Here is a 56,313-nt window from a genome sequence, read left to right as displayed (position 1 = left end):
ATGCGCCCGCGCACCAACGGCGCAACGATGATCGCCAGCCGCGCGGCGGCGGCGGTGTCGCAGTGGCCGCCGGACGCGCCGCGCAGCACGCCGTCGGAGCCGGTCAGCACGTTAACGTTGAAGCCGGTGTCGATTTCCAGCGCGCTCAGCACCACCACGTCGAGCCGATCAACAGAGGCGCCCTTGGAGCTGAAGTTGGCGTACTGGTTGGCGCTAATTTCGATATGCCGCGGGTTGCGCGCCAGCGAAGTCGCCGCCGCCCGATCGAAGCTCTGCACGTCCAGCAGCTTGCCGATCAGCCCTTTCTCGTGCAGATCCACCATGGTCGAGGTGATGCCGCCGAGGGCGAACGCGGCGCGAATGCCGCGGGCGCGCATCTTGTCCTCCAGGAACCGGGTCACCGCCAGCGAGGCGCCGCCGGTGCCGGTTTGCAGCGAGAAGCCTTCGGTGAAGTAGCCGGAACCGGCGATCACCTCGGCGGCGCGGCGGGCGATCAGCAGCTCGCGCGGGTTCGAGGTCATGCGCGTGGCGTCAGCGCCGATCTTGTCGGCGTCGCCCACCCGTTCCAGCTGCACGATCAGATCCACCCGATCCTGCGCCAGGCTGGCGGGATGATGCGGATACGGCACCAGCTGCTCGGTCAGCAGCACCACGGTGCCCGCCGCCTCGGCGTCCACCCGCGCATAGCCGAGCGAGCCGCAGCAGGCTTCACCGCTGTAGCCGTTGGCGTTGCCGAACTCATCGCAGGCCGGCACGCCGAGGAAGGCCACGTCTATCTTCAGTTCGCCGGATTCGATCAGGTTGACCCGGCCGCCGTGCGAGTGAATTTGCACCGGCTCCGCCAGCAGGCCGCGCGAAACCGCGTCCGCCAGCGGGCCGCGCAGCCCGGAGGTGTAAATGCGGCTCACCACACCGTGGCGGATATGCTCAACCAGCGGCGCATGGCAGTCGGTCAGCGAGCTGGACGCCAGCGTCAGGTTGCGGAACCCCATCGCCGCCAGCGTCTCCATCACCTGATTGAGTGTCAAATCGCCACCGCGAAACGCATGGTGGAAGGAAATGGTCATGCCGTCCTGCAGTCCGCTGCGGCGCACCGCTTCCTGCAAGGAGTCGCACAGCTTGAGATCGCGCGGTTTGCGCGCCTGCAGATTGGCTTTGGACACGTCCTGATAGCCCGGCAGATCCGCCGGGTTGGCGAAGGTCATCAATCGTTGTTGGCGGTTCATCATGCTTCCTCCCCGTGCTGCGCCGGTTCTTCCCGTAAGCCGGACAGCGCGGCGCGCTCCAGCACCAGCCGGGCGCGTTCAATCACCGGGCTGTCGACCATTTTTCCGTTGAGCGACACCACACCGCGCCCTTCCCGCTCCGCCGCTTCGGCGGCGTCCACCACCCGCTGCGCGTGCGCCACCTCTTTGGCGGTCGGCGCGTACAGGTTGTGCAGCAGCTCAATCTGGCGCGGGTTGATCAGCGATTTGCCGTCGAAGCCGAGCTGTTTGATCAGCGCCGCTTCCTGCAGGAAGCCGGCTTCGTTATTGGCGTCGGAATAGACGGTGTCGAACGCCTGAATGCCGGCGGCGCGCGCCGCCTGCAGCAGCGAACAACGAGCGAACAGCAGCTCGATGCCTTCCGGCGAGCGCTCGGTGCGCAGGTTGCGCACGTAGTCTTCCGCCCCCAGCGCGATGCCGATAAGCCGCGGCGAAGCATGCGCGATCGCCACCGCGTTGGTGATGCCCTGCGCCGATTCGATCGCCGCCAGCAGCCCGGTGCTGCCGACCGGCCGCCCGCAGGCCGCTTCGATGGCGGCAATCTCGCGTTCCATGTCGACAACGTCCTGCGCGCTGTCGGTCTTCGGCAGGCGCACGATGTCCGCGCCGCCGCGCACCACCGCCTGCAGGTCCGCCAGGCCGTAGGCGGAGTCGAGCGCATTGACGCGCACGATGGTTTCCACCTCCTGGTACAGCGGGTGCTGCAGCGCGTGGTACACCAGCCGGCGCGCCGCGTCTTTTTCACGCAGGATCACCGAGTCTTCCAGATCGAACATCAGCGCATCGGCCTGGTAGATAAAGGCGTTGCTGACCATCGCCGCGTTGGCGCCGGGGACGAATAGCATGCTGCGGCGCAGCCGGGTTTTATTCAGCGTTTTCATCTTTCGCCTCCCACGGCAGCTGGCCGCCCTCGCAGGCGCGCATCAGCGCGGTTTCCAGCCGGGCGCGCAGCACGCAGTCCAGCGCCCCCTTGTCGTCGACGATCACCTGCACCGGCTCCACCTCATAGCGCTGCAGCACCTCCAGCAGGGTGTGGCGGATCGCCGCGCCGAACTGTTTTTCCACGCTGCTGGCGATCAACAGATCGTGCTGCGGCCCCTCGGCGGGCGCGATGCGCACCATGACATCGCTGGATTCCAGCGTGCCGGCCATTGCTTCTCGGATAATTTTCATCATTCACCTGATTGTGCGGACTCAAAAGGATGCGGGGCCGCCTTGGCCCGGCGCTGCGTTTGCAGATCCTGCAGGTAGTACAGGGTGTCCGGCGGCACCAGCGGCGCGGCGGCGTGGAAGTCCCCCGCCGCCAGCAGCTTGCGCACCCAGGAGGCGGAGATCGCCGTGCCCTGATATTGCAAACGCTCGATTTCCACCAGCGCGATCGGCGGACTGGGCAGCGCCGGCGTTTCCAGCCAGTAGCGCATGTCGCGGTTGTATTTCGCGGTCACCGCGCAGAACGGCTCGTTGCCGACGAAGCGGTGGGTAATGCCCAGCGCGGGCGCCAGATACTGGCGGAAGATCTTCAGATCGATTTCGGTGTAACAGTCGTCGGCCACGCCCTGATCCTTGATGAAGTAACAGGGGAAGGTGGCGCGCGAGATCACGTACTGCGAGCCTTCGTGTACCGTGAGGTTGGGGATATCGGCGGTGCCGGCCAGCACCAGCCGGCGGCGGTCTTCATAGCTGAAGCGCGAGGTGTTTTCCTTCACTAAAAACAGGTGCAGCCAGTCGCAGCGTTTGGCCGCCTGACGCACCAGATACTGATGCCCGCGGGTGAAGGGGTTGGCGTTCATCACGATGCTGCCGATGGTGTCGCCCGGCCGGCGCTGGCTCGCCAGCTGAGCGGCGTAGCGCTTCAGGCGGCACGGGCTGTTTTCCATCAGCACCACGATGCCCGGCACGGTGGCGATCGGGTAGAAACCGCATTGGCGGAACAGCGGCTCGTTCTGCACCTTGGTGTAGATAAACAGCTGAGTGTGGTGGCGCTCGTAGGCCAGGTTCACCAGCTCGGTCGCCAGCGCCAGCGCCAACCCTTCGCCGCGCATCAGCGGGCTGATGGCGACGCATTTGATAATATTGTCGGCGATGCCGCCGCAGGCGACCAATTTGTCGTGCTGGGTAACGGTAATAAATATTTCAACCGTGGTGTCGATATTCAGATCGTTACTGCGCAAGAAGGCGCTTATTTCCGAAATCGCTTTATGATCCGATCGCTTTACCCGATTAAATACGGCATCGCCTAACATAACACGCTCTCTGGGTTAACTGGCAAACAACAAATTAAATACAAAAAGGCATTTTAATTAACATCAACAAGGGTAATTAAAACCTTAAAAACCATGGAGATAAACGCCGTTTCGCGTTCGATAAATCAATGGTAAACAGAAAAAAAACGCCGATTATTGACCTATTTCACAAACCGATTCCGGTTAATAAGTTATTTAATGTTCTTTATTTGCTTAATTAATCTTATGGTGTTTATTATTGAGATAATCTTTATTTAGCGCCGCAATTTACTTACATTCATTTAGCATCTTGATTGCAATAGTAGGTTTCATTATGGAATGGCTGAACATCCTGATCGTTGAAGACGAAACGCCGCTGGCGGAAATGCACGCGGAGTTTATCCGCCAGAACGGCGGCTGCCGCCAGATTTGGCTGGCCGGCACCCTGGCGCAGGCGCGCGCCATGACCGAGCGCTTCAAGCCGGACCTGATCCTGCTGGACAACTTTCTGCCCGACGGCCAGGGAATCACCCTGCTGCGCGAACTGACGCTGAGCGGGTATCGCGGCGGCATCGTGTTCATCACCGCCGCCAGCGACATGGCCACCGTGGCCGAGGCGTTGCGTTACGGCGTGTTCGACTACCTGATCAAACCGCTGGCCTATGACCGGCTGAGCCAGACCCTGCAGCGCTTCAGCCAGCGCCGCGAAGCGCTGAAGGACAAAGCGCGCCTCAACCAGCGCCGCATCGACGAGATGTTCAACACCTACGCCCGCGGCGAACAGCAGGCGGCGCTGCCCGCAGGCATCGACGAGCTGACGCTGGGCAAGGTCCGCGCGCTGTTTGCCGAACCCGCCGCGCGCCACACCGCTGAAAGCGTTGCGCAAAAAATGGGGCTCAGCCGCACCACCGCGCGCCGTTATCTGGAGTTTTGCACCGCCGCGCAGCAGCTGCGCGCCGAGATCATTTACGGCAAGGTCGGCCGCCCACAGCGGATCTACCGCGCCGGCGAACCGCATTAACGGTTATTTGATCGCCCTTGCAAGGTTGCGTGTAACCGCTTTACTTTTTATGCGCCGGTCAGCATCTTGGTGAACATCACCTAGCCGACTGGACGATCGCCGATGCCCGCTGCGCCCCTTGCTTCCCTGACCGAGATCCTCGCCCGCCGTGACTGGCAAAACCCGGCCTGCACCCACTACCGCCGGCTGGACGCCCACCCGCCGTTCGCCAGCTGGCGCACGGTGGAAGACGCGCGCGACGATGCCCCCAGCGCCAGCCACAGGTCGCTGAACGGCGAGTGGCGCTTCAGCTATTTCCCGCGCCCAGAGGGGGCGCCGGAAGGCTGGCTGCAGCAGGATCTGCCGGACGCCGCCCCGCTGGCGGTGCCGGGCAACTGGCAGCTCGCCGGCTACGATGCGCCGATCTATACCAACGTGCGCTACCCGTTCCCGGTCGATCCGCCGCGCGTGCCGGAAGACAACCCAACCGGCTGCTACTCGCGCACCTTCAGCGTCGATCCGGCTTGGCTGGCCGCCGGCCAGACGCGCGTCATCTTCGACGGCGTCAACTCGGCGTTCTATTTGTGGTGCAACGGCCACTGGGTCGGCTATTCGCAGGACAGTCGCCTGCCGGCGGAGTTCGATCTCAGCCCGTGGCTGCAGCCGGGAGAAAACCGGCTGGCGGTGATGGTGCTGCGCTGGTGCGACGGCAGCTATCTCGAAGATCAGGACATGTGGCGCATGAGCGGCATCTTCCGCGACGTCAGCCTGCTGCACAAACCCGCCGCGCACCTGAGCGATGTGCGCATCACCACGCCGCTGCATGACCGCTTTACCCGCGGCGAACTGGTGGTGACGGCGCGCGCCAGCCGGCCCGGCCCGCTGCAGGTGCAGGTTCAGCTGTGGCGCGATGGCGCGCGGGTGGCCGAACGCACCCAACCGCTCGGCAGCGAGATCGTGGACGAGCGCGGCGCCTATGACGATCGCGTCACGCTGCGCCTGCCGGTGGAACGCCCGGCGCTGTGGAGCGCCGAAACGCCCGCGCTGTATCGCGCTACCGTCGCCCTGCTCTCACCTGAGGGGGAGATTATCGAGGTGGAGGCCTATGACGTCGGATTCCGCCAGGTAGAAATCAGCGGCGGGTTGCTGAAGCTCAACGGGCAGCCGCTGCTGATCCGCGGCGTTAACCGCCACGAGCATCATCCGCGCCACGGCCAGGTGATGGACGAGGCGACGATGCGCCACGACATCCTGCTGATGAAGCAGCACAACTTCAACGCGGTGCGCTGCTCGCACTATCCCAACCACCCGCTGTGGTATCGGCTGTGCGACCGCTATGGGCTGTACGTGGTGGACGAAGCCAATATCGAGACCCACGGCATGCAGCCGATGAACCGCCTGGCTGACGATCCGCTGTGGCTGCCGGCGATGAGCGAGCGCGCTACCCGCATGGTGCAGCGCGATCGCAACCACCCCTGCATCATTATCTGGTCGCTGGGCAACGAGTCCGGCCACGGCGTGAACCACGATGCGCTGTACCGCTGGGTAAAAAGCCAGGATCCGACCCGCCCGGTGCAATATGAAGGCGGCGGCGCCGACACCGCCGCCACCGACATCATCTGCCCGATGTATGCGCGGGTGGATCAGGATCAGCCCTTCCCGGCGGTGCCCAAATGGGCGCTCGGCAAGTGGATCGGCCTGCCGGAGGAACAGCGGCCGCTGATCCTGTGCGAATACGCCCATGCGATGGGCAACAGCTTCGGCGGCTTTGAGCGTTACTGGCGCGCGTTCCACCACTATCCGCGCCTGCAGGGCGGCTTTGTCTGGGACTGGGTCGATCAGGCGCTGATCAGGCGCGACGCCCAGGGCGAAGAGTACTGGGCCTACGGCGGCGACTTCGGCGATACCCCCAACGATCGCCAGTTCTGCCTGAACGGGCTGGTGTTCGCGGATCGCACCCCGCACCCGGCGCTGTTCGAAGCGCAGCGGGCGCAGCAGCTGTTCCGCTTCGCCTTCGACGCCGCCTCGCTGACGCTGACCGTCACCAGCGATTACCTGTTCCGCCACACCGACAACGAGCAGCTCAACTGGCGGCTGGAGCTGGACGGCGTGGAGCGCGCCAGCGGCAGCTTCGATCTGGCGCTGCCGCCGCAGGGCAGCGCTAGCTTCACCCTGCTCGATCGCCTGCCGATGCTGCACCAGCCCGGCGAGCTGTGGCTGAACGTGGAGGTGGTGCAGCCGCAGGCCACCGACTGGTCCGAAGCGCACCACCGCTGCGCCTGGGATCAGTGGCGGGTGCCGCGCGCGCTGCATCCCGCGCCGCCGCCGCCGCAGGGCGTGCCGCCCACGCTGATTGAAGACGATCAGGGGCTGACCCTCACCCACGGCGACCAGCGCTGGCGCTTCGAGCGCAGCAGCGGCCACCTGACGCAGTGGTGGCAGAATGAGCAGCCGCAGCTGCTGACGCCGCTGCGCGACGGCTTTGCGCGCGCGCCGATCGATAACGACATCGGCGTCAGCGAGGCGGACCATATCGATCCCAACGCCTGGGTCGAACGCTGGAAGCTGGCGGGTCTGTACCGGCTGGAGGAGCGCTGCACGCGGCTGCAGGCCGATGCGCTGCAAAACGGCGTGCGGGTGGTGAGCGAACACCAGTTCGGCGTGGACGGGCAGATTTTGCTGCTTAGCCGCAAACAGTGGCTGTTCGACGCGCTGGGCGCGGTGAGCGTGAGCGTGGAGGTCGAGGTGGCCGATACTCTGCCGCCGCCGGCGCGCATCGGCCTGCACTGCCAACTGGCGACGGTGCAACCGCAGGCGGAATGGCTGGGCCTGGGCCCGCACGAGAACTACCCGGATCGCCGCCTGGCCGCGCAGCACGGGCGCTGGCGCCTGCCGCTGGCAGATCTGCACACGCCGTATATTTTCCCCGGCGAGAACGGCCTGCGCTGCGACACCCGCAGCCTGCGCTACGGCGGCTGGCGCATCGACGGCCGCTTCCACTTCTCGCTCAGCCGCTACGGCCTGCCACAGCTGATGGCCTGCAGCCACCAGCATCTGCTGCAGCCGGAAGCAGGCACCTGGCTGCATCTGGACGGCTTCCACATGGGGGTGGGCGGCGACGATTCCTGGAGCCCGAGCGTGCACCGGGATTACCAGCTCACCGCCGGCGTTTACCGCTATCAGCTGCGCCTGCAGCGGGCGCCAGAGAGCTAAATCTGCCAAAAAACTCAACGGGTTGCGCATTCTGTAAGCAAACAGTCACAGAATGTGTAATCCGCCTTTGACATGCCGACGGCGCCTCGCTATTATTCGCCCCGTTCAAACGATTCCTCTGTAGTTCAGTCGGTAGAACGGCGGACTGTTAATCCGTATGTCACTGGTTCGAGTCCAGTCAGAGGAGCCATATTTAGAGAAGCCCGCTCAGGGAAACCTGAGCGGGCTTTTTGCTGTTGGGCGGTCATCATCGATGATCCCCTGCACTCTCCCTACCCGAAACCGTTCAGCCATCCGTTGAACGGGTAAGTTTCTCCCATTGTTCAATTTCCTTGCCTAACGCCTCGAGCTTTTGCCGCACCAAACTTAATGCGTCACTGCCTAACAACAGATGCGTGGGTGGATTCCGGCTCTCGATCAATGCCAGCATGGCGTGAGCCGCCTTCACGGGATCGCCCAGTTGCTTGCCGCTTTTTTCCTGACGCGCCTGACGAACAGGTTCAAATAACGCGTCATAGTCCGGGAGACAGCGAGGGCTGCGTACCATTGAACGCCCGGCCCAGTCCGTTCGAAACGAGCCCGGCGCCACGGCGGTCACATGTAGGTTGAACGGGGCAAGCTCTTTACTTAAGGTTTCTGATATCCCTTCCAGTGCAAATTTGCTGCCGCAGTAATAGCTGATACCGGGCAAGGTAATGAAACTGCCCATTGAGGTGATATTGATAATGTGACCGCGACGGCGCTGGCGCATGCCCGGTAGTACGGCTTTGAGCATCGCCACCGCGCCAAACACATTGACCTCAAACTGGCGGCGCAGCTCTGCAAGCGGTGATTCTTCCAGAATGCCTTCGTGGCCGTAACCGGCATTGTTCACCAGCACATCTATCGGGCCGACGGCGGACTCTATCTCTCCAACCACCTCATCAATACGCTCAACGTCCGTGACATCAAGCAGATAGCCAAAAGCCCGCTGCGTATCGAGCTCGCCGAAAGCCTGCAGTGCTCCGCTGTTGCGCACCGTCCCTACAACCCGATGCCCTACGGCGAGGGCTTCCCGCGCCAGCGCCTGGCCAAAGCCACTGCTGACGCCGGTGATTAAAATCGTTTTTGCAGATGCCATAAAAAGAACTCCCATGAACCATGAAGGTTGCATGGTATTCTCTACTCTGCCGCATTTTTAGGCCGTATCTTCTCTTTTTCTTGCCTGATTTTATGAGGTGGTGGGATGTCCGACATGATTGCCCTGATGAATAGACTTGCGGTGCAAGAGGGATACAACCTCACTGCCCTACCTGATGTGCGAATTTTGCGTTCCGATCGCCCGCTTGCCAGAACGCCGGTGCTTTACGATCCGGGGATCGTGATCGTCTGCCAGGGCAGCAAACGCGGCTATTTCGGTCAACAGACCTATTTATATGATGAGCAGCACTACCTGGCGGTTTCGGTGCCGGTGCCGTTTGTGATGGAAACCGACGCGTCGGCAGCACATCCGCTGCTGGCGATTTATATGCATCTGGATTTTCAGCTTGCCGCGGAACTGATGCTGCAGATTGAACAGCATGGCTTCCCGCATCCTCCCGTCGCGCCGCAAAGCATGATGTCGAGCCCCATGGACGGCGCGGTAGAAATGGCCGTACTTCGCTTACTTGACGTCCTGACCAACCCGCTTGAGGCGGCGATCCTCGGCCCGGCGCGGGTGCGTGAGCTCTACTTCCGCGTGCTGACAGGCGCACAGGGCAACGCAATGCGTGCCGCGCTGGCCTTGCAGGGCCAGTTTGGCAAAATCGGTAAAGCGCTGCAGCACATCCATGCCGCTTACGCGGAGCCGTTAACGCTGACGCAGCTGGCGATGAGGGCCGGCATGAGCGTGCCGACCTTTCATAGCCATTTCAAGGCGATAACGCAGATGCCGCCGATGCAGTATGTGAAATCGGTACGCCTGCACCAGGCACGGATGCTGATGGTACGCCGACAAATCACCGCCGCCGCCGCGAGTTACGCCGTTGGCTATGAAAGCCCATCGCAATTTAACCGCGAATTCAAGCGTCTGTTTGGCCTGCCACCGGCAGAGGAGATAAAGCGTATGCAGCATCACTTCGCCATTCCGCCCGCGCAGCCTGCCTCGGTATTTGTTTCATCGCACTGAGGCTTATTTGGTCAGGCGAACGATAGTCCGCTATGAGCGAAATGCAGACTTCGGCGTCAGCAAAATTACGTTCCGTGGACAACGCTATATGATATAATTTTATCATGCTGAATCGGCGGATAATTCGGTAGAGTAGTACTAAGTATGCGTTACGTTGCTATTAAGAATGAGACAGTAAATTGAAAACAAAACAGTCAAAAATCCCCAAATCAATTTATAGACCCATGCATGACGACGAGTTTGACCTCTGGGGGAGCCTCTCTTTAAATGACTATGTTGAAGACCTGATGGCAAATCATCGGTACAGTCGTAAAAAAGCCCAGATAGAGGCGTCTAAATCATTTAAAGCAGCCTTGCCAGCGGGTATCAATACTCAAAATAACCATTTTAGAACTTATGAACATGACAGTCAGGCTGCGGGATATCTGTGGTTCAGCCTGGAAGATAACTCAGCCTTTTTGTCAGATATAATGCTTCTCCCAGAATTTCAGGGTAAGGGAATGGGTCGGGATTTTATCCGTGCATTCCTGAATGAACTGACTCAACAGGGCGCATATGAGGTGGAACTCAGAGTGTCACCGGACAATCAAAGGGCTTTGAAATTATATAAAGAGTTTGGTTTTCGGATAACTGGTTTTGATATGAGTCTTTTGCTAGGATCCAACTGATCAGCAATCCGTTAATCATAATTTTCGGAGACAATCTCGGGTAATATCAACTATCGATAGGCAATCTACCACTATATATCTTCACATCATCAATGTCCGCTTCTGGCACGCAACGGACAGGCTACGTGGTCATTGGGCCTGCTTTGAGCGAGTAGCGGGTACTGAAAGGGCTATTATCGGGCTAACCGCGCATATCGAAGCCCGATTTTTGAAAATCTCTATAGACTTCTGGATTGTTGAAGGCTGGAAATTTGGCTTTATGGGCTGCTGACTTTATCGCTTCGCAATAGGCTGTATTGCCATTGCTGGTTGATACGTTTAAAGCCGTGCCATCCTGAGCAAATTCAATATGCAACCTGCATTTTTTCCCCTTCCAGTTTTGCGGCTCATCAAGTTCAGCATTTATTGCCGCCCTGATTGCCCTCGCTTGCACGCCCCATTCATCCTGATCATCCCAACGTCCTGAACTGCAACTACCCGTTGCCGTGGTCTTATGACAGCCGGAAGGATGTAACGGTGCGCAACCCGCAGTAAGACTAGCCAAAATGGCCAGCATAACGATTTTCTTTACTGTTTCAGGCGAGCCCACTTTTTGCCCCTCAACCCATTTAAACTCAGCAATATAGGCCTATTCTTCCGTCATTCCTGGCACCTTTCAACCACTAATTATCTACATCAACTAGATGTTTCGAATGATCTTTCTGAATATGTAGAAGCGGGGAAGAGACTGCAATTTATTACCTAATAATTAGTACAAGCAGTTTATACGTCCGCTCCTGGCACAAAACCGACCGCCAGAGTCCCCACTCCGGCATTTCCTCACCCCATTCCACACCCCAGCAGCGTTGGAGCGCCCCCCTGCGTTGCCTTCGGTGTGAATCCGCAAAGCGGCAGCCACAACCACCACCATAACGCCAACGCTTGGCCAACCCCCACCAGCGAAACCCACTCTTTTATCTAAGAAGATTCCTAACCCAGCTGACAGATATCCCTTCCTGACGCCAATACGCGGGTTAACCCGCCGATTTACAGCAATAATCCTGTAAAAACAATCGATAAGCGAATTGTTCGCACTCGGCAAGTAGCGTCTATCCTTTCGCTATGGGCGCCTGCCGCCCATCGTTCGCTGCGGCTCGCGGCATGCGCGTTTCTGGCTGTACGGGTTTCGGTTTATTCCATCGCGCGCCTCCATTCATCATGTTGAATTTCACAGCAATCTCTCAGCAACAAGGAGTGTTTATATGGCTTACGTCATTACCGACCGAGAAAAACTGCAAGCGATTTGGGAGGCCGCCAAAGCCGGCGATTGGCCGGCCGTGTATGCCGCCTCCGTCGATGCGCTCACCGATCCCAACCATGCCAACCAACCTATTCAGGGCGTGGATATCGCGGTGTATACCTGGATCAAAGGCGCCTATGGCGTGAACTCGAATCAGGGGGCGTTTGCCCATTACATTCGCGACCAAACCAAGCTGCAGTATGAGCTGCGCACCGGGCATGTGCCCGATGACTGGGAAACGCGCATCCAGAATGCCTCCGACAACATCGCCAAGAACTTCGCCAAGACGCTGTTTGGCGTCGATCTGAGCAGCGATCCCAACGCGCCGCTGCCGGATGCCCCGCCAACCAGCGCCAAAGTGCCGGACATTCACGAGGTCGGCCTGATCGACGCGGGAGCGGCGGCGTCCGAGGTGTTCACCGATGCCTCCTCGACCGGCGCCTCCAACTATTCACCCTGGGCCGGCACCACGCTGTTCTCTTATTTAGGCGACACCTCGTTCTTTACCGAATGGGTGGCCACCAACGACACCTCGCCTTTTAAGGTCGAAAGCGGCACCTATGATTTGATTGCGGCGGCGCAGGTCTCCATGCAGATGAAAAACCTCAGCTACGTGGTTGAAACGCTGCTGGCGGGCGAAGTGCCCACCTATTTAACCACCCTCGGCATTGGCCACGAGACCATCCGCCTCGCCGCCGAAGCGGCGCGTGATTTCTACACCGAATCCTACGGCAGCAGCGTGACCGGCGGCGGCAGCCTCATTCCCGGCAAGCTGGATATCGGCTCGGCGATTTTCAACGACATTGCCGACGTGCTGTCCACGCCGAATCTGTACCGCGTCGGTACGCTGTATGACGACGATTTCACGCTGGCGTTCGGCAATATCGCCGTTAACACCGGCAGCGGCGACGACACCATCAGCGTGCCGCGCGGCTGGCAAAACAACGCCGGCAACTACGGCTGGACGGTCATCGACGGCGGCAGCGGCCATGATACGGTCGATTATTCCAGCCTGTCGCACGGGGTAAACCTGAAGTTTGACGCCCAGGGCAGCTATGGCGGGCGCGGGGTGATCGAGAAAAACGGCATCGGGCTGTATGGCTTTAAGGACGGGCTGTACAACATCGAGGCGGTAAAGCTGACGGACTTTAAGGATAACGTCACCTTTAACGATCGGGTGCTGACGCCGGCCAACGGCCTGGAGGTCAACCTGGGCAAAGGCTCCAGCGAGATTCGCTTCGAGCACGGCTATACCACTGCGCCGGGTGAAAGCGCGCCGCAGGATTATCTCGGCGTGAACCTGAGCATGCTGTCCAACGATGTGCCCTTCCCCAACAGCCTGCTGAATATTCCCGTAAAGCAGACTCACAATATCTACATCGACGACAGCTTCGAGCTGGGCTTTTTACAGGCCTCTTCCCTGTCTATCGATAACCACCTGCTGGCCTTCGGCGCCGAAGGCTCAAACAGCAGCTTCTCACTGAACTACAACGCGCAAACCCATACGCAGGATCTGTCGATATTCATGCAGGGTGAAAGCGCGCTCAATCAGCACGTCGTCAATATCTACAATTGGGCGCAAGGCGACTTCGGCATCACGCTGGAGCAGCCGGCCATTCAGCTCGTCGGCTTGCAAACCGTTACACCGCAAGAGCTCGCGGCCGCCTAAGCGAAGCCCGTCGGGTTTACCGGCGGGCTGTTTACCTTCAGCACGACGGCTCAGGCCCCATCCCGCTCCGCAACCCGCGCCATCAACGCCCCCAACAGCGCCAGATCGACCAGCAACGCCAGCGCGAAACAGCTTCCTCTCGCGCCCGGTGCGGCGTAGGTTTGAATCAGCAACGCGGCAACCACCACGGCCACGATGCTCACCACCATCGCCAGCCGGCACGCCACGGCGAACGCCGCTTTCTCCCCCACCGCCGTGCGGTAGGCCACGCCCTGCCCCAGGCCGCCGAGGGCGATGCCCGCCAGCAGGGCCGGCCAATCATGGCCGCCGAACAGCATCAGCAGCGTCAATAGCCACCCCGCCGCCGCCAGCAAAAAACCGTAGCGGAGCACAGCCAGCGCAGGCCGCTTCCGCAGCGGCTGCCAGCGGGCCAGCGCGGCGCCGCCGAGAAACGCCAGCGCCAATGCCGTTAGCAGCATCAGCGTTGCGCCGATGTTCAGCAAGCTTTCGGTCTTCAGCAGCAAGGCGCCCGCCGCGACCGGCACGCTGAGCGCCAGGGCGCTCGCCGCCGTTCCCGTGTGTTCCATGGCGCCCAGGGCGCCGTTGTTGATGTTGATATAGAGGCTCATCGTTCACTCCCGACATGTGGAAATGATGAAATTAATTCATTCCCCTGTTCACATATCGCTAGCCTATCTCTTGTATAATCGTTCAGACAAACTCATAGTTTTCAGCCTTAGATGAGAATAACTCAGCCATGAAAAAACCCCGTTTGCCGCCGCTGGGCGCGCTGCGCGCCTTCCACGCCGTGGCCGGCTGCCGCAGCTTCAAGCTGGCCGCCGAGGAGCTGGGCGTCAGCGCGACGGCGGTCAGCCACCAGATCAGGCTGCTGGAATCGGTGCTGGAATGCCGGGTGTGCGAGCGCAGCGCGCAGGGCGTCAGCCTGACCGAGACCGGCGAGATCCTGTATGCCGGCACCCAGCGCGCCTTTGCGGCGCTGGAGCAGTCCGTCGCCCAAATCACGCGCGCCCAGCAGCCGCCGGCGCTGACCGTCACCACCACCTCCAATTTTCTCACCCACTGGCTGGTGCCGCGCCTGGCGGATTTCAAGGCGGAGTTTCCCGCCATCGATCTGCGCCTGCACACCAGCGTCGAGCGGGTCGATCTCAACCAGCGCACCGTGGACGTCGCCATTCGCTACCGCGAAACGCCGGAAAGCGATCTGCACTGCACCCTGCTGCATGAGGATCGCTTTATCGTGGTGGCCAGCCCGGCGCTGGCGCTGGAGCGCATCGAAGATTTGCAGCGGGTGACGCTGTTTCACGTGGAGCATCGGCAGGTGCCCGCCGACGCGCCGACCTGGGAAAACTGGCGGCGGCGCTACGGGCCGGAAGGGTTGAACGTGGAAGCCGGGCTGACCTTCAGCGACGAGACGCATGCGCTGCAGGCGGCGGTGGCGGGCCAAGGGGTGGTGATCGCCAGCCGGCTGCTGGCGCGCGATTTGTTGCAGCGCGGCGTGCTGGCCGCGCCGTTCGAGATGTCGTTACCCGGCGCCAACTATTACCTGGTGACCACCGAAGAAACCGCGCAGCGCCCCGATATCATTGCGCTGCGCGAATGGTTGCTGCGGCAAATGACAGCAGGCTAACGGCGCTCGGGGGCGATCTCCCCCAGGCGGATCGCCACGCCGATCGCCTGCGCGGTGGTGGCGGCGCCAAGGCGTTGGCGAATGCGGCGCAGGTGGTTTTCCACCGTGCGTTCAGACAGGCCGAGCATCGCGGCGATATCCGCCTGCCGCCGGCCGATGGCGGTCCAGCTCAGCACCTCGCGCTCGCGCGCCGACAGCCGGCCCTCTCCCTCGCCGGCCGCCGGTGCGAACAGCCGCCGCGCCGCCTGAAAGGCCGCCGTGCCCACCAGCGACAGCGCCAGCCGCACCGGCGGCGAAGCGTCGATGCGCTCGCCCCCCAGGCTGACGGCGCCCTCCAAACCGGCCGGGCCGAACACCGGGATCTGCACGCCGTGCAGGCCCGCGCCGCGCGGCGTGCGCACAATCCGGTAGCGTTCACCCTGCTGCGCCCGGGTCTTGGTCCAGAAAAACGGCTCGCTGACCCGCAGCATGTGCCGGGTCACCGGGCAGTGCCGCACGTAGGTCAGGGCATCGACGGCCTCGCCGTCGCCGAACCAGTCGCCCTCGACCCAATAGATATGCTCGATCCCCGCCTCCGCCGCGGCGGAAGCGGAAAACAGCACAAAGCGATCGAAGCCGAACGGCGCGGCAAAGGCGCGAACTCGCCCCTGAATGGCGGACAGGGTTCGCTCGTGGTCCATCGCCAGCGCCGTCTGGAAAGCGCGCTGCGCGATCTCGTCGCTCATCGCGCGGCGACGTCGGCCAACAGCGTCTCCGCTGCCAGCTTGCCGAGGTTGTTGGAGGCCAGCGGGCTGTCGCCGGTCAGCAGGCGCCGATCTTTATGCACCTTGCCGGTGATGTCGCCGTTGACGATCTTGACGCCCCGCTCGCGCAGGCGTTCGCCCACCAGCCAGGGCATCGGGCCGGGGATGTAGCCGATGTCGATGTTGGCGCCGGTATCGAGCGAGTCCGGGAACACGCACATCTCATAGCCGCGATAGAGGAAATCCTCTTTGCGCTCGCCGATGCCCGCCGCCAGCAGGCCCGCCGGCCCGTGGCACAGCGAAATCACGTAGCGATCGTTGTCGTGCGCCCAGTGCAGGGTCTTTTTCACCTCTTCGCTGAACGGAATATCATTCAGCACGCCGTGGCCGCCGGGGATGAAAACGCCGAGGTAGTTGCCGCCATCCAGATCCTTCACCACCTCCGTCAGCTTTTTCGGCTGCTTGAGTTGGCTGCGGTACTTCTCGTAGGTGGCCTTGACCGCTTCATCTTCCTGCGGGAACGCCCACATCTCCAGCTTCACCGGATCGCCGGACGGCGTGGCGATGTCGATCTCGAAACCGGCCAGATCCAGGTGGTACATCGGCAACAGCATCTCGACCGGGTGGTTGCCGGTAGAGAAGAACTTGCCGTTTTGCATCAGCAGGTAGCGCTCTTGCGAGGCGATCATCAGCACCTTCCACTTACCGCCGCGATAGGCGTTCGGGTAGCTGGCGCCCGTGAAGTCGGTTTTGGACGAGGTGTACTGGCTGAGGGAGTAAGGCGATGGGAAGAACGCGTTGTCTTCCGCCACATCCGGGGTGGGATTACGATCGTTGGACACTGAATCAGTCATGATTATCTCCATATTCACCGTTACGTTGCCCTTTCAGCTTAAATAACCGCCGGCGGGGCCGCAATGAGGGATATCCCTCAAGCATCGCCCAGGCGGTGGAGACTCCGCCCGGGCGGATAGGGTTAGCTGTTCACGAACGCCAGCAGATCGGCGTTGACCTGATCGGCATGGGTGGTCGGGATGCCGTGCGGCGCGCCCTTATAGGTATGGAGCGTGCCGTTCTGCACCAGCTTGGCCGACAGCACGCCGGAGTCCTGATAAGGCACCACCTGATCGTCGTCGCCGTGGATCACCAGCACCGGAATGGCAATCTTCTTGAGATCCTCGGTGAAATCGGTCTGCGAGAAGGCGACAATGCCGTCGTAGTGCGCCTTGGCGCCGCCCATCATGCCCTGGCGCCACCAGTTCCAGATAATCGCCTCAGAGGGTTTGGCGCCCGGGCGGTTATAGCCGTAGAACGGGCCGGCGGGCACGTCGTAATAGAACTGTGCCCGGTTGGCGGCCAGCTGCGCCTGGAAATCATCGAACACCGCTTTGGGGGTGCCCTGCGGATTGGCGTCGGTTTTTACCATCAGCGGCGGCACCGCGCTGATCAGCACCGCTTTGGACACCTTGTCCTCGCCGTGGCGCACAATATAGCGCACCACTTCGCCGCCGCCCGTCGAGTGGCCCACATGCATCGCGCCCTGCACGCCCAGGTGTTTTACCACCGCGGCGACGTCATCGGCGTAGTGGTCCATGTCGTGCCCTTCCGACACCTGGCTGGAGCGGCCGTGGCCGCGGCGATCGTGCGCCACCACGCGGAACCCTTTGTTCACGAAGAACAGCATCTGGGCATCCCAGTCGTCGCTGGACAGCGGCCAGCCGTGGTGGAAGTAGATAACCTTGCCGTTTTTGGGGCCCCAATCCTTGTAGAAAATCTCGACGCCATCGCTGGTTGTTACGTAACCCATGTCGTTTCTCCCATTTACACTATGGTTAAAAAAGAAGGTTTATACTGCGCGCGGCGCCGGGATCTCTGGCTCCCTCATCCCGGTTGGCCGACGATCTTGCGTTGATCGTTTAACGAGTATAGGTTTAAAGCTCACTTTAAGGTCAAACACGATTCGGCAAACCGCATTCCCGCTTTCACTCGGCATCAGGAGAATTCAAGTGCAGGGAGATGACATCCTCATGACGATGGAGCAACGGCTTGCCGCCCAGCGTCACGCCTTCCTGCGCGACGGCGCACCGACGATCGCTCAGCGCAAAACCGCCCTGCGCCGCCTGCGGAGCGCCATTTTGGCCCAGCGCGGTGCGCTGACGGCGGCCGTCAGCGCGGACTTCGGCCACCGCTCGCCTTACGAAACCGAAATTCTGGAGATCCTGGTCACCGTGCAGGCGATCGATTATCTGCTGCGCCACCTGAAGCGCTTTATGCAGCCGGAACGCCGCCACGTCGCCCTGCCGTACCAGGCCGGGCGCGCCTACGTGCAATACCAACCTAAAGGCGTGATTGGCGTCATGGCGCCGTGGAACTATCCCTTCTCGTTGACCTTCATCCCGCTGGCTACCGCCCTGGCCGCCGGCAACCGCGTGATGCTGAAACCTTCGGAGCTCACGCCGCGCACCAGCCAACTCATCGAAACGATGGTGGCGGCGCTGTTTCCCGCCGATGAGGTCGCGGTGGTGACCGGCGGGCCGGACGTCGGGGCCGGGTTCAGCACACTGGCGTTCGATCACCTGGTGTTCACCGGCAGCACGGCGATCGGCCGCCAGATCATGCAGGCGGCCGGTAAAAATCTGGTGCCCTTGACGCTCGAGCTGGGCGGCAAAAGCCCCGCCGTCGTGGCGCCCGGCGCACTCACCGCCAGAACCGTTAACAGCCTGGCGTTCGGTAAGCTGTCGAACGCGGGCCAAACCTGCATCGCACCCGATTACCTGTTGATCCATCAGGACGATGTGGAAAACTTCATCGCGCTCTACGACGCGGCGGTCAAAGCGTTTTACCCCAACGGGCCGACGAGCCATGACTACGGCACCATCATCAACGACAGGCACTACCACCGTTTGCAGGATCTGCTCGCCGACGCCCAGGCGCGCGGCGCGCGGATCGTTCCGGTGGGCCACCGCCCGGACTCGGCGGCGGAACGGCCGAAAACCCTCGCCCCCACGCTGATCGTCGGCGCCCCCGACGACAGCCGGATCATGCAAGAGGAGATCTTCGGGCCGCTGCTGCCGATACGCACCTACACCGCCTTTGATGAAGCGATCGACGTTATCAACGCCGGGCCGCGCCCGCTGGCGCTGTACTACTTTGGCCCAGGCGGCACGCTGCAGGACAGGCTGCTGGCGCGCACCACCTCCGGCAACGTCAGCGTCAACGCCACCCTGCTGCATTTTGCCCAGGACGATCTGCCGTTCGGCGGCATCGGCCCCAGCGGCATGGGGGCCTATCACGGCATTGAAGGATTCCGGGCGTTGAGCCACGCCAAGGGCGTCTTCATCCAAAGCCGCTGGCACTTCACCGATCTGCTGCGCGCACCGTTCGGCAAGCTGGCAGACGCGGTGCTCAAGGTGATGCTGCGGCGCCGATAAGGCGGCGTGCTGGCTATCAATAACACAGCCATGAATCGCCGCAAGCTATCGCAATATTCACTCATTCCTATTTTATCTCTCCGCCGCCGCTGACTAAGCTTAGCCATGAGTCACCCTTTGCCCGTTAGCGGCCGGGGCGATGTGATTCCATTGAGTTCAGTTATTTAGCGCAACACCCGACGCAAGCCTGACCCGCATGCCTTGTTAACCGCTCCACGCCCGGCGGCTGGAGCACCTTTACGGAAGCAGAGAGCGCATTATGACAACTGAAAGCAAATGCCCGTTTTCGGGCGGCAAGCAGCCCGCACCGCAAGACGGCCCCACCAATCAGGATTGGTGGCCTAATCAGCTCAGCCTGAAACCGCTGCATCAGCACTCCCCCCTGTCCGATCCAATGGACAAAGACTTCAACTACACCGATGCCTTCAACAGTCTCGATCTGGCGGCGGTCAAACAGGATCTGCACGCCCTGATGACCGATTCGCAGACATGGTGGCCGGCGGATTTCGGCCACTACGGCGGCCTGTTCATCCGCATGGCCTGGCACAGCGCCGGCACCTACCGCATCGGCGACGGCCGCGGCGGCGCGGGCGAAGGCCAGCAGCGCTTCGCCCCGCTCAACAGCTGGCCGGACAACGTCAGCCTCGACAAGGCGCGCCGCCTGCTGTGGCCAATCAAACAGAAATACGGCCGCAATATCTCCTGGGCCGACCTGATTATCCTGACCGGCAACGTGGCGCTAGAATCGATGGGCTTCAAAACCTTCGGCTATGCCGGCGGCCGCGCCGACACCTGGGAGCCGGACGACGTCTACTGGGGTTCGGAGAAGATCTGGCTGGAGCTGAGCGGCGGGCCAAACAGCCGCTACTCGGGCGACCGTGACCTGGAAGACCCGCTGGCGGCGGTGCAGATGGGCCTGATCTACGTCAACCCGGAAGGCCCGGACGGCAACCCCGATCCGGTGGCCGCCGCGCGCGACATCCGTGAAACCTTCGCCCGCATGGCGATGAACGACGAAGAAACCGTGGCGTTGATCGCCGGCGGCCACACCTTCGGCAAGACCCACGGCGCCGGCCCGGCGTCTAACGTCGGCGCCGATCCTGAAGCGGCCGGGCTGGAGTCGCAGGGCCTCGGCTGGCACAGCACCTTCGGCACCGGCGTCGGCAAAGACGCCATCACCAGCGGCCTGGAAGTCACCTGGACCACCACCCCAACCCAGTGGAACCACGACTTCTTCCGCCACCTGTTCGAATACGAATGGGAGCTGAGCCAAAGCCCGGCCGGCGCGCATCAGTGGGTGGCGAAAGACATCGGTGAAACCATTCCCGACGCCTTCGATCCGAACAAAAAACGCCGCCCGACCATGCTGACCACCGACCTGTCGCTGCGCTTCGATCCGGCCTACGAGAAGATTTCGCGCCGCTTCTATGAGCACCCGGAAGAGCTGGCCGACGCCTTCGCCCGCGCTTGGTTCAAGCTGACCCACCGCGATATGGGGCCGCGCGCGCGCTACCTCGGCCCGGAAGTGCCGCAGGAAGAGCTGATTTGGCAGGATCCGATCCCGGCGGTCGATCATCCGCTGATCGACGAGCAGGATATCGCCGCGCTGAAAAACGCCGTGCTGGCTTCCGGCCTGCCGGTGTCGGCGCTGGTCTCCACCGCCTGGGCGTCGGCCTCGAGCTTCCGCGGTTCCGACAAACGCGGCGGCGCCAACGGTGCGCGCATTCGTCTGGCGCCGCAAAAAGACTGGGCGGTCAACCAGCCTGCGCAGCTCGCCGCGACGCTGGCCAAGCTGGAGAGCATCCAACGCGCCTTCAACGATGCCCAGACCGGCGGCAAGCGCATCTCGCTAGCGGATTTAATCGTGCTGGCCGGCACCGCGGGCGTGGAACAGGCGGCGAAGAATGCCGGTTTGGCCCTGACGGTGCCGTTCGCGCCGGGCCGCATGGACGCTTCGCAGGAGCAGACCGACGTGGACTCCTTCGAAGCGATGGAGCCGCTCGCCGACGGATTCCGCAACTTCCTGAAGGGCAAATACCGCGTGCCGGCCGAAACGCTGCTGGTCGACAAGGCGCAGCTGCTGACCCTGACCGCGCCGGAAATGACGGTGCTGGTCGGCGGGCTGCGGGTGCTCGGCGCCAACGTCGGCGGCACGCAGCACGGCGTGTTCACCCAGCGGCCGCAGGCGCTGACCAACGACTTCTTCGTCAACCTGCTCGACATGGGCACCACCTGGCACCCGGTCGGTGAAGACGGCCTGTTCGAAGGGCGCGATCGCCGCAGCGGCGCGGTCAAGTGGACCGGCAGCCGCGTCGATCTGGTGTTCGGTTCGCACGCGCAGCTGCGCGCGCTGGCCGAAGTCTACGGCAGCGCCGACGCGCAGGAGAAGTTCGCCCACGACTTCGTCGCCGCCTGGAACAAAGTGATGAACCTCGATCGTTTCGACCTGGCGTAAACTCCCCGCAACGGCCTGCTTCGGCAGGCCGTTTTTTCTCCCGAGATCAACACCGCCTCCGCTCAACGCCAGCCGCAGCGCCCGTCGTTATATTTCATTTTTCCGCTTATTCGTATTTACTCAACAAGTCATATAAAAATTTGATGGGCGGCAATTCTTTTAATGCTGTATTTATATTTAGACGGCAATGAAGACCGTAAACTCAGCTGGCTAATGCGATATATCCCATCCAGGAGAACACCGTTATGGATTATCCTCGATTCACCTCAATATGCGCCAAGGCGGGTTTTATTCTCATCGCCGCCCCTTAGCGGCTGCGGGCCCGGCTGCCAAAGGCGCCCACCGTTTTTATGCCAATAAAAAAGAGGTTCTGCACCTGGGTGATATTTTCCTAGGCGCCAGACGCTCGCCCTTATTTAATGCTTCACCCCGCGCACTGCGCTTTTCTTTTTTATTTTTCAACCGACGGGAAAGGTCATAGGGAATCACACTTTACTCAGGAAAATAACCGCTACCTGGAGGTCATCATGCAACATATTATCGGTATTTCTTCTCGTCGGCTGAGGATATCGGCCCTTGCGCTGCTGCTCCCGGCAATGTCCTGGGCGGCCGATACGGCGTCTCTCGCCGTAGGGCCGCAATATGACACCACCCATGTTTACGTCGAACGCGGCAAGATGGATGCTTTTGTCGACAGCATTCTGAAAACCTTTGGCGGTACCAGCACCGAACGCGTGCTGGTCAACGTCACGCCCACGCCGAGCGAAACTTACTCCCAGCTGATACTGACGCCGGCCGGCAGCTTCTCGGTGTTCGATTTCAAAACGCCGATCCCTCACCCGTTCGGCACCGAGCGCAACGGTTTTCTGGTCAGGGATATGGACGCCGCCATCCACCAGGCCAGGGCCGCCGGCGCCGATGTGCAGGTTGCGCCTTTCGACGATCCGATCGGCCGCGACGCGGTGATCCAGTGGCCCGGCGGCGTCAACATGCAGCTCTATTGGCATACCAAGGCGCCTAACTACAAGCCGCTGTTGAGCGTGCCGGAAAACCGCCTGTATCTCTCCGCCTACCGCGTCGACGATTTCCTGAAAAGCTACCAGGCGTTCTCGCACGGCAAGGTCGTGAGCGACGAACAGGTCAGCGATACGGCGATCGGCCGCAGCGACAACGGCAAGATCCGCCAGATCGAACTGGACTCCCGCTTCGGCAAAACGCGCATTTTCGTCACCGACGGGCATCTGCCTTATCCGTTCGGCCATGAGCGCACCGGCTATGGCGTCGACGATCTGCCGGCCACGCTGGCCAAAGCGACGGCCAGCGGCGCGCAAGTGCTGTGGCGTTCGACGGCGGCGGAGCGCCGCGCCTCGGCGCTGGTGCGTTTCCCCGGCGGCTACATCGCCGAAATTCACCAGACGGCTAAATAAACCCAAGGCGCGCTACGGCGCGCTTTTTTCTTCGGATATCCATGATGAAACGCACGCTTCCCGCACTGTTGCTGTTCTCCACGCTCCCCGCCCTGGCGGCGGAGCCCGCCGCGTCCCCCTGGAAAAACATCCCGTTGGGCGATGCGGCCACCCTGTCTTTCGACGGTTCACTGCGCGAGCGCTATGAATGGACGGATCAACGGGATCTGAGCGGCGGACGCGACGATACCTTCATGCAGCGCCTGCTGATTGGCGCGCGCCTCGACTATGGCGACAACTTTGGTGCCTATGTTCAGTTGGGATCGTCACTGGCCACGCCGCGCGATCGCGGGCGTAAACCGACCGACGAAGATCATGCCTATCTCGGTCAGGGCTATGTGGACTTAAAACTGCCCACCGCCTACGGCCTCGGCACCCTGCGGGTCGGCCGCCAGGAGATTGCGCTGGGTTCGCTGCACCTGATGGGCACCCGCGACGGCCCCAACGTGCGCCGTTCTTTCGACGCCGTCCGCGCCAGCTGGGCCAAGGATAAAAACCGCCTCGACGCCTTTATCGGCCATCCCGTCACCCTTAAAACCGGCAGTTTCGACGACGATACCGACAACAGCCAAAAGGTGTGGGGGCTGTACGGCACCACGCCGCTGGCCGCGCTGGCGTCCTCGCTCGATCTCTACACCTTCGGCTTTGAGGATAGCGATGCCCACTACGCGCAGCTCAGCGGGCAAGAGCGGCGTTATACCGTCGGCGCGCGCATTTTCGGCGCGGCGCAGGGATTCGACTGGGACAACGAGGCCGCCTGGCAGTTCGGCAGCGCAGAACAGCGCGACATCCGCGCCTGGTCGGCGTCGGCGCACGCCGGGTATACGGTGAGCGACTGGCGCTGGCAACCGCGCTTCGGCGGCAAGATTGGCATCGCCAGCGGCGATAAAAACGGTCACGATGGGCAGCTCAATACCTTTAACGCCATGTACCCCAAGCTGCCCTACCTGACCGAGAACGGGCTGGTGGCGCCGGCTAACCTGATCGCCATCCACCCTTCGGTCACGATTACGCCGTGGCAAACCCTGTCCATCGATTTCAGCTGGGACGCGCTATGGCGGCAACGCCGTGAGGACGCATTCTATCTCGGGCCTATGCGCCCGGTGAAAGGCAGCGAGCAGGGCTCGCGCTTTATCGGCAACCAGTATCAGGTCGAAACCACCTGGACGCCGCGCAGCGATCTCCAGTTCAAAGTAGCCTATGTCTACTTCGACGTCAGCAACAGCCTGCAGCAACATGCCGGGCTGAAAGACATGAACTTCGTGCTGGCGCAGGGCACCTACAGTTTTTAACGCCAGGCCAAGAAAAAGGGCGCCGAACCTGGCGCCCCGTCTGTCTCACACCGCTTCCAGCTCCCTCGCCAGGGTGGCGACCAGCTCCGCCGCCGGCATCGGCCGCGCCAGGCCCACGCCCTGCCCGGCCCACAGCGACATAAACTCTCCGCGACCGGCCTTGGCCGCCGCCTGGCGGATATCGCCGGTGAGCGCGTTCTGCACCGGATAGGGCAGGATCTGCGCCTCTTCCGCGCGCATCTGCCGCATGAAATCATTGACGATGCCGCGCGCCGGGCGGCCGCTGAAGGCGCGCGTCAGGCGCGTACTGTCATCGCCGGCGTTGCTCAGCGCCGCCCGCCAGACTTCGGCGATGCCCGACTCCGGGCTGCACAGGAACGCGGTGCCCAGCTGCGCCGCCTGCGCGCCCAGCAAGCGCGCCGCCGCGATGCCGCGCCCGTTCATGATGCCGCCCGCGGCGATCACCGGGATCTTCACCGCCGCCACCACCTGCGGCAGCAGGGCCATCAGGCCGACGCAGGATTGCTCGATGTCGCCGAGGAAGGTCGGGCGGTGCCCGCCCGCCTCCGAGCCCGAGACGCAAACGAAGTCGGCACCCGCCTCTTCCCAGGCGCGGGCTTCCGCCACCGTGGTGGCGGTGCCGATCACCCGCGAGCCGGCCTTCTTGAACTGCGTGACCGTGGCGCGCGGCAGCACGCCGAAGGTGAAGCTGGCCACCGGCGGCGCCGCCTCCAGCAAGGCCGCGATCTGGTCACGGTTGTTTTCGGCGAATTGGGTGGGAATCGGCGGCTCACTCAGCCCCAGCGCTTCGCGGAACGGCCGCAGCAGGTGCTGGGCGCGCTTGAGCTCGGCGAGATCCGGGTGCTGCTCATCGAGCAGAAACAGATTGATGTTGAACGGCGCGGCGGTCTGCGCGCGGATCTGCTGCACGCGTTCGAGGATCACCGCCGGTGAAAACAGCGCCGCCGCGCACGAGCCCAGCGCACCGGCGTTACTCACCGCCACCGCCAACGCCGGCGGCGACGCGCCGTTCATCGGCCCCTGAACGATCGGATAGCGCAGCCCAAGCTCGCGGGCAAAAGCAGAAGGTGCCGTCATCAATGTGTCTCCCTGTGCTGACTACATTCGTCTTACGGCGGCCGCGCCGCCGAACCGACCAAAAGCATAGCACCTTCTCACCGCCGGGCCGTGCAGTTAATGCTTCACCTGATGCCGGTCGAGCGACAGGAAGTGATGCACCACCGGTTTCTCCGGCCCGATATGGAAGCGCAGCGCCTCCTGCTGCAGATCGGCGTCGGCGTGCGACACCCGCTGGTGCTGCCGCAGGTGCTCCGCCCAGGACTCCACCAGGAACCACTCCATGATGCATTCCGGATCGCCGGTGTGCTCGGTGATGCCCCAGGCGTAAGCGCCGTCGCGGCGGCGTGCCCGCTCCAGCATCAGCAAGGTGCGCAAGAACTGCGGCCGATCCTGTTCGCGGATGCGGTATTCCACCTGAATCATCACCGGGCCGCGATCGTTCTCAACCGGCGTGTTGACCAGCGGCTCCGGCCAATGGTTCGACGGCTGCAGATCGGCCTCGCCGGTCGGCAAGCGCAGGCGGTGGAACAGCAGCCCCGCCGCCAACAGGCCGACGCCGCCGACCAGCAGCGTGGCGGCCACGCCCAGCTCCTGCGCCACCAGCCCCCACAGCAGGCTGCCCGCCGCCATCGCGCCGTTGAACACCATCAGGTAGATGGCCAGGCCGCGGCCGCGCACCCAGTTGGGCAGCACGCCCTGCGCCGCGCCGTTGAGCGTGGTCAGCGCAATGATCCAGCCGGCTCCCAGCACCAACAGCAGCACCACCGCCAGCCACTGCGGCGGCGCCAGCGACAGAGCCGCCATCACCACGGCGGTGAGCACCGCCGCCAGCAGCACCAGCCCGTCGACATTCAGCCGCTGGCGCAGGCGCGGCAGCGCGATCGCCCCGAGGATCGCCCCGGCGCCTACCGCCCCCAGCAGCACGCCGTAAAAACCGGCGCTGCCGCCCAGCATGCGGCGCGCCACCAGCGGTAGCAGCGCCCAGACCGAGCTGGAAAAGGCGAAGAACACCGCCGCCCGCAGCAGCACCACGTGCAGCTCGCGGCTGGAACGGGCATAGCGCAGGCCGGCGCGGAAGGCGCCGAAGAAGTGTTCCGACAGGCCGCTGTCCTCGGCCTTCGGCCGCTTCCACCACAGCAGCGCCGCGATCACCAGCACATAGCTCATCACGTCCGCGCCGTAGGCCGCGCCGGCGCCGAAGCTGGCCAGCAGCAGGCCACCGGCCGCCGGGCCGATGGAGCGGGCGATGTTAATGCCGAGCGAGTTCAGCGCCACGGCGTTTTTCAGCTCGGTGCGCGGCACCAGCTCCGGCACGATCGCCTGCCAGGTCGGCCCCATCAGCGCCGCACCGATGCCGCCGACGAAGGTCAGCGCCAGCAGGTATTCCACCGTCAGCGCACCGGTCTGCGACAGCACCAGCAGGCTGCCGCTGACGCAGGCCAGCAGAATTTGCACGAAGATCAGAAAGCGCCGCCGATCGAGGATGTCCGACAGTACCCCGGCCGGGATCGCCAGCAGGAACACCGGCAGCGTGGCGGCGGTCTGCATCAGCGCCACCGCCGAGGGGTTGCTCGACAGATCGGTGATCAGCCACGAGCTGGCGACGTCGCGCATAAAGCTGCCGACGTTGCCGAGCACCGTGGCGCCCCACAGCACCGCAAATAATGGGATTTTCAGCGGCGCGAAGCCGCCCGCCGCCGCCTTGTTTTCCGTCTGTTCAGCCATCCGTTCGCTCCTTCAAATCGTTAAATGCCACCAGCAACAGCGCGCCGGCCAGCCCGAGGTGTTCAAAAAATCCGTTCATCATCTGGCCGCGCTCCGCCCCGTCGAACTGCCAGAACGGATTGGCCATCAGCGTCGCCATCAGGGTAAAACCGGCCAGCGCCAACGCGCCGAGCCAGCGATAAAAGCCGCTCAGGATCAGCGCCGACGCCGCCAGTTCCAACAGCGTCACCAACACGGCGAACAGCGCCGCCGGCTGCAGGCCGAAGTGGGTCATCTCGGCAACCGCGCCTTCGACGTTCAGCGCCTTGACCAACCCGCCCTGTATGTAGGCGGCGCAAATGGCGAGCAGCAGCAGCCAGCGCACCGCGGGCGCATGCAGCCGCTGCGCGCAGCGGGCGGCGATAGCAGTCAGGTTCATCGCGCCCCCTTAGAACGGCGAATTCTGGATAAAGGCCAGCAGATCGGCGTTGAAGCGATCGGGATCGACCTGCGCCAAGCCGTGAGCGCCGCCGGCGTAAACGTTCAGCTCCGCCTGTTGCATAAGCTTAGCGGCTTTCAGCGCCGAGGCGCCGATCGGCACGATCTGATCGGCGTCGCCGTGCACCAGCAGCGTCGGTCTGTCGATCGCCAACAGATCGGCGGTGTAATCCACTTCGGAGAACGCGCTCACGCCGTCGTACTGCCCTTTCACGCCGCCCTGCATGGCCATCAGCCAGAAGTGGTCGATCAGCCCCGCATTGCTCTCCACCTCGTCGCAGTGGAAGCCGTAGAACGGCACCGCCAGATCTTTGAAGAACTGCGAGCGGTTGCCCGCCACGCCGCTGCGAATGCCGTCGAAGGCCGCCATGGGCGCGCCTTCCGGATTGGCCGGCGTTTGCAGCATCAGCGGCGGCACGGCACCCACCAGCACCACCTTCGCCACCCGATCGCTGCCGTGGCGGCCGATGTAGCGCGCCACTTCGCCGCCGCCGATGGCGTGGCCGACCAGGATCAGATCGCGCAGATCCAGCGTTTCAATCAGCAGAGCCAGATCGTCAGCGTATTGGTTAATGTCGTTGCCGTGCCAGGTCTGATCCGAACGGCCGTGGCCGCGGCGATCGTGGGCGATCACCCGGAACCCGCTCTGGCCAAAAAACAGCAGCTGGTTGTCCCAGGCGTCGGCGGACAGCGGCCAACCGTGGGAGAACAGGATCGGCTGGCCGCGGCCCCAATCCTTGTAGAAAATGCGCGCGCCATCGGGCGCGGTGAGGATGCTCATGACGTGTTCCCCGCTCGGTATTGAATTGGATTTTGTACCGGGTAACAGTACGGCAGGCGCAAAGGCAGTGATAACGGAATAATTTTCGCATGATCGCGAGTTTTTTTGCTGAAGAGGCCGGCGTCACCGCCGGCGTAAAACGTCAGATGTTTTCCAGATCGATACCGCGCGTTTTCGGGCCGAACAGCCCGATCACCAGCATCACGATCAGCATGCTGGCGACGATAAACGCGATTACCCCCAGCGAGCCGCCGTACTGCAAGATAATGCCGATGATGATGCTGCTGAACACCGTCGACAGCCGGCTGAAGGAGTAGCAGAAACCGACGGCGCGGGCGCGGATGTGGGTCGGGAAGATCTCGGATTGATAGGAGTGGTAGCTGTAGGTCAGCCAGGCGTTGGACCAGGTGATGAAGAAGCCGCACAGGATCAGCCACAGCGGGTTGTTCTGCAGCGCGAACAGCGAGCCGAAGATCACCGTCACCAGGCAAGACAACACGATCTGCCACTTATTCTCCATCTTATCGGCGTAGAAGCTGCACAGCAGCGAGCCCAGCGGGTAGGCCAGCGTGATGAAGAAAGCGTACAGCAGGCTGTGGGTGACCGAAGCGCCCTTGCCCGACAGCAGCGCCGGCAGCCAGTTGCCGAAGCCGAAGAAGCCGATGGCCTGAAAGAAGTTCATCACCACCAGCATCAGCGTGCGATCGCGATACTGCGGCGCCCAGATGTCGCGAAAGCGGCCGCGCAGCGGCGCGCCCTCGGCATCGTCAGCCGGGCGCGACGGGAAGTCCGTGGCCGCCACGCCGCAGCGCCGCTCCATATCCCGCATCACCTGCCGGGCCTGCGCATAGCGCCGCTGCTGCACCAGCCAGCGCGGCGACTCCGGCAGCCCCTTGCGCACCAGCCAGATCACAAGCGAAGCCAGCGCGCCGGCGATCACCACGTAGCGCCAGCCGCTCAGGCCCCAAATCGTCTGCGGCACCAGCCACCAGGACATCAGCGCCACCGCCGGCACCGACAGGAACTGCACGAAGAACGCGAAGGCGAAAGCCCGGGTGCGCAGATGCGCGGGCACCCACTCCGTCAGGTAGGTATCGATGGTCACCAGCTCAATGCCGAGCCCAACGCCCACCAGAAAGCGCAGAAAGATCACCCACTCCGCCTGCTGTTGAAACGCCAGCAGCAGAGAGAAGGCGCCATACCAGATCAGGGCGAACATAAAGGTGGCGCGGCGGCCGAAGCGATCGGCGTACGGGCTCAGCAGGCTGGCGCCGACGAACAGGCCGAGAAAGGTGGCGGAGGCGAAGGCCGCCTGGTCCGAGACGCCGAAGACGCCCTGCGCGCCGGTGTGGAAAATACCGTCGGCGATAAGACCGGTGCTGATATAGCCGGTCTGAAACAGATCGTAGAGTTCGAAAAAGCCGCCCAGCGACAGCAGAATGATAAAGCGCCACAGGCCGGCCGACGCGGGCAAGGCGTCGATTCTGGCCGCCAAATCCCGCGCATGGATCGGCGACGCCGCTACAGAGTCACTCACCGTTAACCTCGCATTAACATTTTTGATGACTTTCTATGCTAGCGAAGCGGCGTCGGAGTTAAATTTTTAATTAGCAGACTATGAAAAAAAGTTAAGCATAAAACGCTGCAGCAGCCTGTTTTATCGCAGGAAAATACAGCGCGGGGTGCCGCAACGGCCCCCCGAATCGGTGGTTTAACGGCTGGGGTGCTGCTGCAGCCGTTCGCTGCGGTAGAAGTTCAGCAGGCACCAACCGAGAGCGATCAGCGCCAGCGGCGCGGCGACGAAGCCGATGTTGCCCATGCCCAGATGCAGGCTCACCTGGTTGCCCAGCAGCGCCCCGCTGCCGATGCCGAAGTTGTACAGGCCGGAGAAAATCGCCATCGCCACGTCGGTGGCGTCCGGCGCCAGGCTCAGCACTTTGGCCTGCATCGACAGGCCGATGGCCATGATCGCCATGCCCCAGAAGATGCACAGCACCGTCAGGTGGCTTTCGCTGCCGGCGGCCGGCAACAGCAGCAGCAGGCTCAAGGCCAGCAGCGCGATGGCGCCGATAAAGAAACCGGAAGGAAAACGCTCGCTGTAGCGGCTGAACAACAGGCTGCCGACAATGCCGGCAGCGCCGAACAGCAGCAGCATCAGCGTGGTGAAGTTCTCCGACAGCCCGGCCACGGTCTGGATAAACGGCTCGATATAGCTGTAGGCGGTGAAGTGCGCCGTCACCACGATGACGGTCAGCATGTACAGCGCCAGCAGCGCCGGGCGTTTGAACAACAGCGGCACGCTGGCCAGCGAACCGGAGTGTTCGCTTTTCAGCACCGGCAGCAGACGCCACAGCAGCACTAGCGCCAGGGTGGCGCACACCGCGATGCCGATAAAGGTCATGCGCCAGCCGAGCAGTTGCCCCACCACCCTCCCGAGCGGCAGCCCGAGCACCATCGCCAGCGCGGTGCCGCCCGCCAGCAGGCTCAGCGCCTGGGCTTTCTTGCCCGGCGGCGCCACGCGGATCGCCAGCGAGGCGGTGATCGACCAGAACACCGAGTGCGCCAGCGCCACGCCGGCGCGCGAGATGACCAGCGTGGTGAAGTTCCAGGCCACGGCGGTCAGCACGTGGCTGGCGATAAACAGCATGAACACGCCGATCAGCAGCTTGCGGCGCTCGATTTTGCTGGTCAGCAGCATGCACGCCAATGAGGCGGCGGCGACGATCCAGGCGTAAATGGTAATGATCAGACCGACCTGTTCGGTTTGCATCGAGAAGCTGGCGGCGATGTCGCTCAGCAGACCGACCGGAATAAATTCGGTGGTGTTGAAGATAAAGGCCGAGACGGCGAGGATAACCACGCGCAACCAGGCGGTTGAGCGCGAAACGGCAGCGTGTTCCATGGTAAACAAAATCCGGACAGGTGCGGGCAAGTAGCGATATTTTAACCAACCGGCCCGCTAAATGCGATACGCGTCACACTTTAATTGTGTGGTTTTTTTCGCCGCATTTCGACACATTCGCAGACACACGGTTGCACAAATGCTGTGCTAATCTCTTGAAGCGTACCAATTTTTCCTGCCGCTCTTCCCCTCCGGCCGCCGCAGACGACGCGCCGCGCCGAAGAACCGCGCGCAGTGTCCATTTGGCGTTTTCTGAGGCGAGGTCATTATGCCCGCGATTTATGATTGGTCCGTGCTCGCATTGCGCAATGTTTACGATCGCCGCATTCAGGGCAAGCCGGTGCTCGACAGCGCCGCGCTGTTCCCCGACGCCGAACGTTTCACCGCCCAATGGCGGCAGATCCGCGAGGAGGCGCTGACCGTCGCCCACGATCTGCACAATATTCCCCGTTTTCACGAGATCATGATCCAGCAGGAATCGATCTCCGCCAACGACGCGCGCGACTGGCGCATGTTCATCATGAAGGCCTACGGCCAGCCGATCGCCCGCAACCTGGCGCGCTGCCCGACGCTGGCGGCGCTGATCGCCTCGTCGCCGGACGTGCTGTCCGCCTCGCTCTCTTTCCTGGCGCCCGGTAAACAGGTGCCGCCCCACCGCGGGCCGTTCCGCGGCATTCTGCGCGGTTATCTGGTGCTGGACATGCCCAAACGCGCCGACGGGTTGCCGGCGGCGGTGCTGAAAGTGGACGGCCGCGAATACCGGCTGCACGAGGGGGAGTTCATGCTGTGGGACGATACCTTCGAACACGAGGTGTGGAACGACAGCGCGCAGGTGCGCACCGTGCTGCTGCTGGACATCCGCCGCCGCGACATGCCCGGCGGGCTGCGGCTGCTCTCCAGCGCCATCATCGCCCTGGTGCGGCTGAACGTGCGCTGGATGCAGCGCCAGTTCTGAGTCCGGCGCTCTGGCGACTAACCGTCCTGGGAGGTCGGACATTGCTGCGCCAGCCACTGCTCGGCGGTAGTGGTGACTATGCCCTGGCGCGCATTGAAGGTCTTCGCCTTATCCCAGGCCACGCCGTCGGGCCGGGCGAAAGCCAGCCGGTATTTGGCGCCGACGTCACGCGGATGGCTCAGCACCTCCTCCTGCAGCCTCTCTTTGTCCAACAGGACTCTGTTGACCTCAACGCCCCAGTGCGCCTGCATGACATCGGCAAGCTCGCGGTAGGTCAACGTGTCCCCGGCGATATAGACCACCTGGTTGCGAAACGCGGGCCGATGGAAAAAAATCGCGGCCGTCAGCCGGCCAATGTCCTCGGGGGTGGTCAGCGTCACCGCGTAACGCCAGTCGCCCAACGCGCGCACCGTTTTGGTGGCCGCGTCCACCACGCCAAAACCCGGGTCAAACAGGTAGCTGGTGAAAATGCCCGTGGAAACAATCACCCACTCCGTCGCCTTCTGCGCACGCAGCAGGTGGCGCACTTCGAGCTGTTCATCCCACACCTGTTGCCCGCTGCCTGTGCCGACAACATCGTAGTCCACGCCGAACTGCCACGGGAAATAACGCGCCACGCCCGCCTGCAAAACGGCCTGGGTGATCTTTATCTGCGTGCCCGCCCCGCCGACAAAGCCGCTGCAGTTGATCACCGCGTCAAAGCCGCGCAGCAGCGCACTCAGCTCATCCACGCTGTTTTGCTGCAGATCGCCTTCCACCACGGCGATACCGAGCCGCGCCAGCGCATCCCGCCGCGCGCGATGCGGGCCGGTGACGGCGCGGGCGGCCTCCGGCCGCAGCAGCACGCTGATATTTAAAGCGTGGTGTAACCGGGCCTGCCGGCTCATCGCGCGCAATACCGGCAGCCCCAGTTCACCGGCGCCGAGTATGAGCACGGTATTGATGGATGGATTTGTGGATTTCATTCTTGCCTCCTGTCTTGACACTGCGCCATCCTGACAGCTGACAAAAACGGGTTCAATTAGGTACACGCGTGATACCGGAGAGGAATATGGCGAACGATCGGGAAGCGCTGCTGCAATTTTCGCAGGCGTTCTGTGAAGAATTGAGCAACGACGATGAAGGGTTGAAGCGTGAGATCCTCGCGCATGCGGGCAACCGTTGGTCGCTGGGGGTATTGCATATCTTGGGCACCCACGGGCCGCTGCGCCACGGCGAGATAGGCCGCCAATTAGCGGGCGTGACGCAGAGAATGCTGACGCGGACGCTGCGCCACCTCGAACGGGACGGGCTGATATCGCGCTGTGATTATCAGGAAAAGCTGCCCCGCGTGGTTTACACCATCACCGACGCGGGGAAAGAGATGCTGCTCAACATGCTGCCGCTCTGGTCGTGGATTATCGCCTCCGCCGACGCCTTCAGGGCGGCCCGCTCACGCTACGATGATCAAGAACGAAGCGCCGCCGAGGGATGAACGCGGGCCTCCCTGCCCAAAGGGCGGCGCTCAACCGCCGCCCAGATAGGCCTTTCTTACCTCCGGATCGTTCAACAGCTCTTGCCCGCTGCCGGTGAGGCGGATCTGGCCGTTGACCATCACATAGCCGCGATCGGACAGCTTCAGCGCATGGTTGGCGTTCTGCTCCACCAGAAACAGCGTCATGCCGCTGCGAGTCAGCTCGCGCAGCACGCCGAAGATCTGCCGCACCACGATCGGCGCCAGCCCCAGGCTCGGCTCGTCCAACAGCAGCAGCTTCGGCCGGCTCATCAGCGCGCGGGCAATCGCCAGCATCTGCTGCTCACCGCCGGACAGGGTCATCGCCCGCTGGTTGCGCCGCTCCTTGAGGCGTGGAAACAGCTCGAACATGCGCGGCAAATCCTCTTCCAGATAGCGGTTGCCGACGGTGATGGTGCCCATCAGCAGGTTCTCCTCCACGCTCATGTCCGGGAAGATGCGCCGCCCCTCCGGCGCCTGCGCGATGCCGCCAGCCGCCACGTAGTGCGTGGAGCGGCGGCTGATGTCCTCGCCGCCAAACAGGATCTGCCCGCCGGCGATGCGCGGCTGGCCGAAGATCGACATCAACAGCGTGGATTTGCCCGCGCCGTTGGCGCCGATCAGCGCCACCGTCTCCCCGGCGTTGACCTGCAGCGACACCTGGCGCAGCGCCTGGATCGGCCCGTAAAACACGTCCACTTCGCGAAATTCCAGCATCGCTTCGCTCATCCCGCCAGCTCCTCTTCGTCCGCGCCCAGGTAGGCGGCGATCACCGCCTCGTTGTGCTGGATCTCCTGCGGCGTGCCGCGGGCGATCACGTCGCCGTGATCGAGCACGATCACCCGATCGGAGATCTCCATCACCATGTCCATGTCATGCTCGATCAGCAGCACCGTGATGCCGTGATGCTGGCGCAGAAAACGGATGATGCGGCTCAGCGTGGCCGTTTCCACCGGGTTCAGCCCAGCGGCCGGCTCGTCGAGGCAGATCATCTCCGGCGCGGTGCACATGGCGCGCGCGATCTCCAGCCGCCGCTGCTGGCCGTAGGACATCTCCCCCGCCAGCCGGTTGGCGCAGTCCACCAGATCCACCACCTCCAGCCAGTAGAAGGCGTGATCCAGCGCGGCGCTCTCCGCCCGGCGGTAGCCCGGCGTATTCAGCACCCCGGCGATCAGGTTGCGGTTGCTCTGCATGTGCTGCGCCACCAGCAGGTTCTCCACCACCGACATTTCGCGGAACAGGCGGATATTCTGGAAGGTACGCGCCAGCCCGGCGCGGTTGACCAGGTGGGTGCCGCCGAACATCTTGTAATAGAGGCGAGAGCCGAGCCGCTTCGGGCGTATCCAGTCGCCGGCGCGAAACTTCTGCCCCAGCACCTGGATCACGTCGGTCGGCCGCTTGTGGGTATTGAGCAGGATCGCGCCGCCGCTGGCGCGGTAAAAGCCGGTCAGGCAGTTGAACACCGTGGTCTTGCCGGCGCCGTTGGGGCCAATCAGGGCGGTGATGGAGCCGCGCTCCACCTCCAGATTGACGTCGTTCAGCGCCTTGATGCCGCCAAAGCGCATCATCAGGTGCTCCACCCGCAAAATGGCGTCGCTCATGGCGCCACCCCCTTGCGTTCGGCGAAGCTGGCGCGGCTGATGCGCACCAGCCCGCGCGGCCGCCAGATCATCATCGCCACCATCAGCACGCCGAACAGCAGCACCCGGTATTCCGCGAAGCTGCGCAGCAGCTCCGGCGCCACCGTCAGCACGAAGGCCGCCAGCACCACGCCGAGGGTGGAGCCCATGCCGCCCAGCACCACGATCGCCAGGATCAGCGCAGATTCGAAGAAGGTGAACGAGGTCGGATTGACGAAGCCCTGATAGGTGGCGAAAAACACCCCCGCCAGCCCGGCGGTGGAGGCACCCAGCATAAACGCCGACAGCTTCACCAGCACGTGATTGAGCCCGAGAGAGCGGCAGGCGATCTCATCCTCGCGCAGCGCTTCCCAGGCGCGGCCGATCGGCATGCGCGTCAGCCGGTGCTTGATGTACAGCACCAGCAGCACCACCAAAAACAGCACCGCATAGATGAAAATGAACTTGAGGTTGGGGTTGTAATCGATGCCGAGAAACTCGTGGATCGGCACCCCGCCGTCTTTGGCGCGGCGGCCGAACTCCAGGCCGAACACCGTCGGCGCCGGCACCGAGATGCCGTTCGGCCCGCCGGTGAGCGACATCCAGTTGTTCAGCACCAGCCGGATGATCTCCCCGAACCCCAGCGTGACGATCGCCAGGTAGTCGCCGTGCATGCGCAGCACCGGAAAGCCCAGCAGCGCGCCGGCCAGCGCCGCCATCAGCGCCCCCAGCGGCAGCATCGCCCAAAATCCCAGCCCGAGGTACTGATAGCCCAGCGCCAGCCCGTAGGCGCCGATGGCGTAAAACGCCACATACCCAAGATCGAGCAGCCCCGCCAGGCCGACCACGATATTCAGCCCCAGGCCGAGCAGCACGTAGATCAGGCCGAGGATCGCCACCGTCAGCAGGTATTTGGTGGCGACGAACGGGAACAGCAGCGCGATCGCCGCCATCAGCGGCAGGATCCAGCGCAGGTTGGATTTATAGCCCAGCGGCCGCACGTAAACGCCGTCGTTGCCGCCGTCGAAGCGCGCCAGCACCCTGCGCCCCGGCGCGGTTTGCAAGAACAGGCTCAGCAACAGCCGCCCGGCCATCACCGCGACGATAATCCACACCAGCCGGTGCGGCTCGAAGTTGAAGCTGTAGCCGTTCAGCACGATGCCGACGATCGGCCCGAACACGATCAGGGCGATCAGCCCGGCCAAGAGGGCGTCCAGCAGGCTGCGTTTAACGTCCAGCCCGCCGTTGATCACGGATTGCGACATGGCGTTCTCCTTAAACCTTGGCGATCAGCGGCCGGCCGAGCAGGCCCTGCGGACGGAAGATCAGGATCGCCACCAGCAACCCGAAGGAGAACACGTCCTTGTAATCCGAGTTCACCATGCCGGCGAACTGCGCCTCCGCCACCCCGAGCAGCAGCCCGCCCAGCATGGCCCCCGGCAGCGAGCCGATGCCGCCCAGCACCGCGGCGGTGAAGGCCTTGATGCCGATGATAAAGCCGACGTAAAAATCGAAGGTGCCGTAGTTCATGGTGATCAGCACCCCGGCCAGCCCGGCCATGGCGGCGCCGATCACGAACACCAGCGAGATCACCCGATCGGTATTGATGCCGAGAATCGAAGCCATTTTGCGATCCTGCTGGGTGGCGCGGCAGATGCGCCCCAGCCGGGTGCGCTGAATGATGTAGGTGAGGATCGCCATGCCGAGCAGCGACGCCACCAGAATAAACACCTTGGTGTAAGTGATCTGCACCACGCCGCCGTCGAACTCCAGGCGGAACACGCCGCTCAGCAGCGTCGGGATGCCCTGCTGGCGCGGTCCCTGGCTTATCTGCGCGTAGTTTTGCAGGATTAACGACATGCCGATGGCGGAGATCAAGGGCGCCAGGCGGGTGGAGTTGCGCAGCGGCTTGTAGGCGATGCGCTCGATCACCCAGCCGTACACCCCGGTGATGACGATGGTGAACACCAGCGTGCCGAGGATCAGCAGCGGGAACGAGTGCAGCCCGAAGAACGACAGCAGCGCCAAGCCGATGGCGCACAGGTAGGCGGAGATCATGTACACCTCGCCGTGGGCGAAGTTGATCATGCCGATGATGCCGTAAACCATGGTGTAGCCGATGGCGATCAGGCCATACACTGCGCCAAGGGTCAGGCCGTTGATCAGCTGTTGCAGAAAGAATACATCCATAATGAGCAGTCTCGCCTGGTAAGGCCGCCAACGTAGTCCGACGCGGCCCAAAGGTCATCGCGGAACGGGCGCGCCAGGGCGGCGAGCCCGTCGGTCATAGGGTTACGACTTCAAGGTTCGGCCGTTTACAGCTGGTGATATTTGCCCTTGTCATCCCACTGGTAGACCACGTAGTCCGAGACCTTCAGGTCGCCCTTCTGGTCCCAGGCCTTTTTGCCCATCACGGTATCGACGTCGTGCGACTTCAGCCATTCGGCGGCCTTGGCGCTGTCTTTGCCGCCGGTGGCGTTGAAGGCGGCGGCGATCGCCTGGATCGAGGCGTAGGAGTAGAGGGTGTACCCTTCCGGTTCAAAGCCGCTGGCGCGGAACTTGGCGATCACCGCCTTGCCTTCCGGGATCAGACGCGGATCGTTGCCGAAGGTCATCAGCACGCCGTTGGTGTACTGCGGCCCGCCGGCGGCGGTCACCAGCTCTTCGGTCACCACGCAGTCGCCAGAGAAGAACTTGGCGGTCACGCCCTGCTCGCGCATCTGGCGCACCAGCGGCCCGGCTTCCGGATGGCAGCCGCCGAAGTAGACCACGTCCGGCTTGACCGAGGCGATCTTGGTCACCAGCGCGTTAAAGTCTTTCTCGCCGCGCGACAGCCCCTCATACAGCACTTCTTTGACTCCGCGCTTGTTCATCGCCGCCTTGGCGGCGTCCGCCAGCCCCTGGCCGTAGGTGTCTTTATCGTGGATCACCGCGATGCGTTTGGCCTTCAGGGTATCCAGCATGTAGTTGGTGGCGATCGCGCCCTGCTGATCGTCGCGCCCGCACATGCGGAACATGGTCTTCATGCCGCGCTCGGTGATTTGCGGGTTGGTGGAGCCGGGGGTGATGGCGATGATGCCGGCCTCGTCATACACCTCGGAGGCGGGCATGGTGGAAGAGGAACAGAAGTGGCCGACCACCGCCGAGACCTTGTCCTGATCCACCAGCCGGTTGGCCACCGCGACCGCCTGTTTCGGTTCGCAGGCGTCATCCCCCTGCACCAGCTTGATTTTTTCCCCTTTGATGCCGCCGGCGGCGTTGATGTCCGCCGCCGCCTGCGAAGCCCCGCGCCAATACTGATCGCCATAGGTGGCGTTCGGCCCGGAGAACGGCCCGGCGACGCCGATGACGATATCGGCCTGCGCGGAAAACGCCGTACCTAAACAACCGATGAGCAAAGCAGCGAGCGGACTTTTTATCAATTTCGATGACATTGTTATCTTCCTCAGCACTGTTGTAGCGAAACGCCCGGGGGCGCGGATCAGTCACTTTATGTGTAGACGGGGAAAATAATTTTCTTGAGAGCGCAGTCGCATTCCCCAAAAATGGGTAAGCAAAAATCCAGCCATTGTGACGACGAATACATATTGTTTGCTTATTCATCCTACATATCAGTTGCGGCACGGCGTGTGGCGGGGATAACGGTGTCAGGGCTGTACGGCTAACGTGAGAGGGGGCATGAGAGGGAGAGTGGCCCTGCACCATCGCCGTGCAAGGGCTTGTGCAAGCGATGTGACAACGAGACAGGCGGGAAAAATCAGCGCCTGCCGGCGAAAGATGCCGAAAAACAGCGCAAGGTGCTCATTCCCTCAGCAAACGCACTTTTTTTGCAGTTTAGCGCTTTGACAAACCCCAGGCGCCCCGCTATTATTCGCCCCGTTCACACGATTCCTCTGTAGTTCAGTCGGTAGAACGGCGGACTGTTAATCCGTATGTCACTGGTTCGAGTCCAGTCAGAGGAGCCATATTTAGAGAAGCCCGCTCAGGGAAACCCGAGCGGGCTTTTTGCTTTCTGCCGTTAACCGAGCAGCGGCGTCTACAGCACCACTTCGTAGTGAGAGCCGTCCGGCAGTTCAACATCCAGCCGCAGTTTGCCGCCCGCCGCCTCAACGTAGCGTTTTAGCGAAGACAGTTTCAGATCGCGGCCCGGTTTTTCCATCACGGCCACGGTCGGCTGCCGGATCCCCAGCGCCTGCGCCATTTCAACCTGCGTTTTCTGTACTTTTTCGCGCAGCTCGGCAAGGTGAATGTTCAGCATGATGTCCGCCGCCAGCGCCTGCGCGTTGGCCACGACCTCGGGCTTTTCATCCGCAATAAGCTGTTCCAGCGTTCTGCCCATCGCGTCACTCCTTCTCGTTTAATGTGTTCAGCCAACAGGTGAATGCCCGATCGGCAATCTGAAGCATTCGATCGTAAAAGCGTTTTTCATTGCCGGCTTTATTGCCCGCGCAAAGCACAATGCCAATACGGTACGGATCGAAAGCGAAGAATGCCCGCAACGGTTCGCCACGGCTCTGAATGCGCAACTCTTTCATATTGCTGTAACGTGAGCCTTTCACCGTATCGGCATAGGGTCTGGGCAGCCCCGGCCCCTTTTCCCGTAGGACCATCAATGCGGCAAGCACGCCGGCCCGATCGGCATCGTTGAGTGAGCTAAACCCGTCATCAAACGCATCCGTTGTTTTAATTTCCCACACGGGACCTCCCTGCAATATAGATCAACAGCTATATAGATTTAAAGCTATAACAGAGAGGTGCAGGGATGACATGCAAAGGCATGCATTGTTACTGCAAGGCTGAACGTACATCCGAGCATTTTGCAAATGCAGTGCGCGGTATTCATCTTTTTACGAGCTGTGCCGAACAATCGAGCAGAGGCACGGGGCGTTTCCCCGGCCCCTTTATAAACCCTGTCACAAAATGCGCATGCCATTCTCGGCACCCGTTACAACGGTGGCGCACGGCATGCGGCTGCACGCCGCGTGACACCGGGTTAACGCCAGGGCGAGCCCCTCCCCTATCGCCCCAGCAGCACCGTTGCCCAAACCACGATGGTCAGCACCACCGCCACCAGCTGTGCTGCGCCGCCCAGATCTTTGGCGCGTTTGGATAACGGATGTAATTCCAGCGAAATGCGATCGACCACGGTTTCAATCGCCGTATTAAGCAGCTCCACCACCAATAGCAGGAAACTGCAGATGATTAATAACAGCCGCTCCATTTTTGTAATATCTAAACCAAATGTAACAACCAGTAAAATGGCGTTAATAACCAATAATTGGCGGAACGCATCTTCGGTAAGTACGGCGTCAATAACTCCGGCCCATGAGTTCCTTATGCTGTAGGTTAATCGGCTTATTCCCCTTTTCTTTTTTCCAGGCATAGCATTTGCTCTCATCAACACGACGACAACTCCCGCAAATAAATCACGCGCCGTGAATTTATCTCGAGTTTATTAATTAAAGACCTTAACCGTTTCCCCTCAGGAGACGAGCCATTCACTCACGCGCTGCCCGCGCAGCATTGAAACGATCAGCACGAAAATGCCCTGACGCGGTTATTATCCTGAGGACGTTAAAAGACGAAACGTTATCAGCCGGTTAAAGCGTTTTCTCGTACAACCGGTAGCGCTTATAGGGAACCGCACCGATGCGTTCTAAAATCGTCCGCATGCCGGTATTGGTTTCCAAGATCCACGACATTTCCAGCGCGTCGATATTGCGCTTGGCGAAAGGCTCGCGCAGCGCCTCAATCAGCAGCAGCGCAATAATCGGCCCGATGCGGCTGAATTGATATTCCTGGCGCACGCCCATCAACGGCACGCGCGCGGTGCGCACGCCGCTGACCTTCAGCCGCCACAATAACTTCGCCCAGCCGAACGGCAATAATCGCCCCTGCAAATCGGCAATCGCTTCGTTAATGTTCGGCAAGCCGACGATAAAGGCGCAGGGGGCACCATCTACCTCGGCGATATGGATCATATCGTCGGGCACCAGGAACTTCAGCTGATCCCCCATGGTGGCGAACTCGTGCTCGGTGAACGGGACAAACCCCCAGTTATGCTGCCACCCGGAGTTGAACACCTCGCGCAGCACCTGCATCTCCTCGCGAAAGCGCTTGCGGTTGAGGCGGCGAACGGTCACCTTTTTGCGTACCTGGTCCATCATCCGGGTTAACGACGGTGAAAAGTGCAGATCGGTTCTTTTCATCCAATAGGCAAGTAAATCAATGCCTTCTGTGTAACCCTGCTGCACTATCTGGGGCGCGTAGTAAGGCTTGGCGTGCGTCATCAGGGCCGACGGCGGGGTGTCGAATCCCTCGACCAACAGGCCGCTTTCCTGATTGATATTGAGGCTGAACGGCCCGGTGATTTTGCGCGCGCCTTTCGACCTCAGCCACTTCTCTGCAGCCGTGAACAACGCGCTGAATACGGCGGGATCGTCAACGGCGTCAATCATGCCGAAGTGGCCGGTATCCTCGCCATGCAGCTCACGGTGCAGAGAATCAATTTGCGCGGTGATGCGCCCAACGACCTTTCCCTGCTTTTTGGCCACCCACGCCTGCCATTCGATATGGTCGGTGCCCGGATTCTTCTTTGACAGGTGCTCTTCGCGCTCTAAATACAGCGGCTCAATCCAGTTCGGATCATCGCGAAACAGTGACGAAGGGAAAGCAATAAATTCTTTAAGTTCGCGTTTATCCAGAACTTTCTCAATGCGGATCATAAATAGCCTTACGTTTTAATAAAATAATTAAATAAGCGCGCGACAACGCCTTTAGCATTTTTTATGCTGTTCTCTTTAATTGGATTGTGTATTGCCTCCGGTTCAACGATAAGAAAAACCGAATATTACCCCCGGTGAATCAGCGTGCTCATTGCCCGATATTCACCCTGAGGTTTCCATGATTGTGCGAAAAAAGGGAAACAAAAAGCGGCGCTGACATGCTACGCTAATGGTGCTCTTTTATTATTTCGTGCTGTTTTGGCAAAAGAAACCTGCCGCCTTTAGTGTACCGACTTTAATCAGGAGGGGGTTCGCCATTTTTACCACTTAATGCTCTTTTTAAGATTCAGCTTAAATGAGCCATTCACTTTTTGATTTCTTGCGGCATACTGTTTAGGAAGTGTTTAAGTTCTAAGATAGCCATGCACGAGGTCATAACCCATGAGTCGACAGTTATTTCCTGCCCGACACATTCAGGCTAAAGAACGGCGAAACCCGGAGCTTACAATAGCCCCCTGTATATCGCCAGGGTGCCGTACAAGGCTGATAAAACGGGCAGCTCACACTCTGCCCGGGTAATAACCGGCGTACCGTTCAAGCACGGTAATATACGCTGTTCGTGGAATGAAGATGGTTGAATAAAAAACTTATTCAAAACCTATTCATAGTAAAATATCAATTACCTCGCCAAGAGTCTTTTATCTCTTTTGGTGATTTTTAATCTATGGCTAGTTTGTCTATGTCTGAAACAAGTTCCGTTCATTCTCTTCCCATGCGTTATGCAGACTTCCCCACTTTAGTGGACGCTTTGGATTATGCGGCGCTGGGCAATACGGGAATGAATTTTTATGACCGTCGCAATCAACTTGTGACCGTGCTCGAATACCGCACGCTGCAGCAAAAAGCGATCGCGGGCGCGCGGCGTTTATTGTCCCTGAAACTCAAGAAAGGCGATCGCGTGGCGCTTATCGCCGAAACCAGCGCGGGATTCGTCGAAGCCTTTTTCGCCTGCCAATATGCCGGCCTGGTGGCGGTGCCATTGGCGATCCCGATGGGCGTGGGCCAACGCGACTCTTACACCACCAAGCTGAAAGGGCTGATCGCCAGCTGTAACCCCGCGGCGATCATCAGTAGCGAAGAGTGGACGCCGCTGATTGCCTCGGCCACGGAAAAGGCGCCGTCGTTGCACATCCTCAGCGATGCGGACTTTAACGCGTTGCCAGAGCCGGAGATCACGCTGCCGGCGCCTTCGCCCGACGATATCGCTTATCTCCAATACACCTCGGGCAGTACCCGCTTTCCGCGCGGCGTGATCATCACCCAGCGGGCGGCCATGGCGAACCTGAACGCGATCAGCCGCGACGGAATCAAGCTGCGCGCGGGTGACCGCTGCGTCTCCTGGCTGCCCTTCTATCACGATATGGGCCTGGTCGGTTTCCTGCTGACCCCGGTGGCGACCCAACTGTCCGTCGACTATCTGCGCACGCAAGATTTCGCCATGCGCCCGATGCAGTGGCTGAAACTGATCGCCAAGAACCGCGGCACGGTCTCCGTCGCCCCGCCGTTCGGCTACGACCTGTGTCTGCGCCGCAGCAACGCCAGAGAGCTGGCCGATCTGGATCTCTCCAGCTGGCGAGTCGCGGGCGTGGGCGCCGAGCCTATTCCGGCCGAGTTGCTCAGCCAGTTTGGCGAACACTTCAGCAGCATCAACTTCGACAGCAAAGCCTTCATGCCCTGCTACGGCCTGGCCGAGAACACCCTGGCGGTGAGCTTTTCCGATCCTTGCTCCGGCCCGCAAACCAACGCGGTCGACCGCGATATTTTGGAGTACGAAGGTAAAGCGGTCGCGCCCGGCAAGAAGACCCGCGCCATCTCGACCTTCGTCAACTGCGGCAGAGCGCTGCCCGGCCACCGCATCGAGATCCGCAGCGAAACCGGGCAACCGCTGCCGGAACGCCAGGTCGGCCATATCACGATTTCCGGCCCCAGCCTGATGAACGGCTATTTCTGCGACGATGAATCCCAGCAGCAGATCCAGGTGACCGGCTGGATGGACACCGGCGATCTCGGCTACCTGCTGGACGGCTATCTGTACGTCACCGGCCGCAAGAAGGATTTGATCATCATTCGCGGCCGCAATATCTGGCCGCAGGATATCGAGTACGTCGCGGAATCCGAACCGGAAATCCGTTCCGGCGATGCGATTGCCTTCGTGACCGAAGAGCACGACGAAGCGGCCAGGATTATTTTGCAAATCCAGTGCCGAGTCAGCTCGGAAGAACGTCGGGAGCAAATCGTGCATTCGCTGAGCGCGCGCATTCAAAGCGAGTTCGGCATCGCGGTGGACATCGAGCTGCTGCCACCGCACAGCATACCCCGCACGTCGTCGGGCAAACCCGCCCGCGCCGAGGCCAAAAAACGCTGGCTGAGCGCTTCGCTCTATCCGCAAATGCCGCAGCTGGCCGGTTTCGCGCAATGAGCGGCACCGTCGCAGTGACGGGCGCGACCGGCTTTATCGGCCGGCATATCGTCCAGGAACTGCTGGCGCAAGGATTTAGCGTGCGCGCCTTGACGCGGCAAGCCGGAAAAGCCGCCATCGACAACCTGCAGTGGATCCCCGGTGCGCTGGAAGATCGGTCTTCGCTCACCGAACTGGTGCGCGGCGCGGAGTGCGTCGTGCACTGCGCGGGCCAGGTGCGCGGGCATGCGGAAGCGGTGTTCACCCGCTGCAACGTGACCGGCAGTCTGAACCTGATGCAGGCGGCCAGGCAGAATGGCCGCTGCAATCGTTTCTTGTTCATGTCGTCGCTGGCGGCCCGCCATCCGGCGCTGTCTTGGTACGCCCATTCAAAACAGGCCGCCGAGCAACAATTAATCGCCACCACGGGCGACATCGCACTGGGGATTTTCCGCCCGACGGCGGTTTACGGACCGGGCGATAAAGAGCTGAAACCGCTGTTCAACGGCCTGCTGCGTGGCGTGTTGCCCCGGCTGGGCGCGCCTGACGCCAGGCTCTCTTTCCTGCACGTAAGCGATTTGGCGAAGGCGGTCAGCCAATGGCTACTGGCGCACCCCGCGCAGCCGAATATTTACGAACTGTGCGACGGCGTGGCCGAAGGCTACAACTGGCTGCGCCTGCGGGACATCGGCGCCGCCGTGCGGCGCGGGCCGGTGCGCCTGGTGGGCATTCCGCTGCCGCTGCTGAAAGCCATGGCGGATATCAGCGTGTTGTGGAACCGCCTGGTAAAACAAGAGCCGATGCTGACGCGCAGCAAAATACGCGAGTTAACCCATCACGACTGGTCCGCCAACAATCACGCGCTGTCGCAACAGATTAATTGGTTCCCACAGGTGAGTTTGGAACGCGCGCTGCGTGAAGGGCTGTTTTAATTATTCCAAGTAGAGGTGTGTCAACATTCTTATGCTAAATCGCGATGCTGTAATGGATTATATCCTGACGTGTTTGCAAGGTATCGTCGAAGGCGGAGTAGAAATAAAACCTGATAGCGATCTCGTCAATGATCTTGGCTTGGAATCCATCAGAGTATTGGATCTGCTGATGATGCTGGAAGATGAATTAGATATCTCCATTCCTATCAATATATTGCTTGATGTCAGAACGCCTGAGCAACTGCTTGACGCGCTGCGCCCTTATCTGGAGAAAAGCCATGGGACTGTATGATAAGTTTGCGCGGCTCGCCAATGACCGCGAACAATTTCAAACGTCCGGTCTGAATCCGTTCGGCACCTGTATTGACGAGGTGTATTCCGCCACCCAAGGCCGCATCGGCGATCAAAAGATTGTCCTCGCCGGCACCAATAACTACCTTGGTCTGACATTCGATGCGCAGGCGATCGCCGCCGGCCAAACGGCCCTGGCTGCGCTCGGCACCGGCACCACCGGCTCGCGCATGGCGAACGGCAGCTACGGTTCGCACCTGACGCTGGAACGGGAGCTGGCGGAATTCTTCGATCGCCCCAGCGCCATCGTGTTCTCCACCGGTTATACCGCTAACCTGGGCGTCATCAGCACCCTGGCGGGGCCGGGCTCCGTGGTCTTGATCGACGCGGACAGCCACGCGAGCATTTACGACGCCTGTGCCCTGGGCGGCGCGGAGATTATTCGCTTCCGCCACAACGATGCCGCCGATCTGGAGCGCCGCATGGTGCGCCTGGGCGAGCGCGCGCGCGAGGCGATCATTATCGTGGAAGGTATCTACAGCATGCTGGGTGACGTCGCCCCGCTGGTGGAAATCGTCGACATCAAGCGGCGGCTCGGCGGTTATCTGCTGGTCGACGAAGCGCACTCCTTCGGCGTGATGGGCGAACATGGCCGCGGTCTGGCCGAAGCGCTGGGCGTTGAGCAAGACGTGGATATCATCCTGGGCACCTTCAGCAAAAGCCTGGCCTCGATCGGCGGTTTCGCCGTCGGTGGCAAGGGGATGGACGTGCTGCGCTACAGCAGCCGGCCGTATATCTTTACCGCTTCGCCGTCGCCATCCAGCATCGCGTCGGTACGCACCGCGCTGCAAAAAATCGCGCGCCATCCCGAGCTGCGGGAAAAATTGTGGAGCAACGCGCACCGCCTGTACCACGGCCTCGCCGAGCTGGGATATACCCTGGGGCCGCGCATCAGTCCGGTAGTGCCGGTCATGATCGGTTCGAAGGAAGAAGGGCTGCGTTTCTGGCGCGAACTGATCGCCCATGGTGTGTATGTGAATCTGGTGCTGCCACCGGCCGCGCCGGCTGGCGTTACCCTGCTGCGCTGCAGCGTCAATGCCGCGCACAGCGATGAAGAGATCGACACTATCGTGCGCGCCTTTGCTGCACTGAAAAAATAGCGCCTTCCCTCTCGGCTGCGGCGGCGGCGGTGAAAACGCCATCGCCGCTCTGCCACCCCCATGCGCACCTTAGTGCGCAGCGATTGATACCTCACTCACCGAATAACGATATCCCTGAGCCACCATAAATTCCTCGATGGCTTTTTCCGCCGCCGAAAGCACTTCTTCGATCGGCCGATCGGCATCAAGATCCACGATGTCGGCACCTTCAAACGTCAATAACGGCGTGACGGCAATCTTCTTTTCCAGCGACGCTTTGCGGTGATCGGGTTTGCGCGCGCAGGCCACGTCCAGACTGACATTCAGCTTGAGAACCAGATCCGGTTTTTGCCCCGCCATCCATTGGAATGCCGCCCGCTCCCGCGCCGCCAGCCAACGGACAAAACGGCTCCCTTCAACGTCGACGGGAAATACCGTGCCGTCGTAAGCGCCGGGGATTTGCGCCTGCGGAAAACGGTCGGTCAACACGATGAACCCTTGCCGACGAAATGCCAGCATGCGACGAAACCGCAGCAGCCGCCGCCCCACAAAAGCGATGATTACCGCCGACGGCAACAGACCAATCCGGGATTTTTTCGTTTTGACTTTTTTGGTGTTGCTCTCGATGGCCTTGCCTACCGATCGCCCGAGCAGCGGCAATTTCGCCGCCGCGCGCCCGACATTGCCCGCCTGTTTGCCCAGATGCACCTGTACCGCCGGGCCATAATGTTTCACATATTTGATCAGATGTTCACAAACGGTGGACTTACCCGATCCGTCGCTGCCAATAACCGCAATCAACGGCGGAAATTTTGCACTCATAATAAGACTCTCTTTCAATACACCAGAAACGGCGTGCCATGTTTGAAGCGAAATCACGCTTAACGTTGCCGCGGCAGCCACGCAAAATAAATTTCCTCAATGCAGCGCCAAAAAGCACAAAAGATTAAGCGAGAATTAAAAACCTCTGCTCTTTTTCCGCCGCGAGCCATGCCGGAAATTAACATAAAAAGCGAAAATGCCCCACGCGCGGACAATTAGCACGAAATAACAAGAATGAACGCCATAAATATCAATTCAAATAACGAACTAAAATACCCATATCATTATTTTATCGTGGCAAAGCACAATAAATATCTTGAACCCAAGGCGTATTGGAATACAATAGTTTTTTTCGCATTGGATCAATTATTGTGAGTCAGCAGATAAGACCTTCGTCTGATCGCTCGCCCGTGCGCGTAATAGCGATAACCGGCTGTGACGGCTCGGGAAAATCCACCTTGGCCGCCAGTTTGGTCAACGCCTTATCGGCACAAGAACCTGCCGAACTGCTTTATCTCGGCCAGTCTTCCGGGCGTATCGGCGAATGGATAAGTTCGCTGCCGATTATTGGCGCGCCCTTCGGGCGTTATTTGCTGAAGAAATCGCAGCGCGTGCACGATCGCCCTTCCGCACCGCCGGATAATGCCACGGCGCTGGTGATCTTTTTGCTTTCTTATTGGCGCGTCTATAAATTCCGCCGCATGCTGAAGAAAAGTCGCCGGGGCGCATTGCTGATTACCGATCGTTATCCGCAGGCCGAAGTGGCAGGGTTTCGTTTCGATGGCCCGCAGCTGGCAAAAACTGCCGGCGGCAATCGCTGGGTACGCTGGCTGAGAAAGCACGAACATAACCTGTACCAATGGATGGCGTCTTATCAGCCCTTATTATTAATTCGGCTGGATATTGACGAACAAACGGCCTATTCACGCAAACCCGATCACTCGCTGGCGGCGTTGCGTGAAAAGATCGCCGTCATCCCGCACCTGACGTTTAACGGCGCTAACATACTGGATTTAGACGGCCGCGAACCGGCCAGCCATATTTTCGACGAATCTCTGCGCGCCATTAAAATATCGCTGAGGGCCGCCAATGCCTAGCCGAAAAATAACATTTTCGTACCGAAACAGATGAAAAAAAATAAACTCACTGCCGAACAGCACTCCTCATCCACCTGCATCAGCGGGCTGATTGCCGTGGTGGGCAGCGACGGCACGGGCAAGTCCACGCTGACCGCCGATCTGGTCAAGAACCTGCAGCAGCATCGCCCCACCCAGCGGCGCTATTTAGGGCTGATCTCCGGCGAAGACGGCGACAAAATCAAGAAATTGCCGTTCATCGGCGTGTGGCTGGAACGGCGCCTGGCGGCCAAATCCGATAAAACCCAACGCATGAGCAACAGGCCGCCGGCGCTGTGGGCGGCGCTCATCATGTACGGCTTTTCGCTGTGGCGCGCCTCCAACCTGCGCAAGGTGCGGCAGCTGGCACAGAGCGGCGTGCTGGTGATCAGCGATCGTTACCCGCAGGCGGAAATTTCAGGTTTTTACTACGATGGGCCCGGTATCGGCGTGGAACGAGCAAAAGGCTGGCTATTGAGCCGCCTGGCGGCGCGCGAACGTCGTTTATATCAACACATGGCCGTCTATCGGCCGGAGTTGATCATTCGCCTCGATATCGACGTCGATACGGCGTTTTCCCGCAAGCCCGATCACAGCTATGAAGAGCTGAAAGACAAGATTTCCGCCATGGTGCGCCTGCAGTACAACGGCGCGCGCATCATCGAGCTGGACGCCAGAGCCCCTTACGACGAGGTGCTGAGCAACGCGCTCAACGCCATTTCGGCCGTGGTGCCCCCCGCGAAGCGCCCACAGAGCGACATCGGGCAACCCGGCGAAAACGCCGGCGAAGAAACTCAGGTTTATTAAACGCATACAGGGCAAGCGCATGACAGCGGAACACAAGATGCAGCAAAACAACGATAACGGCTGGTTTGGATTATGAAACGGTGGTTTTCCGATGGCGCGTTTCGCTCCATTTTACGTAATGCCGCCTACTTAGGTTCCGGCAGCGTAGCCAGCGCGCTGCTCGGCCTGCTGGCGCTCTCCTGCGCCGGTAAAGGCATGTCGCCTGAAATGTTCGGCGTGCTGGTGGTGATCCAGGCCTATACCAAAGCGGTCAGCGATTTCATCAAATTCCAGACCTGGCAGTTTGTGGTGCAATTCGGCACCCCGGCGCTGGAGCACCAAAACACCGGGCGCTTCCGCGACGTCGTCGCCTTCTCCTTCGGGCTGGATATCGCCAGCGGCGTCATCGCCGTGCTGGGCGGCATGATCATGCTGCCGTTCTTGTCCCACGCCCTGGGGCTGGACAGCGAAAGTTTCTGGCTCGCCATGCTGTACTGCACCCTGATCCCGTCGATGACCTCGTCCACGCCGACCGGCGTGCTGCGCGCCTTCAACCGTTTCGATCTCATCGCCATCCAGCAGGCGATCAAGCCGTTCCTGCAGGCGGTGGGCAGCGTCATCTCCTATTATTTCGATCTGGGATTCCCCGGCTTTATCGTCACCTGGTACGCCTCTAACCTGATCGGCGGCACGCTATTTTGGTGGTTCACCGCGCGCGAGCTGCGCCGCCGCGATATCCACGGCGCGCTGAGGCCACGGCTGTTCAACGTCGCGCGCCGCATCGAGGGCGCCTGGAACTTCGTCTGGACCACCAACATCGCCCATACCATCTGGGCCGCACGCAACTCCTGCACCACCGTGCTGGTGGGCGTAGTGCTCGGGCCGGCCGCCGCCGGGCTGTTCAAGATCGCCATGACCTTCTTCGATGCGACGGGCACCCCGGCCAAGCTGCTGGAGAAAAGCTTCTATCCCGAGATCATGCGCCTGGATCCGCGCACCAAGACCCCGTGGCTACTGGGCCTGCGCTCCTCGCTGTTGGCCGGCGGCATCGGCCTGGCCGTCGCGGTGTTGATGCTGCTGGTGGGCAAACCGCTCATTTCCGCGGTATTCGGGCAGCAATACCTGGAAGCCTATGACCTGATTCAAATCATGCTGGGCGCGATCATCGTTTCCATGATGGGCTTCCCGCAGGAGTCTTTACTGTTTATGGCAGGCAAGCAACGCGCCTTCCTGATCGCGCAGGCGACGGCCTCGGCGGCCTACATTGCGCTGCTGGTGTCGATGGCATACGCCTTCGGCGTGCAGGGCGCCGCCTTCGCTTATTTACTGGGGCAATGTTTAGACGTTCTGTTATCCCTGATACCGACGATCGGCGCCTACCGCAATCGCTTTATGTTGGGGCTGAATGTGCCCAAAGAGAGTAATTAATGACCGCTAACGATAATTGGAAGAAGTTCTCCGCCGAAACCACCCAGGCGCTGTTTGTCGCGGTGGAAGAGGACGACCTGGTTGAGGCGAATATCAGCCTGCCGCAGCAGATTGATTTGCAGTGTTCCCCCGAGAGCATTCGGGACAACTACGCGCTGTGCCTGCAGTTTTGGGAAGACGGCTTTTCCCGCCGCGAGCTGCTGCAACTGGTGAACGGTTTCCTGCAAGACCCGCAGTTGGCGGCGGCTACCCGCATGCGCTACAAATATATCCGCGCCCGCTATAAGCACCTGCGCTTCGCCCAGCAGCTGTACGGCGCGCCCCACCGCGCCAACCGCCTGTTCCACACCACCACCGTGGTGCTCGGCCATTTTCAGGATGCGTTTCGCAACGGCAACCAGAAGAACCTGACGCTGTACGGCAACCTGCTGCGGCTGCTGCTCAGCAAGCCGGTGTGGTCGTACGTGCGCTATGCGCTGCGCCACACCCGGCTGGAAAGCGCACAGGGCTTTATCACCTACCGCCAGGAGCAAATGCGCCAGCTGCAGACTCTGATCGCCAGCCCGGCGCTGACCGGGCATCAGTTTCACGACGTGCGCAAAATCGTCAGCCGCCAGGTCTCGTTTTACGACACGCTGAGATCGATCGATCCCGACAACCGCGAAGCCCGGCAGATCTCGCGCTTCCTGGCGGCGATTAACGGCCTGATGGGCGACCGGCATGACGTGATGGTGGCGGACAAGCTGGCCGGCGGCGATATCTATGACCGGCCGGCGATCCTGGATATCGACATCCGCCAGCGCCTGGAGCTGCTGCTGGCGCGCTTTCCGCTGTCGTTTTCCCAGCCGGCCATCGCGGCGGGCAGATAAGCGCGTTGCGCGGAGCCATGATGACGTTACGCCGCTTGTTGACCCTCGCCCTGCTGCTGTCGCCGCTGGCGGCGTCCGCGCATAACTTCGTGCATGGCCGGCCGGTGGCGCCGATCGCCATCGCCGATCGCGGCGAGCTGCTGCTGCGCAACGGCGATTTCAGCTACCGGCCGTGGAACAGCGCAAAACTGGCGGGCAAGGTGCGGGTGATCCAGTACATCGCCGGGCGCACCTCCGCCAAAAAGAAGAACTCGCTGCTGATCAACGCCGTCAAAGACGCGAACCTGCCGGGCGATCGCTTCCAGCCGACCACCATCGTCAACACCGACGACGCGATACCGGGCTCCGGCTTCTTCGTGCGCGGCAAGATCGAGAAAAACAAGCGGCACTACCCCTGGGCGCAGTTCATCGTCGACAGCGACGGGCTGGGGCGCATGGCCTGGCGGCTGCCGGAGGAGAGCTCCACCATCGTGGTGCTGGACAAGGCCGGGCGCGTGCAGTGGGCGAAGGACGGCGCACTCACGCCGCAGGAAGTTGACCAGGTGATCGCCCTGCTGCGCACCCTGATCGACCGGGAGACGCCATGACGCGCACGCCGCCGGGAGCCGATGACGCATGTCTTTGATTGAACGCTATATCACGGTTGAGATCCGCCGCCTGGTGATCATGATCGCCGGGTTTCTGATCTTCATGTTCGCCAGCTACTCCGCCCAGCGCTACCTGACCGACGCCGCCAACGGCACGCTGGCGCTGCGGGTGGTGGCCGACGTGGTTTTCTATAAATCGCTGATCGCACTGGAGATGATATTGCCCGTCGCGCTGTATGTCTCGGTGGCGGTGGCGCTCAGCCAGCTGTACAGCGATGCGGAGATCACCGCCATGCTGGCCGCCGGCGCCAGCCCGCTGCGGCTGTATAAGGCGGTGCTGATACTGGCCGTGCCGCTGGCGATAGCGGTCACGCTGCTGTCGCTGTATGGCAGGCCCTGGGCGTACGCCAATATTTATCAGCTGCAGCAAGAGTCGCAGTTGGTGCTGGACGTGAGCCACCTGCAGGCCGACAAATTCAACGTTAGCGGCAACGGCCGCATGATCCTCGCCAATCACGTCGACAAAACGGCCAATCATCTGACGGATGCCCTGATTTATGTGCGCGGCGGCCATCACACCAACCTGTACCGCGCGCAGTCGGTGGAGGTGCTCGACGCCTCTCCCGCCAGCCCCGCCGTGCGGTTGAAAACCGGCACCGCCTATGTGCTGGATCGCCAGGGCACCGACGACAACGGGCAGAACTACGACAACTTTGACATCGCGCTCAAGCCGTTCGTGCCCAGCGCCGAAAGCCGGCACAAATCGGCCTCGCCGGCGGAGCTGGCGCGCTCCGCCGATCCGGGTGACGCCGCCGAACTGCAATGGCGCGAAAGCCGCGGGCTGACCACCGTGCTAATGGTGCTGCTGGCGATCCCCTTTAGCCACATCAAGCCGCGACAGGGCCGCTACGCTGCGCTGCTGCCCCTGACGGTGCTGTTTACCGTGATTTTCTATGGCGGCAACATTTGCCGCACGCTGGTGGCTAACGGCTCTCTGCCGACGATCCCTGGCGTTTGGCTGGTGCCGCTGGCGATGGCTGTCGGCATCGCCCTGCTGCTGGCGCGCGACTTATCCCTGCTGCGGAAACCCTCCCGATGACTATTTTTAGCCGATACCTGATCCGCAACGTGTTCATCGGCTTCGCCGCCGCGGCCGGGCTGCTCATTCCGCTGTTCACCACCTTTACGCTGATCAACGAGCTGGAGGACGTGACCCCGGGCGGCTACCGCTGGCAGCAGGCGCTGCTGGTGACCGTGCTGACCCTGCCGCGCAGCCTGGTCGATCTGGGGCCGTTTATCGCGCTGCTCGGCGGCATCGTCGGGCTGGGGCAGCTGTCGAAAACTCTGGAGCTGACCGCGATCCGCTCCGCCGGGATGTCGATATTCCGCATCGCGCTGGTGATGCTCGCCGCCGGGCTGCTGATGAACCTCTCGCTCGGCGCCCTCGATGAATGGGCAGCCTCGCCGCTGCAGCAACGCGCGCTGCAGATGAAGAACAACGCCCTGGCGCAGTCGAACGATAACGACGTCACCGTGAACCCGCTGTGGGCGCGGCGCGGCAACGAATTTGTAACGGTCAAAACCGTCGATGAGAACGACCAGCCCCACGGCATTGAGATCTTCCGTTATCAGGCCAACCGCGCGCTGGAATCTTACCTTTACGCCGACAGCGCCAGCACCGCCGCCGACGGCAGCTGGCTGCTGCACAACGTGATGCAAAAAAGCTGGCAAGGCGGAAAGGAAACGATTGAGCGGCAAAGCAGCCTGCCGTGGCGCTCGCTGTTCGCCGTGCCGAGCCTGAAAGAGCTGACCCTGCCGGCCGGCAGCTTCTCGCTGCAACAGCTGGATCGCTATATCGATTACCTGCAGGGATCGGGGCAGCCCAGCACCGAATACCGCCTGGCGCTGTGGAAAAAACTCGGCCACCCCCTGCTGGTGCTGGCGATGATTTTACTGGCCATCCCGTTTACCTTTACCGCCCCGCGCGCGCCCGGCATGGGCAGCCGGTTAGCGCTCGGCGTCATCATCGGGCTGCTGACCTACATCGCTTACCAGATCGTCCTCAACCTGGGGTTGCTGTTCGCCCTCAACGCGCCCTTCACCGCCCTCGCCCCGCCGCTTTTGATCCTGGCGCTAGCATTGGCGCTGGTTTATCGGTTTGATCGGCGGGGTTAGGGAGGCCAATATGACAAGGTACGCGCTTACCATCCAGTTCTATGATCCTAACAAGATAAGTGGCGTTCTTTTAAACGGATAGCCGCCGATGGAACTTCGTCTTTCGCCAGACAGTACCATTTCTTTGCCTCAGCCAGGTTTACCGCTGTACCTAACCCTTTTTCAGCGAGATATCCCAAGTTAGCCTGCGCCAGACGATTGCCCTGACTGGCGGCGACACGATACCAATATGCTGCGCTGACAAAATCTTTGCCGTTTTTAGCATCGCCTTGAACCAGACAACGAGCATACCCCAAGGCGCCTTGCGAGTTCCCCCGTGATGCGGCAAGAGAAAATTGTTGGCAACGTTCTACGGGAGCAGACAGTAACGATCCCAATAAAAGAGGGGCATCGGCAGAACCGAGATCACTGGAAGCGGTGAGATAACGTGTAGCCAATGCCACATTTTTTTCTCCCGTCAAACCGTGGAGGTATATTACCCCAAGATTATAATTCGCCTGCGCGCTACCTTGTTCGATGGCTTTTTCGTTGTAATAGAGCGCCCTTTTCGTATTTTTCTGTGGCCCAGGCGCAATAAAAATGGCAGCCAGCAATGTCTGCGCTTTAGCATCACCGCCATCTGCCAGCGGGGTAAGAATATCGATGGCTTTTTGTGGGTTGCGCTGAACTCCTTTGCCTTCAAAGTAAAGCGTGGCAAGGAGGCGTTGGCTTCTTATGTCTGCCCCAGAATGCTCAGCAGCCAATTTAAAGGCCGAAGCATAGTCCTGCCGTCGATATGCCTCAGCCGCCATTTCGCTGTTTCCCTGACCGCCCGAGCAGCCCAATAGGAAAAACGAGGCCACAGCAATGAAAATGATCTCACAACGCATGGTAAAGACACCCCCAACCCTTTTTAAGGTCTACGTGAAGGTTATAATCCTTTAGCAAATAAGCACCCAGAATATACTCCCGACCTTTTTCAATCGTATTTTTATCCCCCACAACGTTGCTAACCCGAACCTCATGGCCCGGTAACACACCTGCTCTCATTCTTTGACTTTCAAACTTCACCAATCCACGATTGCCCATCACATCTCGATTCGCCCCAACCGTCGTCCATGACTGGTAGTCATTTTTTGAAATGAAATGCGTGAGATAGCTCGAGCTTCCCGTATCTATATTGACCTCCCGATAACCCGTATTTAGAAAAATGGGGGCAGCCAGCGTTTGGTCAGTCCTCGCCAGATTGGATCTTAATGTCAATGGCGCAAGACAATCCTTAAGAACCATCGCGTCTTTAGGGTTTAAGACAAGTCTGTCATGACTCAAAGAGACGCCCTTAAATTTTGATATTATGTCAAAGCCAAGAAGGTTTTCCGCCCCCTTAACAGCGACAATGATATTATTAAAAACATCATCACCAATTTTTAACTCTGAGACGAAAGCAAATCTCACCGCGGAGGCTTTCCCATAAAAACC

General features: G+C 61.2%; 52 protein-coding genes and 2 tRNA genes (2 of these 54 running past the window's edge). 25 read left to right on the top strand and 29 right to left on the bottom strand.

Features of this window, described 5'->3' with window-relative positions:
• The 4 genes in view from citF to citC are tightly spaced (each overlapping or abutting the next) and all read right to left on the bottom strand, a layout consistent with a single transcriptional unit that may run on beyond the window.
• Nucleotides 1-1,226, bottom strand: partial view of a citrate lyase subunit alpha gene (gene citF, locus ACJ8HT_RS01885; RefSeq protein WP_004940815.1) — the 5' portion only. It extends 280 nt beyond the left edge of the window; the window shows 1,226 of its 1,506 coding nt (coding positions 1-1,226); it begins with the start codon at nt 1,224-1,226; its stop codon lies off the left edge, out of view.
• Nucleotides 1,226-2,146 carry a citrate (pro-3S)-lyase subunit beta gene (citE, locus tag ACJ8HT_RS01880; RefSeq protein ID WP_016927085.1) on the bottom strand — a complete coding sequence of 307 codons (921 nt, stop codon included), beginning with the start codon at nt 2,144-2,146 and terminating at the stop codon, nt 1,226-1,228. Before citE ends, citF begins: the two co-directional genes overlap by 1 nt.
• Nucleotides 2,130-2,438 carry a citrate lyase acyl carrier protein gene (gene citD, locus ACJ8HT_RS01875; protein WP_019452464.1) on the bottom strand — a complete coding sequence of 103 codons (309 nt, stop codon included), beginning with the start codon at nt 2,436-2,438 and terminating at the stop codon, nt 2,130-2,132. The genes citE and citD overlap by 17 nt, the downstream gene beginning before the upstream one ends.
• On the bottom strand, nt 2,438-3,508 hold the full coding sequence (citC, locus tag ACJ8HT_RS01870) for a [citrate (pro-3S)-lyase] ligase (RefSeq protein WP_004940809.1): 1,071 nt from the start codon (nt 3,506-3,508) through the stop codon (nt 2,438-2,440). Before citC ends, citD begins: the two co-directional genes overlap by 1 nt.
• Before the next feature lie 313 nt (nt 3,509-3,821).
• Between citC and dpiA the strand changes: the two genes are divergently transcribed.
• The 3 genes from dpiA (at nt 3,822) to ACJ8HT_RS01855 (ending at nt 7,890) form a co-directional block, all read left to right on the top strand.
• Nucleotides 3,822-4,508 (top strand): two-component response regulator DpiA, encoded by a 687-nt coding sequence (gene dpiA, locus ACJ8HT_RS01865; protein ID WP_021505854.1) that lies wholly within the window; start codon nt 3,822-3,824, stop codon nt 4,506-4,508.
• A 102-nt stretch (nt 4,509-4,610) separates the two neighbouring features.
• The gene (locus ACJ8HT_RS01860; protein WP_197652487.1) at nt 4,611-7,700 is read left to right on the top strand and encodes a beta-galactosidase; all 3,090 of its coding nucleotides are present in this window, start codon (nt 4,611-4,613) and stop codon (nt 7,698-7,700) included.
• A 114-nt stretch (nt 7,701-7,814) separates the two neighbouring features.
• Nucleotides 7,815-7,890: transfer RNA gene (locus ACJ8HT_RS01855), tRNA-Asn, on the top strand.
• Nucleotides 7,891-7,986: 96 nt separating this feature from the next.
• Here ACJ8HT_RS01855 and ACJ8HT_RS01850 read toward each other — a convergent pair.
• A complete protein-coding gene (locus tag ACJ8HT_RS01850; protein WP_197652688.1) occupies nt 7,987-8,820 on the bottom strand; it encodes an oxidoreductase in 834 nt (277 codons plus the stop codon).
• Between the two features lie 105 nt (nt 8,821-8,925).
• On the opposite strand from ACJ8HT_RS01850, the gene ACJ8HT_RS01845 reads away from it, so the two are divergent.
• Together ACJ8HT_RS01845 and ACJ8HT_RS01840 are read left to right on the top strand one after the other, a co-directional pair.
• A complete protein-coding gene (locus ACJ8HT_RS01845) occupies nt 8,926-9,846 on the top strand; it encodes an AraC family transcriptional regulator (RefSeq protein WP_197652485.1) in 921 nt (306 codons plus the stop codon).
• 179 nt (nt 9,847-10,025) lie between these two features.
• Nucleotides 10,026-10,514, top strand: coding sequence for a GNAT family N-acetyltransferase (locus tag ACJ8HT_RS01840; RefSeq protein WP_197652483.1), 489 nt, complete (start codon nt 10,026-10,028; stop codon nt 10,512-10,514).
• Nucleotides 10,515-10,695: 181 nt separating this feature from the next.
• Here ACJ8HT_RS01840 and ACJ8HT_RS01835 read toward each other — a convergent pair whose 3' ends face one another.
• Complete coding sequence (locus ACJ8HT_RS01835) at nt 10,696-11,070, bottom strand: cell envelope integrity TolA C-terminal domain-containing protein (protein ID WP_071883825.1); 375 nt, start codon at nt 11,068-11,070, stop codon at nt 10,696-10,698.
• Nucleotides 11,071-11,755: 685 nt separating this feature from the next.
• On the opposite strand from ACJ8HT_RS01835, the gene ACJ8HT_RS01830 reads away from it, so the two are divergent.
• Nucleotides 11,756-13,462 (top strand): hemolysin, encoded by a 1,707-nt coding sequence (locus tag ACJ8HT_RS01830; protein ID WP_197652481.1) that lies wholly within the window; start codon nt 11,756-11,758, stop codon nt 13,460-13,462.
• Between the two features lie 50 nt (nt 13,463-13,512).
• Here ACJ8HT_RS01830 and ACJ8HT_RS01825 read toward each other — a convergent pair whose 3' ends face one another.
• Nucleotides 13,513-14,091: a hypothetical protein gene (locus ACJ8HT_RS01825; RefSeq protein WP_197652480.1), complete on the bottom strand. Its 579-nt coding sequence runs from the start codon at nt 14,089-14,091 to the stop codon at nt 13,513-13,515.
• Between the two features lie 128 nt (nt 14,092-14,219).
• Here ACJ8HT_RS01825 and ACJ8HT_RS01820 point away from each other — a divergent pair, with 128 nt between their 5' ends.
• On the top strand, nt 14,220-15,110 hold the full coding sequence (locus ACJ8HT_RS01820; RefSeq protein WP_197652479.1) for a LysR substrate-binding domain-containing protein: 891 nt from the start codon (nt 14,220-14,222) through the stop codon (nt 15,108-15,110).
• Here the strand turns inward: ACJ8HT_RS01820 and ACJ8HT_RS01815 are convergent.
• From ACJ8HT_RS01815 to ACJ8HT_RS01805, 3 genes are all read right to left on the bottom strand, one after another.
• Nucleotides 15,107-15,835 carry a PA1136 family autoinducer-binding transcriptional regulator gene (locus ACJ8HT_RS01815; protein ID WP_089186172.1) on the bottom strand — a complete coding sequence of 243 codons (729 nt, stop codon included), beginning with the start codon at nt 15,833-15,835 and terminating at the stop codon, nt 15,107-15,109. The genes ACJ8HT_RS01820 and ACJ8HT_RS01815 overlap by 4 nt on opposite strands.
• Nucleotides 15,832-16,707, bottom strand: a complete 876-nt coding sequence (hchA, locus tag ACJ8HT_RS01810) for a glyoxalase III HchA (protein WP_197652477.1) — start codon at nt 16,705-16,707, stop codon at nt 15,832-15,834. Before hchA ends, ACJ8HT_RS01815 begins: the two co-directional genes overlap by 4 nt.
• A gap of 122 nt (nt 16,708-16,829) precedes the next feature.
• Nucleotides 16,830-17,660, bottom strand: coding sequence for an alpha/beta fold hydrolase (locus ACJ8HT_RS01805; RefSeq protein ID WP_038877959.1), 831 nt, complete (start codon nt 17,658-17,660; stop codon nt 16,830-16,832).
• Nucleotides 17,661-17,880: 220 nt separating this feature from the next.
• Here ACJ8HT_RS01805 and ACJ8HT_RS01800 point away from each other — a divergent pair, with 220 nt between their 5' ends.
• The 4 genes from ACJ8HT_RS01800 to ACJ8HT_RS01785 all read left to right on the top strand — a co-directional run bounded on the left by ACJ8HT_RS01800 (nt 17,881) and on the right by ACJ8HT_RS01785 (nt 24,497).
• On the top strand, nt 17,881-19,284 hold the full coding sequence (locus ACJ8HT_RS01800) for a coniferyl aldehyde dehydrogenase (protein ID WP_197652475.1): 1,404 nt from the start codon (nt 17,881-17,883) through the stop codon (nt 19,282-19,284).
• Nucleotides 19,285-19,543: 259 nt separating this feature from the next.
• Entirely contained in the window at nt 19,544-21,739 is a 2,196-nt protein-coding gene (gene katG, locus ACJ8HT_RS01795; protein ID WP_197652473.1) for a catalase/peroxidase HPI, read from the top strand.
• 527 nt (nt 21,740-22,266) lie between these two features.
• The gene (locus tag ACJ8HT_RS01790) at nt 22,267-23,166 is read left to right on the top strand and encodes a VOC family protein (protein WP_244664469.1); all 900 of its coding nucleotides are present in this window, start codon (nt 22,267-22,269) and stop codon (nt 23,164-23,166) included.
• Nucleotides 23,167-23,207: 41 nt separating this feature from the next.
• The gene (locus ACJ8HT_RS01785; RefSeq protein WP_197652471.1) at nt 23,208-24,497 is read left to right on the top strand and encodes an alginate export family protein; all 1,290 of its coding nucleotides are present in this window, start codon (nt 23,208-23,210) and stop codon (nt 24,495-24,497) included.
• Nucleotides 24,498-24,542: 45 nt separating this feature from the next.
• On the opposite strand, the gene ACJ8HT_RS01780 is transcribed toward ACJ8HT_RS01785, so the two are convergent.
• The 6 genes from ACJ8HT_RS01780 to ACJ8HT_RS01755 form a co-directional block, all read right to left on the bottom strand.
• On the bottom strand, nt 24,543-25,595 hold the full coding sequence (locus ACJ8HT_RS01780; RefSeq protein ID WP_197652469.1) for an NAD(P)H-dependent flavin oxidoreductase: 1,053 nt from the start codon (nt 25,593-25,595) through the stop codon (nt 24,543-24,545).
• 96 nt (nt 25,596-25,691) lie between these two features.
• The gene (locus tag ACJ8HT_RS01775) at nt 25,692-27,302 is read right to left on the bottom strand and encodes an MFS transporter (protein WP_197652467.1); all 1,611 of its coding nucleotides are present in this window, start codon (nt 27,300-27,302) and stop codon (nt 25,692-25,694) included.
• On the bottom strand, nt 27,295-27,720 hold the full coding sequence (locus ACJ8HT_RS01770) for a DoxX family protein (protein ID WP_033635204.1): 426 nt from the start codon (nt 27,718-27,720) through the stop codon (nt 27,295-27,297). Before ACJ8HT_RS01770 ends, ACJ8HT_RS01775 begins: the two co-directional genes overlap by 8 nt.
• A 9-nt stretch (nt 27,721-27,729) precedes the next feature.
• Nucleotides 27,730-28,560 carry an alpha/beta fold hydrolase gene (locus ACJ8HT_RS01765; protein ID WP_060420336.1) on the bottom strand — a complete coding sequence of 277 codons (831 nt, stop codon included), beginning with the start codon at nt 28,558-28,560 and terminating at the stop codon, nt 27,730-27,732.
• 142 nt (nt 28,561-28,702) lie between these two features.
• Entirely contained in the window at nt 28,703-30,097 is a 1,395-nt protein-coding gene (locus ACJ8HT_RS01760) for an MFS transporter (RefSeq protein ID WP_197652465.1), read from the bottom strand.
• A gap of 174 nt (nt 30,098-30,271) precedes the next feature.
• Nucleotides 30,272-31,462, bottom strand: coding sequence for a sugar transporter (locus ACJ8HT_RS01755; protein ID WP_064289828.1), 1,191 nt, complete (start codon nt 31,460-31,462; stop codon nt 30,272-30,274).
• A gap of 268 nt (nt 31,463-31,730) precedes the next feature.
• Between ACJ8HT_RS01755 and ACJ8HT_RS01750 the strand changes: the two genes are divergently transcribed.
• Nucleotides 31,731-32,417 carry an aspartyl/asparaginyl beta-hydroxylase domain-containing protein gene (locus tag ACJ8HT_RS01750; RefSeq protein ID WP_197652463.1) on the top strand — a complete coding sequence of 229 codons (687 nt, stop codon included), beginning with the start codon at nt 31,731-31,733 and terminating at the stop codon, nt 32,415-32,417.
• A gap of 17 nt (nt 32,418-32,434) precedes the next feature.
• Here ACJ8HT_RS01750 and ACJ8HT_RS01745 read toward each other — a convergent pair whose 3' ends face one another.
• Nucleotides 32,435-33,382 carry an aromatic alcohol reductase gene (locus ACJ8HT_RS01745; RefSeq protein ID WP_197652461.1) on the bottom strand — a complete coding sequence of 316 codons (948 nt, stop codon included), beginning with the start codon at nt 33,380-33,382 and terminating at the stop codon, nt 32,435-32,437.
• An 86-nt stretch (nt 33,383-33,468) separates the two neighbouring features.
• On the opposite strand from ACJ8HT_RS01745, the gene ACJ8HT_RS01740 reads away from it, so the two are divergent.
• On the top strand, nt 33,469-33,891 hold the full coding sequence (locus ACJ8HT_RS01740; RefSeq protein WP_197652460.1) for a winged helix-turn-helix transcriptional regulator: 423 nt from the start codon (nt 33,469-33,471) through the stop codon (nt 33,889-33,891).
• Between the two features lie 30 nt (nt 33,892-33,921).
• On the opposite strand, the gene ACJ8HT_RS01735 is transcribed toward ACJ8HT_RS01740, so the two are convergent.
• The 5 genes from ACJ8HT_RS01735 to ACJ8HT_RS01715 form a co-directional block, all read right to left on the bottom strand.
• Nucleotides 33,922-34,638: an ABC transporter ATP-binding protein gene (locus tag ACJ8HT_RS01735; RefSeq protein ID WP_041035896.1), complete on the bottom strand. Its 717-nt coding sequence runs from the start codon at nt 34,636-34,638 to the stop codon at nt 33,922-33,924.
• Nucleotides 34,635-35,510 carry an ABC transporter ATP-binding protein gene (locus tag ACJ8HT_RS01730; protein ID WP_197652459.1) on the bottom strand — a complete coding sequence of 292 codons (876 nt, stop codon included), beginning with the start codon at nt 35,508-35,510 and terminating at the stop codon, nt 34,635-34,637. The genes ACJ8HT_RS01735 and ACJ8HT_RS01730 overlap by 4 nt, the downstream gene beginning before the upstream one ends.
• A complete protein-coding gene (livM, locus tag ACJ8HT_RS01725) occupies nt 35,507-36,793 on the bottom strand; it encodes a high-affinity branched-chain amino acid ABC transporter permease LivM (RefSeq protein ID WP_197652458.1) in 1,287 nt (428 codons plus the stop codon). The genes ACJ8HT_RS01730 and livM overlap by 4 nt, the downstream gene beginning before the upstream one ends.
• Nucleotides 36,794-36,803: 10 nt before the next feature.
• Complete coding sequence (locus tag ACJ8HT_RS01720; protein WP_004928592.1) at nt 36,804-37,718, bottom strand: ABC transporter permease subunit; 915 nt, start codon at nt 37,716-37,718, stop codon at nt 36,804-36,806.
• Nucleotides 37,719-37,843: 125 nt separating this feature from the next.
• Complete coding sequence (locus tag ACJ8HT_RS01715; protein WP_048234441.1) at nt 37,844-38,962, bottom strand: branched-chain amino acid ABC transporter substrate-binding protein; 1,119 nt, start codon at nt 38,960-38,962, stop codon at nt 37,844-37,846.
• A gap of 455 nt (nt 38,963-39,417) precedes the next feature.
• Here ACJ8HT_RS01715 and ACJ8HT_RS01710 point away from each other — a divergent pair.
• Nucleotides 39,418-39,493 (top strand) — tRNA-Asn (locus ACJ8HT_RS01710).
• 71 nt (nt 39,494-39,564) lie between these two features.
• On the opposite strand, the gene ACJ8HT_RS01705 is transcribed toward ACJ8HT_RS01710, so the two are convergent.
• The 4 genes from ACJ8HT_RS01705 to ACJ8HT_RS01690 form a co-directional block, all read right to left on the bottom strand.
• Complete coding sequence (locus ACJ8HT_RS01705; RefSeq protein ID WP_049200011.1) at nt 39,565-39,867, bottom strand: XRE family transcriptional regulator; 303 nt, start codon at nt 39,865-39,867, stop codon at nt 39,565-39,567.
• A gap of 4 nt (nt 39,868-39,871) precedes the next feature.
• Nucleotides 39,872-40,225, bottom strand: a complete 354-nt coding sequence (locus ACJ8HT_RS01700) for a type II toxin-antitoxin system RelE/ParE family toxin (protein ID WP_197652457.1) — start codon at nt 40,223-40,225, stop codon at nt 39,872-39,874.
• A gap of 320 nt (nt 40,226-40,545) precedes the next feature.
• Nucleotides 40,546-40,926: a diacylglycerol kinase gene (locus tag ACJ8HT_RS01695; protein ID WP_244664476.1), complete on the bottom strand. Its 381-nt coding sequence runs from the start codon at nt 40,924-40,926 to the stop codon at nt 40,546-40,548.
• A 202-nt stretch (nt 40,927-41,128) separates the two neighbouring features.
• On the bottom strand, nt 41,129-42,253 hold the full coding sequence (locus ACJ8HT_RS01690) for an N-acetyltransferase (protein ID WP_197652456.1): 1,125 nt from the start codon (nt 42,251-42,253) through the stop codon (nt 41,129-41,131).
• A 739-nt stretch (nt 42,254-42,992) separates the two neighbouring features.
• Here ACJ8HT_RS01690 and ACJ8HT_RS01685 point away from each other — a divergent pair.
• The 4 genes from ACJ8HT_RS01685 to spt are packed head-to-tail and all read left to right on the top strand — an operon-like array spanning nt 42,993 to nt 47,094.
• On the top strand, nt 42,993-44,732 hold the full coding sequence (locus ACJ8HT_RS01685) for a fatty acyl-AMP ligase (protein WP_197652455.1): 1,740 nt from the start codon (nt 42,993-42,995) through the stop codon (nt 44,730-44,732).
• Complete coding sequence (locus ACJ8HT_RS01680; RefSeq protein WP_197652454.1) at nt 44,729-45,643, top strand: NAD-dependent epimerase/dehydratase family protein; 915 nt, start codon at nt 44,729-44,731, stop codon at nt 45,641-45,643. The genes ACJ8HT_RS01685 and ACJ8HT_RS01680 overlap by 4 nt, the downstream gene beginning before the upstream one ends.
• Nucleotides 45,644-45,674: 31 nt before the next feature.
• Nucleotides 45,675-45,935, top strand: coding sequence for an acyl carrier protein (locus ACJ8HT_RS01675; protein ID WP_019453571.1), 261 nt, complete (start codon nt 45,675-45,677; stop codon nt 45,933-45,935).
• The gene (gene spt, locus ACJ8HT_RS01670; RefSeq protein ID WP_102984385.1) at nt 45,922-47,094 is read left to right on the top strand and encodes a serine palmitoyltransferase; all 1,173 of its coding nucleotides are present in this window, start codon (nt 45,922-45,924) and stop codon (nt 47,092-47,094) included. The genes ACJ8HT_RS01675 and spt overlap by 14 nt, the downstream gene beginning before the upstream one ends.
• 69 nt (nt 47,095-47,163) lie before the next feature.
• Here spt and ACJ8HT_RS01665 read toward each other — a convergent pair whose 3' ends face one another.
• Nucleotides 47,164-47,895 (bottom strand): thymidylate kinase, encoded by a 732-nt coding sequence (locus ACJ8HT_RS01665; RefSeq protein ID WP_197652685.1) that lies wholly within the window; start codon nt 47,893-47,895, stop codon nt 47,164-47,166.
• Between the two features lie 371 nt (nt 47,896-48,266).
• Between ACJ8HT_RS01665 and ACJ8HT_RS01660 the strand changes: the two genes are divergently transcribed.
• The 7 genes from ACJ8HT_RS01660 to lptG all read left to right on the top strand — a co-directional run bounded on the left by ACJ8HT_RS01660 (nt 48,267) and on the right by lptG (nt 54,855).
• Nucleotides 48,267-48,992 (top strand): hypothetical protein, encoded by a 726-nt coding sequence (locus tag ACJ8HT_RS01660; RefSeq protein ID WP_197652453.1) that lies wholly within the window; start codon nt 48,267-48,269, stop codon nt 48,990-48,992.
• Between the two features lie 30 nt (nt 48,993-49,022).
• On the top strand, nt 49,023-49,817 hold the full coding sequence (locus tag ACJ8HT_RS01655) for a hypothetical protein (protein ID WP_197652452.1): 795 nt from the start codon (nt 49,023-49,025) through the stop codon (nt 49,815-49,817).
• A gap of 72 nt (nt 49,818-49,889) precedes the next feature.
• Nucleotides 49,890-51,224, top strand: a complete 1,335-nt coding sequence (locus ACJ8HT_RS01650) for a lipopolysaccharide biosynthesis protein (protein WP_049200021.1) — start codon at nt 49,890-49,892, stop codon at nt 51,222-51,224.
• The gene (locus ACJ8HT_RS01645; protein WP_049270271.1) at nt 51,224-52,093 is read left to right on the top strand and encodes a hypothetical protein; all 870 of its coding nucleotides are present in this window, start codon (nt 51,224-51,226) and stop codon (nt 52,091-52,093) included. Before ACJ8HT_RS01650 ends, ACJ8HT_RS01645 begins: the two co-directional genes overlap by 1 nt.
• 20 nt (nt 52,094-52,113) lie before the next feature.
• Nucleotides 52,114-52,680, top strand: a complete 567-nt coding sequence (locus tag ACJ8HT_RS01640; RefSeq protein WP_043143070.1) for a YtfJ family protein — start codon at nt 52,114-52,116, stop codon at nt 52,678-52,680.
• Nucleotides 52,681-52,708: 28 nt separating this feature from the next.
• Nucleotides 52,709-53,779, top strand: a complete 1,071-nt coding sequence (gene lptF / locus ACJ8HT_RS01635) for an LPS export ABC transporter permease LptF (RefSeq protein WP_197652451.1) — start codon at nt 52,709-52,711, stop codon at nt 53,777-53,779.
• Nucleotides 53,776-54,855 (top strand): LPS export ABC transporter permease LptG, encoded by a 1,080-nt coding sequence (gene lptG, locus ACJ8HT_RS01630; RefSeq protein WP_197652450.1) that lies wholly within the window; start codon nt 53,776-53,778, stop codon nt 54,853-54,855. Before lptF ends, lptG begins: the two co-directional genes overlap by 4 nt.
• Before the next feature lie 47 nt (nt 54,856-54,902).
• Here lptG and ACJ8HT_RS01625 read toward each other — a convergent pair whose 3' ends face one another.
• Together ACJ8HT_RS01625 and ACJ8HT_RS01620 are read right to left on the bottom strand one after the other, a co-directional pair.
• A complete protein-coding gene (locus ACJ8HT_RS01625) occupies nt 54,903-55,724 on the bottom strand; it encodes a tetratricopeptide repeat protein (RefSeq protein WP_194571833.1) in 822 nt (273 codons plus the stop codon).
• Nucleotides 55,714-56,313 carry the 3' end of a retropepsin-like aspartic protease gene (locus tag ACJ8HT_RS01620; RefSeq protein WP_197652449.1) on the bottom strand. It continues 642 nt past the right edge of the window, so 600 of the gene's 1,242 nt are visible here — the last part of the coding sequence; the start codon falls outside the window, past its right edge; its stop codon occupies nt 55,714-55,716. Before ACJ8HT_RS01620 ends, ACJ8HT_RS01625 begins: the two co-directional genes overlap by 11 nt.

It is taken from the genome of Serratia sp. CY44782 (genome assembly GCF_052168715.1).
Lineage (GTDB): Bacteria > Pseudomonadota > Gammaproteobacteria > Enterobacterales > Enterobacteriaceae > Serratia > Serratia nevei.
Note: the sequence above shows the minus strand (reverse complement) of the source record. Positions and strands in the feature narration are given on the sequence as shown.

Coding starts and splice junctions, on each gene's coding strand:
- citE (WP_016927085.1), bottom strand. CDS start 2,146: ATGAAAACGCTGAATAAAACCCGGCTGCGCCGCAGCATGCTATTCGTC.
- citD (WP_019452464.1), bottom strand. CDS start 2,438: ATGAAAATTATCCGAGAAGCAATGGCCGGCACGCTGGAATCCAGCGAT.
- citC (WP_004940809.1), bottom strand. CDS start 3,508: ATGTTAGGCGATGCCGTATTTAATCGGGTAAAGCGATCGGATCATAAA.
- dpiA (WP_021505854.1), top strand. CDS start 3,822: ATGGAATGGCTGAACATCCTGATCGTTGAAGACGAAACGCCGCTGGCG.
- ACJ8HT_RS01860 (WP_197652487.1), top strand. CDS start 4,611: ATGCCCGCTGCGCCCCTTGCTTCCCTGACCGAGATCCTCGCCCGCCGT.
- ACJ8HT_RS01850 (WP_197652688.1), bottom strand. CDS start 8,820: ATGGCATCTGCAAAAACGATTTTAATCACCGGCGTCAGCAGTGGCTTT.
- ACJ8HT_RS01845 (WP_197652485.1), top strand. CDS start 8,926: ATGTCCGACATGATTGCCCTGATGAATAGACTTGCGGTGCAAGAGGGA.
- ACJ8HT_RS01835 (WP_071883825.1), bottom strand. CDS start 11,070: ATGCTGGCCATTTTGGCTAGTCTTACTGCGGGTTGCGCACCGTTACAT.
- ACJ8HT_RS01830 (WP_197652481.1), top strand. CDS start 11,756: ATGGCTTACGTCATTACCGACCGAGAAAAACTGCAAGCGATTTGGGAG.
- ACJ8HT_RS01825 (WP_197652480.1), bottom strand. CDS start 14,091: ATGAGCCTCTATATCAACATCAACAACGGCGCCCTGGGCGCCATGGAA.
- ACJ8HT_RS01820 (WP_197652479.1), top strand. CDS start 14,220: ATGAAAAAACCCCGTTTGCCGCCGCTGGGCGCGCTGCGCGCCTTCCAC.
- ACJ8HT_RS01815 (WP_089186172.1), bottom strand. CDS start 15,835: ATGAGCGACGAGATCGCGCAGCGCGCTTTCCAGACGGCGCTGGCGATG.
- hchA (WP_197652477.1), bottom strand. CDS start 16,707: ATGACTGATTCAGTGTCCAACGATCGTAATCCCACCCCGGATGTGGCG.
- ACJ8HT_RS01805 (WP_038877959.1), bottom strand. CDS start 17,660: ATGGGTTACGTAACAACCAGCGATGGCGTCGAGATTTTCTACAAGGAT.
- ACJ8HT_RS01800 (WP_197652475.1), top strand. CDS start 17,881: ATGACGATGGAGCAACGGCTTGCCGCCCAGCGTCACGCCTTCCTGCGC.
- katG (WP_197652473.1), top strand. CDS start 19,544: ATGACAACTGAAAGCAAATGCCCGTTTTCGGGCGGCAAGCAGCCCGCA.
- ACJ8HT_RS01790 (WP_244664469.1), top strand. CDS start 22,267: ATGCAACATATTATCGGTATTTCTTCTCGTCGGCTGAGGATATCGGCC.
- ACJ8HT_RS01785 (WP_197652471.1), top strand. CDS start 23,208: ATGATGAAACGCACGCTTCCCGCACTGTTGCTGTTCTCCACGCTCCCC.
- ACJ8HT_RS01780 (WP_197652469.1), bottom strand. CDS start 25,595: ATGACGGCACCTTCTGCTTTTGCCCGCGAGCTTGGGCTGCGCTATCCG.
- ACJ8HT_RS01775 (WP_197652467.1), bottom strand. CDS start 27,302: ATGGCTGAACAGACGGAAAACAAGGCGGCGGCGGGCGGCTTCGCGCCG.
- ACJ8HT_RS01770 (WP_033635204.1), bottom strand. CDS start 27,720: ATGAACCTGACTGCTATCGCCGCCCGCTGCGCGCAGCGGCTGCATGCG.
- ACJ8HT_RS01765 (WP_060420336.1), bottom strand. CDS start 28,560: ATGAGCATCCTCACCGCGCCCGATGGCGCGCGCATTTTCTACAAGGAT.
- ACJ8HT_RS01755 (WP_064289828.1), bottom strand. CDS start 31,462: ATGGAACACGCTGCCGTTTCGCGCTCAACCGCCTGGTTGCGCGTGGTT.
- ACJ8HT_RS01750 (WP_197652463.1), top strand. CDS start 31,731: ATGCCCGCGATTTATGATTGGTCCGTGCTCGCATTGCGCAATGTTTAC.
- ACJ8HT_RS01745 (WP_197652461.1), bottom strand. CDS start 33,382: ATGAAATCCACAAATCCATCCATCAATACCGTGCTCATACTCGGCGCC.
- ACJ8HT_RS01740 (WP_197652460.1), top strand. CDS start 33,469: ATGGCGAACGATCGGGAAGCGCTGCTGCAATTTTCGCAGGCGTTCTGT.
- ACJ8HT_RS01735 (WP_041035896.1), bottom strand. CDS start 34,638: ATGAGCGAAGCGATGCTGGAATTTCGCGAAGTGGACGTGTTTTACGGG.
- ACJ8HT_RS01730 (WP_197652459.1), bottom strand. CDS start 35,510: ATGAGCGACGCCATTTTGCGGGTGGAGCACCTGATGATGCGCTTTGGC.
- livM (WP_197652458.1), bottom strand. CDS start 36,793: ATGTCGCAATCCGTGATCAACGGCGGGCTGGACGTTAAACGCAGCCTG.
- ACJ8HT_RS01720 (WP_004928592.1), bottom strand. CDS start 37,718: ATGGATGTATTCTTTCTGCAACAGCTGATCAACGGCCTGACCCTTGGC.
- ACJ8HT_RS01715 (WP_048234441.1), bottom strand. CDS start 38,962: ATGTCATCGAAATTGATAAAAAGTCCGCTCGCTGCTTTGCTCATCGGT.
- ACJ8HT_RS01705 (WP_049200011.1), bottom strand. CDS start 39,867: ATGGGCAGAACGCTGGAACAGCTTATTGCGGATGAAAAGCCCGAGGTC.
- ACJ8HT_RS01695 (WP_244664476.1), bottom strand. CDS start 40,926: ATGAGAGCAAATGCTATGCCTGGAAAAAAGAAAAGGGGAATAAGCCGA.
- ACJ8HT_RS01690 (WP_197652456.1), bottom strand. CDS start 42,253: ATGATCCGCATTGAGAAAGTTCTGGATAAACGCGAACTTAAAGAATTT.
- ACJ8HT_RS01685 (WP_197652455.1), top strand. CDS start 42,993: ATGTCTGAAACAAGTTCCGTTCATTCTCTTCCCATGCGTTATGCAGAC.
- ACJ8HT_RS01680 (WP_197652454.1), top strand. CDS start 44,729: ATGAGCGGCACCGTCGCAGTGACGGGCGCGACCGGCTTTATCGGCCGG.
- ACJ8HT_RS01675 (WP_019453571.1), top strand. CDS start 45,675: ATGCTAAATCGCGATGCTGTAATGGATTATATCCTGACGTGTTTGCAA.
- spt (WP_102984385.1), top strand. CDS start 45,922: ATGGGACTGTATGATAAGTTTGCGCGGCTCGCCAATGACCGCGAACAA.
- ACJ8HT_RS01665 (WP_197652685.1), bottom strand. CDS start 47,895: ATGAGTGCAAAATTTCCGCCGTTGATTGCGGTTATTGGCAGCGACGGA.
- ACJ8HT_RS01655 (WP_197652452.1), top strand. CDS start 49,023: ATGAAAAAAAATAAACTCACTGCCGAACAGCACTCCTCATCCACCTGC.
- ACJ8HT_RS01650 (WP_049200021.1), top strand. CDS start 49,890: ATGAAACGGTGGTTTTCCGATGGCGCGTTTCGCTCCATTTTACGTAAT.
- ACJ8HT_RS01645 (WP_049270271.1), top strand. CDS start 51,224: ATGACCGCTAACGATAATTGGAAGAAGTTCTCCGCCGAAACCACCCAG.
- ACJ8HT_RS01640 (WP_043143070.1), top strand. CDS start 52,114: ATGACGTTACGCCGCTTGTTGACCCTCGCCCTGCTGCTGTCGCCGCTG.
- lptF (WP_197652451.1), top strand. CDS start 52,709: ATGTCTTTGATTGAACGCTATATCACGGTTGAGATCCGCCGCCTGGTG.
- lptG (WP_197652450.1), top strand. CDS start 53,776: ATGACTATTTTTAGCCGATACCTGATCCGCAACGTGTTCATCGGCTTC.
- ACJ8HT_RS01625 (WP_194571833.1), bottom strand. CDS start 55,724: ATGCGTTGTGAGATCATTTTCATTGCTGTGGCCTCGTTTTTCCTATTG.